This window comes from Sorangium sp. So ce448 (assembly GCF_051520915.1).
Classification (GTDB): domain Bacteria; phylum Myxococcota_A; class Polyangia; order Polyangiales; family Polyangiaceae; genus Sorangium; species Sorangium cellulosum_B.
On the sequence record NZ_CP150343.1, the window covers coordinates 12,001,754 to 12,059,424 of the forward strand.

39 protein-coding genes and 1 pseudogene (1 of these 40 cut by a window edge) are annotated in these 57,671 nt (G+C 68.8%); 17 read left to right on the top strand and 23 right to left on the bottom strand.

The features are described 5' to 3' along the window. From WMF45_RS45210 to WMF45_RS45230, 5 genes are all read left to right on the top strand, one after another. Positions 1-126, top strand: the 3' portion of a protein-coding gene (locus tag WMF45_RS45210) for a hypothetical protein (protein WP_437713005.1). Its footprint begins 45 nt before the window's first position; only the last 126 of its 171 coding nucleotides appear in the window; the start codon falls outside the window, past its left edge; it ends in the stop codon at positions 124-126. Between the two features lie 630 nt (positions 127-756). Next, complete coding sequence (locus WMF45_RS45215) at positions 757-3,684, top strand: SNF2-related protein (protein WP_437713006.1); 2,928 nt, start codon at positions 757-759, stop codon at positions 3,682-3,684. Continuing rightward, positions 3,681-4,844: a metallophosphoesterase family protein gene (locus WMF45_RS45220; RefSeq protein ID WP_437713007.1), complete on the top strand. Its 1,164-nt coding sequence runs from the start codon at positions 3,681-3,683 to the stop codon at positions 4,842-4,844. Before WMF45_RS45215 ends, WMF45_RS45220 begins: the two co-directional genes overlap by 4 nt. Continuing rightward, on the top strand, positions 4,844-8,683 hold the full coding sequence (locus tag WMF45_RS45225) for an AAA family ATPase (protein WP_437713008.1): 3,840 nt from the start codon (positions 4,844-4,846) through the stop codon (positions 8,681-8,683). Before WMF45_RS45220 ends, WMF45_RS45225 begins: the two co-directional genes overlap by 1 nt. A 147-nt stretch (positions 8,684-8,830) precedes the next feature. Beyond that, positions 8,831-10,285 carry a hypothetical protein gene (locus WMF45_RS45230; RefSeq protein WP_437713009.1) on the top strand — a complete coding sequence of 485 codons (1,455 nt, stop codon included), beginning with the start codon at positions 8,831-8,833 and terminating at the stop codon, positions 10,283-10,285. Positions 10,286-10,399: 114 nt separating this feature from the next. Here the strand turns inward: WMF45_RS45230 and WMF45_RS45235 are convergent, their stop codons facing one another. Further along, positions 10,400-11,413 (bottom strand): restriction endonuclease, encoded by a 1,014-nt coding sequence (locus WMF45_RS45235; protein WP_437713010.1) that lies wholly within the window; start codon positions 11,411-11,413, stop codon positions 10,400-10,402. Between the two features lie 245 nt (positions 11,414-11,658). Between WMF45_RS45235 and WMF45_RS45240 the strand changes: the two genes are divergently transcribed. From WMF45_RS45240 to WMF45_RS45260, 5 genes are all read left to right on the top strand, one after another. Then, positions 11,659-13,971 carry a TerB N-terminal domain-containing protein gene (locus tag WMF45_RS45240; protein ID WP_437713011.1) on the top strand — a complete coding sequence of 771 codons (2,313 nt, stop codon included), beginning with the start codon at positions 11,659-11,661 and terminating at the stop codon, positions 13,969-13,971. Next, on the top strand, positions 13,968-15,305 hold the full coding sequence (locus WMF45_RS45245; RefSeq protein ID WP_437713012.1) for an ATP-binding protein: 1,338 nt from the start codon (positions 13,968-13,970) through the stop codon (positions 15,303-15,305). The genes WMF45_RS45240 and WMF45_RS45245 overlap by 4 nt, the downstream gene beginning before the upstream one ends. Then, positions 15,305-17,506 (top strand): DEAD/DEAH box helicase, encoded by a 2,202-nt coding sequence (locus tag WMF45_RS45250; protein WP_437713013.1) that lies wholly within the window; start codon positions 15,305-15,307, stop codon positions 17,504-17,506. The genes WMF45_RS45245 and WMF45_RS45250 overlap by 1 nt, the downstream gene beginning before the upstream one ends. Positions 17,507-17,745: 239 nt before the next feature. After that, entirely contained in the window at positions 17,746-18,492 is a 747-nt protein-coding gene (locus WMF45_RS45255; RefSeq protein WP_437713014.1) for a helix-turn-helix domain-containing protein, read from the top strand. A 126-nt stretch (positions 18,493-18,618) separates the two neighbouring features. After that, positions 18,619-19,752, top strand: coding sequence for a caspase family protein (locus WMF45_RS45260; RefSeq protein ID WP_437713015.1), 1,134 nt, complete (start codon positions 18,619-18,621; stop codon positions 19,750-19,752). Between the two features lie 6 nt (positions 19,753-19,758). Here WMF45_RS45260 and WMF45_RS45265 read toward each other — a convergent pair whose 3' ends face one another. The 6 genes and pseudogenes from WMF45_RS45265 to WMF45_RS45290 all read right to left on the bottom strand — a co-directional run bounded on the left by WMF45_RS45265 (position 19,759) and on the right by WMF45_RS45290 (position 23,935). Then, a complete protein-coding gene (locus WMF45_RS45265; RefSeq protein WP_437713016.1) occupies positions 19,759-20,445 on the bottom strand; it encodes a hypothetical protein in 687 nt (228 codons plus the stop codon). Positions 20,446-20,999: 554 nt separating this feature from the next. Then, complete coding sequence (locus WMF45_RS45270; RefSeq protein ID WP_437713017.1) at positions 21,000-21,461, bottom strand: hypothetical protein; 462 nt, start codon at positions 21,459-21,461, stop codon at positions 21,000-21,002. 24 nt (positions 21,462-21,485) lie between these two features. Beyond that, positions 21,486-22,124 carry a type VI secretion system tip protein VgrG gene (vgrG, locus tag WMF45_RS45275; RefSeq protein ID WP_437713018.1) on the bottom strand — a complete coding sequence of 213 codons (639 nt, stop codon included), beginning with the start codon at positions 22,122-22,124 and terminating at the stop codon, positions 21,486-21,488. Then, positions 22,054-22,779: pseudogene (locus WMF45_RS45280) on the bottom strand (contractile injection system protein, VgrG/Pvc8 family); the annotation flags it as partial. The gene vgrG and the pseudogene WMF45_RS45280, both read right to left, overlap by 71 nt. Before the next feature lie 41 nt (positions 22,780-22,820). Further along, entirely contained in the window at positions 22,821-23,783 is a 963-nt protein-coding gene (locus WMF45_RS45285) for a hypothetical protein (protein ID WP_437713019.1), read from the bottom strand. 14 nt (positions 23,784-23,797) lie between these two features. After that, complete coding sequence (locus WMF45_RS45290) at positions 23,798-23,935, bottom strand: hypothetical protein (protein ID WP_437713020.1); 138 nt, start codon at positions 23,933-23,935, stop codon at positions 23,798-23,800. Between the two features lie 640 nt (positions 23,936-24,575). On the opposite strand from WMF45_RS45290, the gene ltrA reads away from it, so the two are divergent. After that, positions 24,576-25,868, top strand: coding sequence for a group II intron reverse transcriptase/maturase (gene ltrA / locus WMF45_RS45295; RefSeq protein WP_437719648.1), 1,293 nt, complete (start codon positions 24,576-24,578; stop codon positions 25,866-25,868). 85 nt (positions 25,869-25,953) lie between these two features. On the opposite strand, the gene WMF45_RS45300 is transcribed toward ltrA, so the two are convergent. After that, the gene (locus WMF45_RS45300; RefSeq protein ID WP_437713021.1) at positions 25,954-26,484 is read right to left on the bottom strand and encodes a PAAR domain-containing protein; all 531 of its coding nucleotides are present in this window, start codon (positions 26,482-26,484) and stop codon (positions 25,954-25,956) included. 34 nt (positions 26,485-26,518) lie between these two features. After that, on the bottom strand, positions 26,519-27,316 hold the full coding sequence (locus WMF45_RS45305) for a hypothetical protein (protein WP_437713022.1): 798 nt from the start codon (positions 27,314-27,316) through the stop codon (positions 26,519-26,521). Positions 27,317-27,385: 69 nt separating this feature from the next. On the opposite strand from WMF45_RS45305, the gene WMF45_RS45310 reads away from it, so the two are divergent. The 3 genes from WMF45_RS45310 (at position 27,386) to WMF45_RS45320 (ending at position 32,504) form a co-directional block, all read left to right on the top strand. Further along, positions 27,386-27,742: a hypothetical protein gene (locus tag WMF45_RS45310; protein WP_437713023.1), complete on the top strand. Its 357-nt coding sequence runs from the start codon at positions 27,386-27,388 to the stop codon at positions 27,740-27,742. Positions 27,743-27,815: 73 nt separating this feature from the next. Then, entirely contained in the window at positions 27,816-28,157 is a 342-nt protein-coding gene (locus WMF45_RS45315) for a hypothetical protein (protein WP_437713024.1), read from the top strand. Between the two features lie 120 nt (positions 28,158-28,277). Further along, positions 28,278-32,504, top strand: a complete 4,227-nt coding sequence (locus tag WMF45_RS45320) for a DEAD/DEAH box helicase family protein (RefSeq protein ID WP_437719649.1) — start codon at positions 28,278-28,280, stop codon at positions 32,502-32,504. Between the two features lie 186 nt (positions 32,505-32,690). Here WMF45_RS45320 and WMF45_RS45325 read toward each other — a convergent pair whose 3' ends face one another. The 6 genes from WMF45_RS45325 to tssI form a co-directional block, all read right to left on the bottom strand. Next, the gene (locus WMF45_RS45325; RefSeq protein ID WP_437713025.1) at positions 32,691-34,361 is read right to left on the bottom strand and encodes a hypothetical protein; all 1,671 of its coding nucleotides are present in this window, start codon (positions 34,359-34,361) and stop codon (positions 32,691-32,693) included. Between the two features lie 11 nt (positions 34,362-34,372). Beyond that, entirely contained in the window at positions 34,373-34,789 is a 417-nt protein-coding gene (locus WMF45_RS45330) for a PAAR domain-containing protein (protein ID WP_437713026.1), read from the bottom strand. A gap of 197 nt (positions 34,790-34,986) precedes the next feature. Next, positions 34,987-35,721, bottom strand: a complete 735-nt coding sequence (locus WMF45_RS45335; RefSeq protein ID WP_437713027.1) for a hypothetical protein — start codon at positions 35,719-35,721, stop codon at positions 34,987-34,989. Positions 35,722-35,760: 39 nt separating this feature from the next. Next, complete coding sequence (locus WMF45_RS45340; protein WP_437713028.1) at positions 35,761-37,092, bottom strand: hypothetical protein; 1,332 nt, start codon at positions 37,090-37,092, stop codon at positions 35,761-35,763. Then, positions 37,073-39,502: a hypothetical protein gene (locus WMF45_RS45345; protein ID WP_437713029.1), complete on the bottom strand. Its 2,430-nt coding sequence runs from the start codon at positions 39,500-39,502 to the stop codon at positions 37,073-37,075. The genes WMF45_RS45340 and WMF45_RS45345 overlap by 20 nt, the downstream gene beginning before the upstream one ends. Beyond that, positions 39,486-42,128 (bottom strand): type VI secretion system tip protein TssI/VgrG, encoded by a 2,643-nt coding sequence (tssI, locus tag WMF45_RS45350; RefSeq protein WP_437713030.1) that lies wholly within the window; start codon positions 42,126-42,128, stop codon positions 39,486-39,488. The genes WMF45_RS45345 and tssI overlap by 17 nt, the downstream gene beginning before the upstream one ends. 507 nt (positions 42,129-42,635) lie before the next feature. Between tssI and WMF45_RS45355 the strand changes: the two genes are divergently transcribed. The 3 genes from WMF45_RS45355 to WMF45_RS45365 all read left to right on the top strand — a co-directional run bounded on the left by WMF45_RS45355 (position 42,636) and on the right by WMF45_RS45365 (position 47,086). Then, positions 42,636-45,149 carry a GH25 family lysozyme gene (locus tag WMF45_RS45355; RefSeq protein WP_437713031.1) on the top strand — a complete coding sequence of 838 codons (2,514 nt, stop codon included), beginning with the start codon at positions 42,636-42,638 and terminating at the stop codon, positions 45,147-45,149. Positions 45,150-45,253: 104 nt separating this feature from the next. Further along, the gene (locus tag WMF45_RS45360; protein WP_437713032.1) at positions 45,254-46,153 is read left to right on the top strand and encodes a M20/M25/M40 family metallo-hydrolase; all 900 of its coding nucleotides are present in this window, start codon (positions 45,254-45,256) and stop codon (positions 46,151-46,153) included. 12 nt (positions 46,154-46,165) lie between these two features. Then, on the top strand, positions 46,166-47,086 hold the full coding sequence (locus tag WMF45_RS45365; protein WP_437713033.1) for an SMP-30/gluconolactonase/LRE family protein: 921 nt from the start codon (positions 46,166-46,168) through the stop codon (positions 47,084-47,086). 165 nt (positions 47,087-47,251) lie between these two features. On the opposite strand, the gene WMF45_RS45370 is transcribed toward WMF45_RS45365, so the two are convergent. The 8 genes from WMF45_RS45370 to WMF45_RS45405 form a co-directional block, all read right to left on the bottom strand. Next, positions 47,252-48,220, bottom strand: a complete 969-nt coding sequence (locus WMF45_RS45370; protein ID WP_437713034.1) for an ABC transporter permease — start codon at positions 48,218-48,220, stop codon at positions 47,252-47,254. A 5-nt stretch (positions 48,221-48,225) separates the two neighbouring features. After that, entirely contained in the window at positions 48,226-49,281 is a 1,056-nt protein-coding gene (locus WMF45_RS45375; protein ID WP_437713035.1) for an ABC transporter permease, read from the bottom strand. Continuing rightward, entirely contained in the window at positions 49,278-50,846 is a 1,569-nt protein-coding gene (locus WMF45_RS45380; RefSeq protein WP_437713036.1) for a sugar ABC transporter ATP-binding protein, read from the bottom strand. Before WMF45_RS45380 ends, WMF45_RS45375 begins: the two co-directional genes overlap by 4 nt. A 78-nt stretch (positions 50,847-50,924) precedes the next feature. Continuing rightward, positions 50,925-52,124 (bottom strand): sugar ABC transporter substrate-binding protein, encoded by a 1,200-nt coding sequence (locus tag WMF45_RS45385; protein ID WP_437719650.1) that lies wholly within the window; start codon positions 52,122-52,124, stop codon positions 50,925-50,927. 480 nt (positions 52,125-52,604) lie between these two features. Beyond that, positions 52,605-54,554, bottom strand: a complete 1,950-nt coding sequence (locus tag WMF45_RS45390) for a YjhG/YagF family D-xylonate dehydratase (protein WP_437713037.1) — start codon at positions 54,552-54,554, stop codon at positions 52,605-52,607. Then, positions 54,551-56,056 carry an aldehyde dehydrogenase (NADP(+)) gene (locus tag WMF45_RS45395; protein ID WP_437713038.1) on the bottom strand — a complete coding sequence of 502 codons (1,506 nt, stop codon included), beginning with the start codon at positions 56,054-56,056 and terminating at the stop codon, positions 54,551-54,553. The genes WMF45_RS45390 and WMF45_RS45395 overlap by 4 nt, the downstream gene beginning before the upstream one ends. A gap of 150 nt (positions 56,057-56,206) precedes the next feature. After that, positions 56,207-57,079 carry a fumarylacetoacetate hydrolase family protein gene (locus tag WMF45_RS45400; RefSeq protein ID WP_437713039.1) on the bottom strand — a complete coding sequence of 291 codons (873 nt, stop codon included), beginning with the start codon at positions 57,077-57,079 and terminating at the stop codon, positions 56,207-56,209. Between the two features lie 88 nt (positions 57,080-57,167). Next, on the bottom strand, positions 57,168-57,344 hold the full coding sequence (locus WMF45_RS45405) for a hypothetical protein (protein WP_437713040.1): 177 nt from the start codon (positions 57,342-57,344) through the stop codon (positions 57,168-57,170). Between the last annotated feature and the right edge of the window lie 327 nt (positions 57,345-57,671).

The following is a 57,671-nucleotide window of genomic DNA, read 5'->3' on the forward strand; positions in this document are numbered from 1 at the left end:
GCGCTCTCCGGGCGCAGCTCGCCCGCCTCGAACGCGAGGTCGATCGCGACGTTCTCCGCGCGCTGCTCGGCGTACGCCCTCCAGCGCCCCCAGAAGCCCGTCTCGCCGCCGGCCTGGCCGACGTAGGGCCGATCGCGGGCTCGGTCGGTCAGCAGGTAAATGCCCCCACGGCCGAGAGCCTGTCGCGCTAGGAGGGGTTCGCCTCCTCGTGGCGGATCAGATCGCGACCCGCGCCGGCAGCGCCTCTGCCTTGAGCGCGAGCCGGGATCGAGCAAGTCATCCTCGTGCCGGACACATATACGCTACGCAAGCAGCTCGCTGCGGTGCGGTGGGCGAGGTGGTCACAGGTGAATGCATCGCGGCGGCTACCAGCTCGGGGAGACCGCAACGGGCTACTGTTCGCTCGCCCCGGGCCATGATATCCGTGGCCTTGGTGCGCACGGGGGCTGGAGCGTGGCCGGCGACGCTCACGATCGAAGCGATCTGTCGGCCGATCTCAGCCATAAAGGGCGAGGCTCCCGCTCGAGAGACCATCCGTCATGCCCATGAGCCATCGCGCCCCGGCCGATGTCAACGCTGGGGTGTCAGGCTCCGACGTCGTTTATCCCACCTTGGTGCCCGGCTGTAGGGCGCCGTGGTCCGCCGTCCCGACCTCGACAGCAATGAATCCGCGCGGTTACCACGACGATGACGGCTTTCCAGTTGCCTCCCGGTCCCCTCCACCCCGCCCAGCGCAGGTACCTAGCCGAGGATCTCGTGCGACACCGCCGGTCGGACGAGCAGCGCCGCTACGCGGCTCCGCAGCGCGCCGCGAAGATCGATGCAAACCCACACCAGATCGACGCCGTCATCTTCACCCTCGCACGTGTGCGCGAGGGAGGGTGCATTCTCGCCGACGAGGTCGGGCTTGGAAAGACGATCGAGGCGGGCCTCGTCATCGCCCAGCTCATGGCGGAAGGCGCGAGACGCGTGCTGCTCGTCGCCCCGAAGCCGCTGCTGGGCCAGTGGCACCAGGAGCTCTTCGAGCTGTTCGACATCGAGGCGCGTGAAGCACAGCCCAGGGCCGGGAGTTTCGACGGCTCTGGGGTGTTCCTTATCGGGCGAGAGGCCGCGGGGAGCGAGAGAGGGCGCGACGTCCTGCTCGCGGCCGAACCGTTCGACCTCTGTGTCATCGATGAAGCCCACGAAGTATTTGCGGGCATCTACAAACGGTTCGATAAGTCTGGTCAGTATCGGGACGACGCGCCCCTCGCGCAGACCGCTGGGCGTGTCCGCGAGGTGCTGCTCGCCCGGCGCACCCCGGTGCTCCTCCTGACCGCGACACCGATCCAGAATAACCTCGCGGAACTCTGGGGGTTGGTTCAGTACGTCGATCCGATGGGAACGCTGCTCGGCAATTTAGCTACCTTCCGGGAGGTGTTCTGCGGCATCGATGACCGGCAGCTCGCGCCTGGCCAGGAGGAGGAGCTCAGGAGCCGGCTTCGCGTCGTCGTACAACGGACGCTGCGCCGGGAGGTGCAGGAGTTCCTCGAGAGGCCGTTCGTGGATCGCCAGGCGAAGCTCTTCGAGTACACGATGAGCGCCTCGGAAAAGGCACTGTACGATGACGTGACGCGGTACCTGCTCGAGCCGGGCATCCTGGCGTTCCAGGGCAGGCACAGGAAGCTCACACTTCTGGGATTTCACCGGCGTATGGCGTCCTCGACGCGTGCCCTCGAAGCGAGCCTCCAGAAGGTCGCGGCCCGACTGCGACGTAAGCTCGCTGGCGACGAGAGCCTGGACGCGGAGGACGAGGAAGCCCGCAGTTTCGCCGAGGATCTCGAGGACGAGGATGAGGCGCGAGAAGAATCAAGCACGATCGGCCCGGTGTTGCAGCAGGGAAGGCCGCGCCCCGATCCGGATGCGCTACGAGCGGAGCTCGGGCGCGTTGAAGGCTTCATCCAGCGCGCAGAAGCCTTGCGCGCAGACGACGCCAAGTTCCGCGCACTATTGAAGGCGTTCAACTTTGTGGCGGAGAGGGCACGCAACGGTCACGGCGCGGGCAAGCTCGTCATCTTCACGGAGTCGCTCGTCACGCAGGACTACCTGCGCGACGCTCTCATCGAGAGCCGTCTCATCACCGACGCGGAGGTCACCCTGTTCCGGGGCACAAACGACTCGCCGCGCGCCCAGCAGGCGCTCGCTCGTTGGCGGGAGGCAGTCCCGCAGGGAGAGGGCCGAGGGCCCAGCTCGGACGTCGCGACCCGGCTCGCTCTCGTCCATGAGTTCAAGACGCAATCGCGGGTCTTCATCTCCACCGAAGCTGGTGCAAAGGGGCTCAACCTGCAGTTTTGCGACACCGTCGTGAACTACGATCTTCCGTGGAACCCGCAACGCATCGAGCAGCGCATCGGGCGCTGCCACCGCTACGGGCAGCACCACGATGTCACCGTCATCAACTTCCTCGCCAAGGACAACGAGGCTCAACGCCTCACGTTCGAGATCCTGAGCCAGAAGTTGGAACTATTCGGCACGGTGCTCGACGTCTCCGATCACGTCCTTCATCGACCTGATGGTCCCAGTGGTGGAGTCCTCGTCAGCGCGCTCGGCGCCGAGTTCGAGGCAGAGCTTCGTCGCATCTACGAGCGCGCCCGCACCCTGGACGAGGTCACGGCCGAACTCCGAGCGCTCCGAGACAAGGTGGCCGCAGAGCGCCGGCGGTTCGAAGAGACCCACGCCCGGACTGCGGACCTCATCGAGAAACGCTTTGACGAGGGGGTCCAGCGCGTGTTTCGGTCCCACAAAGAGACGGTGCCGGACGCGCTGGCGGAGCTGGATCGTGACCTCTGCGCCGTCGTCCTCGGCTACCTCGACGCGAAGGCCATCCCTTACGAACTCGTGGCGTCGACCGATGCCAAGTTGCTCCGGGTCCTACCATCACCCGAGCTTCCGGGCGGATTTCGCACGGGGATCACCACCGCGGTCGGACCGTCGAAGGAGCACGTCTCGCTCCACCTGAACCATCCGCTCGTGCTTGCGGCTGTCGCTGACGCCCGCGCGACGACTTCGTCGATGTCAGCGATCGTCGGGCCAGCGAGCGACGCGCCCGAGGCGCTGCGAGCGTGCGCCGGGAAACGGGGCCGCCTCCGCCTCGTGAAGCTTTCGTTCGACGGGTTCGAGCAGGTCGAGCGCCTCGTCACAGTGGTCGTCCTGGAGGGAGGCGAGATCCTCGACCAGTCGGTCGCCGAAGCGTTGCTCCGAGGGAACCTCCGCGACGCCGCGGCTGCGTTGACCCGATCCATCAGCGAAGAAGTCGTCGAGGACGCGACCCAGGAGGTGCTGTTCTCGGTTCAAGCCGTCGTGGACGCCGCCGAGCACGGGCGTTTCGAGCGTGCGCTCCGACAGGCCGAGCGCTTCATCGAGGACCGTCTGCTCGTCCTCAACAAGCGCCGCCGCGCGCTCGTCGAGCGGCTCGAGCAGGCTCAGCTTCGGCGCGACGGCGCGACCGGCTCCGCCGCGCGAACTGACGCCGAGCGCTCCGTCATGGCCGCCCAGAACGCGCTGGACGAGGTCGATGGTGCGATCGCCCGACTCGAACAGCGCGACGACGAGACATATGCCAGCTATCAGGAGCACATCCAGCGACGCCGCTACACACCGCCACGCGTGGAGCACGTGTTCGACATGGAGGTGATGATCGAATGACGCACGCAGCGGAGGACGATATCGTGCTGAAGCTTCTTCACACGGCGGACTGGCACCTCGGCAGGCGCTTCCCACGCTTCAGCGCCGATCAGGAATTGAAGCTGACCCGAGCGCGCCTTGAAGCGCTCGATCGGATTTTGCTCGCGGCGGAGCGATTCGCGGTGGACGCCGTGCTCTGCGCAGGCGATCTTTTCGACGAGCCGTGCCCTGCCCAGATGTGGTGGGAGCAAGTCGCGACCTGCCTCCAGAAGCGCAAGTGGAAGAACCGGCCGTTGTTTCTGCTGCCGGGCAACCACGATCCGCTCGTCACGGAATCGGTATGGGCCAAGGAACACAAGTTCCGGGCCCTTCTTCCGGAGTGGGCGCACGTCGTGGACCGCGAGGGTTTCGAGTTCACGCTGCCCAACAATGCGGTGCTCTATGCCGTACCGTGCTTCTCGAAGGCCGGTCAGCGCGATCCGACGGAAGCGATCCCGACGAGGGCGCACGGCGACGATCGGATCCGCATCGGAATGGTGCACGGGAGCACGTTCGACGCGAAAGATTGGCAGACGAACTTCCCAATCGCGGTCGACGCTGCGCTGAAGCGTGGCCTCGACTACCTCGCCCTCGGCGACACGCACGGCTTTCGCTTCATCCCGCCGGACAGAAAGCAGCCTCCTACCATCTACCCAGGCGCACCCGAGCCGACCGCCTTCGACGAGAAGGATCCCGGGTACGTCGCGGTGGTCTTCATCAACCGGCAGCGGCGCACGACGGTCAACCCGGAGCGGGTCGCTCGGTGGACTTGGGAGGAGAAGGACGTCACGACGATGGATAGTCTCAGGGAGCTCGCGCGGCGCTTAGATCTCGGTGATCGCGTGCTTCGGCTTCGTGTCGATATGAGGGTCTCCATCCGGGAGTACGAGGAGGCCGAGCGCATCCTCGAAGACCTGGAGGGAACGCCGGCGCGGCACGGACGGGTCGGTGTACTCGCTCTCGATCGCCAGGGCTTCGAACTCGAAACGAGCACCATCGAGGCCGACTGCACCGACCTACCCGACGTCCTCCAGTCCGCGATCCGCCGGCTCCAGAAATTAGCTGCTGAGACCGACAAACGGCCCACAGTGGAGCGCGCGCTGTACCACCTCTACCGTCTATCGCGAAAGAAGGCATCGTAATGCGATTCGCGAAGCTCGTCGTCGAATCCTTCCAGGCCATTCAGCGAGCCGACGTCGAGTTCGGTCCTGGGCTTAATGTCCTCTATGGTCCGAACGATCTTGGAAAGTCGACGCTCGCGACGGCGATTCGCGCCGCGCTCCTCGTGCCACCCACCTCCTCGGAGGCTGAGTCGTACACGGCTTGGTACGCGGACGCGACACCTCGCGTGGCGCTTACCTTTGTCGATGACTCAGGGCACTACTGGAGGGTAAAGAAGGCATTCGGGGGCAGTGCTGGCGCCGGCGCGGAGCTCGAGTACTCCAAAGATGGGACGACGTTCACTCTCGACTGTAAGGCGCGTCAGGTCGAGGACAAGCTCCGGAGCTTGCTCGCATGGGGCATCCCGGCTCCTGGAGGAAAGGGCGCGCCGCGCGGTCTCCCGGATAGCTTCCTCGCCAACGTGTTGCTCGCGGCGCAGACGGACGTCGACGCCATCCTCGGACGGAGCCTCGCCACGGATCCGGAAGGCTCCGGAAAGCTGCGCCTGACGAAGGCATTGGCCACCCTTGCCCAAGATCCGGTCTTCAAGCGCGTTCTGGACACAGCGCAAAAGGAGGTGGACCTGTGCTTCACGCCTACCGGCAAGCGAAAGCGCGGTCAGACCTCGAAGTTCACCGATGCCACGAAGATGGTCAAGCAGCTCCAGGAGCAGCTCTCCTCCCTCCAGCATCAGCTCGCCGACTCCTCCACGATCGAACAGCACGCCAGGGTACTCAGCAAGCGGCGAGCCGAGGCCTGGGCACGCGTCGATGACACCAACGCGGCGCTGGAGGTCGTGCGGCAGCGACTCCAATGCGCGCAGATACGTGACGAGGCGCGAGCGCGGCTCGAAACCGCCTTGGCTGCGCTCGGGGAGATCGAGGGGCGCGCGGCCGAAGTAGAGAAGCTGAAGGTCGAAGTTGAAGCTGCTGCCGAGCGCGCCAAGGTGCAGGAGGAAGTCGTCCGGACCGCGGGCGTCAACCGCAACGCTGCGGAGGCGACACTCCGCGCCGCCGAGGAGGCGCACCGGCGCGCGCTCAGCGAGGACGGCGCGCACGAGCGGGAAGTCCGACGCGCGCGGCTCGCAGAGCAGGCCTCGCTGCTCCGGGTTGCGAAGCAGGCGGCAGAAGCTCGGAGGGGCAAGGCCGAGGCGGCCCTCACGGCTCGCACCGCCGCGGCCGCTGCCCGCCGCGCCGCGGCGGACGCGCGCGCGCAGCACAAACGGTTGGGCGCGGAGCTCGTGTTGCTACTCGCGCGCGTCGCGCAGGCCGATGCAGACCTGGCGTTTGCTGGTTCCGTCGTCGCATACGGGCGGTGGCGCGAGGCGACATCCGCGGCCGAGGACGCGAAGCGAACGACGGAGAATGCTGCCAAGAGCCGGGTCGAGGCGGGCCAGAAGGAGGCAGACGCAGCATCCCTCGATGCGCGCGCACGCACGATCGAGGAAGAGGTTGCGACGCGGCAAGCGGCGCTCCCGACCCCAGAGCAGGCGACGGCACTGGAGCGGCTGGAGCGCGAGCTTACGCTCGCCGAGGCCGCGCTCGGGGGAGGCATCAGTGTTGCGGTGCGCCCGCGCGCAGGCATCTCCGTCCGAGGGGTTGTGGACGAGACGATCCTCCACGAACCGAACTTATCGGCAGAGCGTGTCATTGAGGCCGAGCGCAGCGTGCGGCTGTCGATCGGCGAGCTCGTCGACATCGAGGTCACGGCGGGCGCGGCCGAGAAGAGGCAAGTGTTCGAAGTCCTCCGGACGCGCTGGAGAGCGGAGGCCGCTCCCGTACTGGAACGCGCCGGGGCGAACTCTCCGCAGGACATCCTGAACGTGCTCGGGGCGCTCGCGGGGGAGCATGCGGCCGCCGCGGAGTTGCGGCGGGACGCCGCGCGACTCCGCGCAGAAGCGAAGAGTTGCTGCGATCGGGCCGCGCTCCAGGAGGAGCACGTGGCGAAGTTCGAGCCGAGCGTCTCCGACGTGGAGGCACGCAGGGCGGCGATCGGCGACGCTGATTTTGGAGTGCTCGAAGCCCACCTCACACGACTGGGGAAAGCATGGGAGACGAAGACGAGCGAGCTCTACGGCTCAAGGGCAACCGAGCTCAAGAAGCTGCAGGATCAAGCCGCCGCCCATGAACAGCGCGTAGGTATGGCGGACTACGATGCTGAGCGCGCCGAGAAGCGAGCGGGAGAGCTCGATGCCGAAGCAGCCGCGGCGCTCGCGGCGCTCAAGTCTCCGGATCCCGAAGCGCTGCTGCGATCGATCGATGAGGAGCTCGCATCCATCTCGCGAGACGAAACAGCGAACGCGGAGCATCTGAGCGCGCTGCTCGCCGAGGCGAGCACTCGCGCCGAGGAGGCAGCGAGGGCACTCGACGCCGCTAAGGCGGGCGTTGGTTCCGCGGGAGAGGCGCAGCGCCGCGCCGAGGAAGCCCGGGATCGGGCGCGCGACGACCTCAACGCCTTGCTCGGCAAGAAGAGCGCGTTGAAGGGTCAGCTCGACGCGATGGATCGAGCCGGCGCCGAGGAACTCGTGAAGCAGCGCGAAGGCGAGCTAGCCGCCCTTCCCGACGAGGGGCCGGTGTCGGCAGCGGACGTGGAGGCGGCTGAACTGCATGTCAAACGCGCCGAAAAGGAGCTGGCGGACGCGAGCGAAGAGCTGCACAAGAGCGAGGGGGCGCTCTCCAAAGTCGGCGGTGCCGCTGTCGCCGAGGAAGTCGCCCGGGTCGAGGAGGCACTCAGGGGAGCGCAGAACCGCGAGAGGGACCTCGAGATAGAGGCTGACGCGTGGAAGCTGCTCTTCGAAACGCTCCGTGAAGTCGAGAACGAAGAGGGCGCTCACCTCGGTCGCGCCTTGGCCGGCCCCGTGACGACCAAGTTTGTGGAGCTGACTGGTGGGCGGTACAAGAGCCTGCGGCTCGACGCGACGCTGAAGACAGAGGCGATCGAGATCGCCACCCACGTCGCCCGGGACGCGGACGTGCTCGACACGCTCTCAGTCGGCACGCGCAATCAGCTTGCGACGCTGATCCGGCTAACGATCGCCGACCACCTGAAGAGTTCGATCGTCCTCGACGATCATCTCGTCCACACGGACCCGACGCGCCTTGCCTGGTTTTGCGGCATCTTGCTGAAGACCGCTCCGACCAATCAGGTGATCGTGTTCACGTGCCGCCCGGAGGACTACGTGGCGCAGGAAGATCTCCCGGCGGGCACTGCGACCCGCGATCTTGCAGGCGGAGCGGTTCGTGTCATCGATGGCGCTCGCGTGATGAAGCGCTGGGCGGTGGTGCCGTCGCTGCCGCTGTATCCTGTCGAGGAGCGGTTCGTCCCGCGCCCCGCGTTCACGATTGTGTCCAACGTCGAGGAGACAGAGCAATTCCGTGACGCGCTTCCCGTTTACGATCTGGCTGTGGCCGCTGGCGCGTTCAGCACATCGCAGGCACCGGAGGCGATCGGATGGGCGCGCGTGAAGTCGAGACACGCACTCGACTCCGAGATGTTTGCAGCGCGCATTGTCGGGAAATCGATGGAGCCGGGAGTACCCGACGGCGCATGGGTGATCTTCCGTGGGCTCCCTTCCGGAGCAGCGCCGCCGCCAGCCGTGCTCGACGGTCGGCGCGTGCTCGTCCAGCTTCGTGATGATGCGGATCCCGAGACGGGCGGGAGATACACGTTCAAGCGCTGGCGGGTCACGAGGTTCAGCCCAGAGGGCGACGTGGAAGAGGTGGAGCTGCGGGCGGACAATCCGGCCTATCCGTCGCGGCGGCTCACAGCACAACACGGGGATCTCCGAGTCATTGCCGAGTTCGTCGAGACGATTGGGTAGGCTCGTCCATAAGCGGTGCCGTTGAACGCGACCGAGGCTGAGAGGGCGAGCGCGCGCGTTCTCGCCGGAACTCGCCCTCGGTCAGTTGGAGCGCGCGGTGGCGCACGTGCCCCGCCGCGACGCTCGGCGATCACGGGCTCCGCGCCTATGCGAGACCCCAGACGTAGTAGTGATCGCAACCCTACCGTCCTGCGAGCAGTCCTCGAACGCGGGGCACACGCGCGCGATGAGATCGGCGAAGGTGAAGAGGGGTGGTACTGCATCCCCGTCCTCACTGACATGTCGTTGGCCGCTCCTTCCATGTGGACGGCCCACCGCGGCCGGCGGGCGGCACGACAGATCACCTGCATGCGCGCAGCGGGCTTGGCCTACCATGCCCGGATGGACGTCCTCCCCAGCTTCATCGAGATCCTGGACGCTGCCGCTCGTCCCTTCGAACCGCGGCGTCGCCTCCGACGGGTCGACCCCGGCGGCCGTTCAGAGGCCGAGTGGGACCGCATCCTCATCGAGAACGTCGACCTGCTCGCGGACGCGCTCCGCGAGGCAGAGATGATCGCCGAGGACTCCGCGCTGATGTTCCTCGGCGCGCAGGTGGACAACATCGACCTCGTGTTCGCCGAGGTGCGCAGCGACAACGGCGAGCTGCGCCGGCTCGTGCTCCTGGAGGATAAGCTCCTCAAGAGCCCCGAGGCGCGGCGGCAGGTCCTCGCGCAGATCCTGGACTACGCGAGGGTTGTGCAGCAGAGCTGGGCGAGTGCCAGGCTGCCCGAGCTGGAATACAAGCTGCGCGGACATGCGCAGTGGGTAAGGGAGAACGAGGAGGCACTACGCCAGAGCTGTCGGCATGCCGACTTCTTGCTCGTCATCGCGGGCGACGGCATCGACGAAGGCCTCGCGAAGCTCGCGCCTCGGTTCGCGGGCAGAGATGATCCGCTCAGCCTTACCGAGCTGGCGCTGGTATCGCTGGCCATGTATGCGCTCGACAACGAGTACCTGCTCGTGCCTCATGTCGTGAGCGCAGTGCTGCGGAGCGAGCGGGAGATAACGGTGCGCGTGCTCGTGCAGGACGCGCAAGGACGCGCGGTCCCCGCCGACGTCTTGCGCGATGTGCAGGACGAGGCGGCGCAGGCCAACCGTGGACGTCTCCCCGTGCGTGAAGAGGTGATCGAGTTCTTGCGCAAGGCGCGCGAGCCTCTGGATGCCGCGCTCCTCCCCGCGTATCCCGACCTGGAGCGGACGGCCAAACCGCGCAAGTCGCTCGAGTACGGGCTGACGCTTGATGACGGCTCCAGCGTCGTGTTCAAGGTCCACTTCGGGGGGTACGAGAAGGACGTCTGGTCCCCTATCCAGGTCGGCCTCATGCTCGGCACCGACGACACCGCGGGCCGCGACGCCTGGCGGCGGCGCATCGAGGCCGTGCTCCCTCGGCTCCCCGCCGGCACACGGGTCGACAACGGTGGCCCGCGTACGGTCAACGCGCTGACGACGTTCGAGTGGTCGACCGGCGAGGACTTGAACGACATGCTGGTCTCGAAGATCACCGAGACCCTGATTCAGTACGCGTCGGTGCTGATGCCCGTCCTGCGTGCCACGCGCACATGACGTGGTTCGACCCGCCGCACGCACCCCGGGCAGCTCTATGTGGCCGGGGCTGTGATGAGCGGCGGCATCTCCGCAGCGCCTCGTGAGCGAGTGCACGGAGGCGCAACCGCGAGCTTACAGATCCGGCTCAGGCTCCGCCTCCGCGGCGACGAGCGTCGGCAGGTGCTGGATGAACAGCCTGAGCAGCTCCTGCCGCAGGACGACCCGCACGGGGAGCCCGAGCTCCTTCTGGAGTTTTGCACGCTCCGCCTCGAACGCCGGCGTGACACGCTCCGAGGTCGAGAGGATCACGCCCGACGTGATCCCCTCGTACGATTGGCATGCCTTTTTGATCTGCTCGAGCGGTCGCGTCCAGTCGGCGTCCCACGTCCACATTTTAATCTGCACGGCGACGCGGTGGGGCACGCCCAGGGGATCGCGGTAGGTGCAGATCGCGTCGGCGCCGTTCTCGCTCCGGCCTCCCGTGTGCTCGACGTTGGCCTCACCGTAGAGCATTTTGAGCAGGCGCACGCAGGGCGCCTCGAACTCGGCACCTTGGAAGTGAAACTTGAAGCGCTCTAAGCCGGCGAGCTCGAGCTCCCGGAGGAGCGCTTCGAGCCGGTCTTCCTCGACGTCGGTCGTCTCCGCGGATCTCCCAAGATTCCCCACGATCTGCTGAATCTGCGCTCCCAGGTGGTCGACGTTCCAGAGCCGCGACAGATTGCGCATCGTCTGGCGCAATCCGGCCGCGACGCCCTTCGCCTTGAAGCCGACGGGACGATCGCCCGAGAGCAGTGCGACGGGCAGGATGTGGCCGTAGTCCTTGGGCTTCTTGGGGATATCGAAGCGGTACGGCCCCAGCACCCGCGCGATCGACCAGTGCCGGTCCTCGGGGAGGTGCGGCACGAGGATGAGGTCACCTTCCTGGATGCTGTCGGGTTCGGATCCAAGCATCCGACGGTTACCACGCCAGGCATCTTGCTGCTCGTCCGTGATGATCGCGCCCTTCTTCCTGCGGGCCGCGATCGTTTCGAGTTTCTGATCCTCGCGGTAGCCCCAGCCCTGCCGGAGTCGTCCGGCCTTCAGCTCGCTCCAGAGGAAGTTCTTCGCCTCGCGGTGGTCCACCCGCATGATCCAGTAGCGCGGCATCCTGCGAGCGTACGGTGCCCGTGAACCCGCTGGGAAGCCTGCGCCACTGGGCGGCGCGCGCTTGACGTCAACGAGCCCGGCCGGTCCGCCTTCTTCGTCGCGGGACCCCTGCCTCCGTTTCGTCCGCAAGCCGGAAGGGACGCGGCCATGGCTCGGAGCGGAGCCGAGGTCGAGGGTTCGCAGATCATCGCTGCGCATCCGGTGGTAGGCTCGCGGGCCAACGACAGCGACAGCGAGCCGGTGCCATGGGATATCTGCTGCTCCTCATCCTGGTGGGCGTGGCCGTCTACTTCCTGCGACGGTCGAAAGCTGCGCCGCCCGCCGCGCTCGAGGGGAACGTCCGACTCGACGCACCGCCCATCTCGCGGGGCGCTGCAAGGGCGCTGGTCTCCAGATCGACGCCAGCCGTCTGGATCCCGCCGGGACATCGGGTCGACGTTCAGGGCGTCGCGGTAACGGGCGGGATGATCTACGTCGGCGGCCAGCTCCCGTCAGCGAACGGCCTCCGCAGCGTCGACCCGGCGCTGATCAACCCATCGCTTCCCATCGCCACAGCGCACCCGAGCTACTCCGCAGGGATGGGCTACTGGCCCTCGTACAGCGACGTCGGTGCGCACAACCGCGGCGCGTACCTGAGGTGGCTCTCGGGCGGGCGGATCGAGCCAAGCGCGTACATCGGTTACGTCTTCCTGTTCTTCTACGGCCTCGAGCGTCGCGCTCTCGTCGAACGCGCTGACATCCCGGCGATCCGCACCGAGGTGGGCCGGCTCCTCTCCATCTACTCGGGGAACAACTCGTTCCGCGGCTACGCGACCGACTTCCTGGCCTTCACGCTCCTGGATCACCTCGCGTCCGTGGACGAAGCCACGGTGCGCTCCGAGCTCGGCGAGCTCGTGACCACGAACGCGACCGCCATGGCTTCGCTCCTCGCGTGGTACCACACGCACTGCCGGCCTCTGCCCGCCGACTTCGCCGCTGCCGTCGCCTCCTCGATGGAGGAGGCAAAGCGGAGCGTCGTCGCGAAGCGTTCACGCCAGGAGCTCCTCGACCTCTTCGCGCTACGCTACCGCGAGAAGTACGGCGAGGGCATCGTCCTCGATGCCGCCGCGCGGCCGAAGATCATCCCGTACCGCCCGGCGAGCGCCGGCCTCCTGTCGACGGCCCACGGCTACGCGGCGCGCGTTCCTGACGTGCTCGGCAAGCCCAAACAGCTCAAGCCGCTCGTGGCGATCTGGAACGCGTGCCTCGAGGACCTGAAGCGGTTCGCATCCGCTCAACGCAAGGCCGGCGCTGAGGCGAGCGTCGTGCTTACCGCAGAGATGTGGGAGGCGATGCCGCCCGACCTGCGGGCGCAGCACGATCACCCGGACAAGGACCGCTGGGATGAGGTCATCCTCTCCGCCCCGCGCGCGGGCGAGCGCCCCCTGGTGACGGCGAAGACGCTCGCCGGGCTCGGGCGGCTGCCGCAGCGTGATCGCTACACCGCGGCGCAGATGCGGAAGCTCGCCGACACCGCCGCCCTGCTCGGGTTTGCGATCGAGCCGGATCCTCGCGCCGCTCCCTCGAGCACGGCGGAGGACGTGCGCTTCGCCGTCTGGCGCTCGTCGAACACGTCGGCACCGGACCCGCACCTCTATGGGCCGGTGTCCACGGTCCTCAAGCTCGCGGTCCACATCGCGGCCGCCGACAAACACATCAGTGAGGAGGAACTCGCCGTCATGACCACGCTCCTCGAGACCCTGTTCCTCCTCGACGACGCTATGCGCGAGCGCGTCGAGGCGCTGCGCGACGTTTTGGCCCTCCAGCCTGCGAAGATCGGTCCGCTCACGAAGAAGCTCGCCGAGACACGCACGCCGGAGCAGCGAGCCGTCATCGGTCGGCTGCTCGTCGCGATCGCGGGTGCCGACGGCACGATCGGAGCTCCGGAGCACAAGGCGCTCCGCGGGCTCTACAAGAGCCTCGATCTCGCGCCGTCGGCCCTCGATGCGGCGATCGCCTCGAGCGGCGCGCGACTAGCCACGGATCAGCCGGTGACAGTCGTCGATGGCAAGCCGGCGGCGAAGGGCAGCGCGGTAACGCCGCCGCCGGACGTCGCCGGGCACCGCGTCCAGCTCGATCAGCGCGCGATTGACGCGATCCTCGCCGACACGCGCGAGGTCGCGGCGCTCCTCGCCGACGTGCTCGACTCGGCAGACGACGACGGGGGCGTCGAGGCGCCGCCGGCCTCGCGCGAGCGAGCCAGCGAGGGCACGCCAGCGGTGCCCCCGCCCGTGACATCGACCGGCAACGGAGGGCCGCCGGCCGCCGCCAGCGGCGCATGGACGGCGCTGACGGCCTCTCTTGATCCGCGGTATCGCCCTGCGCTCGATGAGCTCATCACGCGTGAGACCTGGTCGGCCTCAGACGCGCAGGCGCTCGCCGCGAAGCTTCGCCTCATGCCCGGCGCGATCATCGACGCGATCAACGGCTGGTCCGATGAGGCGCTGGGCGACTATTTGATCGTTGACGAAGGGCACTGGACCATCCGCACCGACCTCCTTCCCAAGGATGCGCAATGACAACGACGCCGGCCGCGCCTCGCCTGAAAGACCGCGAGCGAACCGCCATCCTCCAGTCGCTTCGCGCCGGCGTCGTGCCGCGCATCGGACTGCAGCACATCCAGGTAGGCCGGAAGGCGGAGGTCGCTGCACTGCTGCGAGATCTCGACCTGGCGAAGGAGGGAGGCGCCGCGGTCCGCTTCATCACCGGCCGCTACGGAGCCGGGAAGAGCTTCTTCCTCAACCTGGTCAGCACCGTCGCGCTCGAGAAGGGCTTCCTGGTCGCGCGAGCCGACGTGACGCTCGACCGCAGGCTGCATGGGACGGGCGGGCAGGCGCGTGCGCTGTTCGCCGAGCTGCTGCGCAATCTTGCTTCGAAGGCGCGCCCCGACGGCAACGCGCTCGGCGGCGTCGTCGAGCGCTGGATCTCCGGCGTTCTCCAGGAGGTGACAGCTGCCGGTGGGGACGACGCGAGGGTCGAGTCCGAGATCGCGACGAGGCTGCGGCCGCTGCAGGATCTCGTGAGCGGCTTCGACTTCGCCGCGGTGCTCGCTCGCTATTTCCGGGCTCACCAGGCAGGCGACTCGACGACCCAGCAGAACGCGACGCGCTGGCTCCGGGCCGAGTACGGCACCAAGACCGAGGCCCGCACCGACCTCGGGGTGCGCTCGATCATCGACGATGCCAGCGTGTACGACTACCTGAAGTTATTCGCGAAGTTCGCGAGGATCGCAGGGTACTCGGGCCTCGTCGTCTGCATCGACGAGCTCGCCGTGCTGTCGCACCGCCTGCCGAGCGCGCGGGCTCGCAGCGTCAACTACGAGCAGATCCTCCGTATCCTCAACGACGCGCTGCAGGGGAGCGTCGAGGGCACCGTCTTCCTGTTCGGTGCGACCGACGAGGCGCTCGAGGATCGACGGCGCGGCCTCTATTCCTACGAGGCCCTGGCGACGCGGCTCGCTCCCAACGAGTTCGCCAAGGGCGACGTGCGCGATCTCGCCGGGCCCGTGATCCGGCTGCAGAACCTTACGCCGGAAGACCTCTACGTGCTGCTCCACCGGATCCGCGACGTGTTCGCGTACGGCGATCCTGCGAAATACCTGCTCCCGGACGACGGCCTGAAGCTCTACATCGACTACTGCGCGCGCACGCTCGGCGACGGCTACTTCAAGACGCCTCGCGACACGGTGACGCGCTTCGTCGGCTTGATGAACCTCATCGAGCAAGATCCATCGCACAACTGGCGCGCCTCGCTCGGGCACGTGAACCAGGTTCAGGTCGCGCCAGCGACCTCGGCGGAAGCCCCCGGCGCGCCCGTCGAGGAGGAAGACGATCTCGTGAGCTTCAAGCTCTGATGGCGTCCGCGTACGACCTCCTGCACGAGGGCGTGAGGCGCCGGTTGTGGGAGATGGGGTGGACCGCGCTCAGGCCGATCCAGGACCGGGCCATCGAGCACCTGCTCGCCGACCGCGGGGACTGCGTGATTGCAGCGCCGACCGCGGGGGGAAAGACCGAGGCGGCCTTTCTCCCCATCCTGTCGCGCATCGCGGACGACGCGGCTGGTGGCGTGCGCGCGATGTACATCGGACCCCTGAAGGCGCTCATCAACGACCAGTTCGTGCGCCTGGCAGATCTCTGCGCGCGGCTGGCGATCCCCGTGCATCGCTGGCATGGCGACGTCGGCGCCGCGCAGCGACGCGCGCTCCTTGCTCGCCCGTCGGGCGTGCTCCTCATCACGCCCGAGTCGCTCGAAGCCATGTTCGTCCTGCGACCGACGCAGATGCCCTCGATCTTCGGGCGCCTCGCCTACGTCGTCATCGACGAGATGCACGCGTTCATCGGCTCGGTTCGCGGCGCGCAGCTCAAGAGCCAGCTCTATCGGCTCCGCGAGCGCTGCGGCTGCGATCCCGTGCGGGTCGGCCTGTCGGCGACCCTCGGCGACCCTGAGGCCGCCTGTGCGTGGCTCCGACCCGGCGGCGCGGCGGCTACCTACATCACGGATCCGGATGCGGAGCGCTCGCTCAAGATCCTCGTGCGAGGCTACCAGCGTCAGACGCCTGGAGGCGGCGCGGACGAGGGCGCCGCCCGGGAGGAGGGCGCCGCCCGCGATGATGACCCGACGCTGCGCCTCGTCGCGCGGTCGATCCTTCGTGCATGCCACGGCTCGACGAGCCTGGCCTTCGCGAACGCAAAGAGCCGGATCGAGGAGCTCGCCGACTGCCTTCAGAGCGAGGCAACGCAGATGGGCCTCCGCCATGAGGTCGTCGTGCATCACGGCTCGCTCTCCAAGGAGCAGCGCGAGCATGCGGAAGAACGGCTGCGCGCCGAGACGCCCTGCACCGCCGTCTGCTCGAACACGCTCGAGATGGGCATCGACATCGGCGAGGTCGACAGCGTGATCCAGGTCGCTGCGCCGTGGTCGGTCGCTTCGCTCGCTCAGCGCGTCGGGCGCAGCGGCCGGCGCGAAGGTGCGGCCGCGGTGCTCCGTGCGTTCTTCGTCGAAGACGCACCCACCCCGGAGGACACCCTCTGGGATGGCCTACACCTCGATTTTCTGCGGGGTATCGCGGTGATTGAGCTCATGCTCGAGAAGTTCTCCGAGCCGCCGGAGGTCCATCGACCTCACCTCTCGACCCTCGTGCACCAGCTCCTGTCCACGCTCGCAGAGACCGGCGGCATGAGCGCTCAACGCCTCTACCGGCGGCTCATCGATAGCCGCGCCTTCGGCCAGCTCACGCCGGGCGACTTCGCCGTCCTCCTGCGCGGGCTCGCCGAGCATGGCCTCGTCGCTCAGATGGCCGAAGGCGACATCATCCTTGGGCTGCGCGGCCAGAAGCTCTGCGATCACTTTTCGTTCTACGCCGCGTTCACCACGCCGGAGGAGTTCCGCGTCGTGCACCTCGCGCGCGAGATAGGCTCGCTCCCCGCGACGCTACTGCCTCCGCCGGGCGAGTTCGTGTTGCTCGCCGGTCGCCGGTGGCGCGTGGAGGCCATCGACGGCGACCGCCGCGAAGTGCACGTGATCCCCGGCAAGGGTCGCAGGATACCGAAGTTCACGTCCCTCGCTGCGGACATCCACCCGCGTGTACACGCGAAAATGCGCGAGCTGGCCTGCACGAGCGACGCCCCGACCTATCTCGACGATGGTGCCAAGGAGATCCTCGCCCACGTGCGGGGCACGGCCCATCTTGTCGGGCGCTTCCAGCCTGCGCTGCAGCCCGTGCCCCCAGCAGGACGGTCACGCGTCTTCTTGTGGGCGGGCACGAGGATTCAGCGCACTGTGTTCCTCGCGCTCCGCGAAGCCGGTCTCGAGGTTCAGGACGAGCAAGTTGGACTAGAGGTGAAGGCGCCTGTCGAACAGACGCGGGAGGTACTGCGCGGTTTGCAGGAACGAACGCCAGACCCTCGGCTCCTGGCGGCACGCGCCGACCGCGAGCTCGCTGCGCGACAGTGCGGCGCCGACAAGTTCGATTGGGCGTTGCCGGACCCGCTATGGGCGGCCGCCTACGCGGAAGATCGCTTGGCCATCTCGCGTGGGGCGTTTGGAGTCGGGTAGCCAGCAGAAAAGCGGCGCCTCGATGTCCGGCTCGCACCTGGGTCCCCGGCCTGGGCGAGGCGCCGCGTCCTGCGCTCCCTGGACGTGGCGGAGATGCCCACGTGACGGTCTTCCGAGTGCAGCCAATTACATGAAATCACAACACAATGTGACCACGCGGTGCGCCCGTTGCCCATGGCAACGCTCCTGGCAACGTGGCCCCCCTTGTGCCGTTGCCAGGAAGGTCTTACCTTCGTCCCGTGGATGCTCCTCTCCTCAGCTCGCCGCCGGAGCCCATTGGCCACCGTATCAAGTTTCAGCTCGACGGCCTCGGGCAATCACCGGCGTGGCTCGCGGAAAAGGCAGGGGTGCCGCGCTCAACGGTCCACCGCATCCTGACCGGCGATCGTAACCCCACGCCCGACACGCTTCAACTGCTCGCACCAGTGCTCGGCGTGACCCTCGAGCAGCTCGTAGCGGGCACCGACGCGGCGGAGCGCGTGAAGGAGGCGCAGAACCTCGTCTCTCGGGAGCACTACGACGAGGCTATCCGGCAACTCATCGAGTTCGAGCGCAACGCGACCAACCTCGCTGCACGCTTGCGCGAGACCGAGGAGGCCCTCCGCGGTGAGCGAGACCGTCGGCAGCGCGCAGAAGGGAAGCTGGAATCGGCGGAACGAGAGCGCGACGAGGCGTGCCTCGCAGCCAAGCGCAACGAACGTGATGCACAGCGCTACCGAGAGGCCCTCGAGCGCGCAGTGGCTGATGTCGCACGGCTCCAGACCCAGGTGCGAGAGCTCGGCGAAGCCGTAGGAGAAGGGGAGCGCACCAACCGCGTCGCCGCCATTCTCGCGGGCGTCGCCGCCGTCGCATCGCTGGCTACGTACCTCACGAGCGAGCCTGGCGCCGGCAGACAGACCCCCGGCGCGAGCACGCAAAGCACCTCGAAAAAGGCTGCAAACGGCGGGCCTCGCGCACGGAGGAGAAAGCAGGGGCGCGCAGGATAGAGAGATCTCCCACGGCACCTACGTCGAAGGACCTCTTATATACGATTACCATCGCTCACGACATCTGGGCGTGAATGCCGCCGATCTCGACCCGCCGTGCGGTTCCTGCGCCCACGGGAGGCTATCATGTACTATGTCCTGTCTATCGGTGTGAACAACGGTCCCGGCGCAAATCGCCTGAATTTCGCGGAGAAGGACGCCGTTGACGTCTTCCGCGTCCTCTCCGGGGCGCTGGGGCCTCCACGGGTTCGCGGGAGATACCTTCTCGGTACAAGGGCGACCCGAGCCGAGGTGATCGCTACGCTGGTCGCTCTCGCGTTGCAGCCGCCGGAGTACCTCCTGCTCTACTTCTCCGGCCATGGGAGCGAGGAAGGCATTCTCGTGGCCGACGGCCTGCTCCACTACGCTGATCTCGCCCAGTATCTTCAGCGCATTCGGGCGCGCGCGATGATGGTCATCCTCGACACCTGTCACGCGGCGGCGTATGGGCGCTTCGTGTCGCCGGCCGACGTCGCCGGCCTTGGGGGGATCGATGACGACCATACCTGGCTCCGGGTGCTGTCGGAAGCGCATCCCGGGATGCGGATGCTCTTCGCCACCAGCGCCGAGACGCTCTCGCGCGAGAGCCTCAACGCGAAGAACGGCTTCTTTACGGCGGCGCTCCTGCACGCATTCCACCATGCCGAGGCGGACCTCCCTGCTGGCTCTCCGAAGCTCATCTCCGACCTCCAGGCCTTCGTGAACGCATGCGCCTTCATGCAGGAGCAGCAGACGAAAAACTGGAAGCGCCCGGGGTCGGGCATCGTGCCGCTTCACATCCAGCAGCCGCAGTTCCTGGGCCACCTCGGCGACTTCCCCCTCGTCCGCAGCCAAGTGGAGCGTGCAGTGGGCACCGCGACGATCACCAACGTCGCAATCCTGCCCGGGCTGTCAGTGCGCGTCGACTTCGTGGTGAACGGGCGGAGGAACGTCCCAACTCGCTGGTGTGTCAGGCTCTCTCACCCGGATGGATCTCTGATCATCGGTCGCTCGCGCCGCTTCGTCCCAGCGAAGGACGAGCACGCCGAGGGGGGTCGGATCCGCTTTCCTGTGAGCGTTCTGGACGATGATCGCGCCTCATCCATCGTTCTCAATTCCGGCTGGCAGCTACCCGTCCGCTGGACGTTCGAGCTCCTGGACGACCACGACCACCGACTGGCCCGGCGCTCGCTGATGCCGAGCTATTTCAAGGGAGCGCCTACACCGCAACTCGGGTGGTAAGCCGAGCTACAGCGGCATCCAGGCCGCAGCGCGTCCTCGGCATCGGGGCGACGCCATGTCCATGCGTCGGGGCGCGCATCCGAGCAGACGCTCGATGTGCGTGGATATTCCCCCCACCTGCCGCGCGGCGGGGCCCAGCGCCGGCGAGGCCTCCGCGGGGGCAGCCGCGTGGGATGGCGAGCCAGACCTGTCGCCCGGCTCGCCGGACGAGAACGGGAGCGCTGGCTTCACGGGCGCATTTGCGAGCGCGTGCTGCGTCCCATGAATGTCGGTCCAGTGCCTCATGCCCTTCGGTATCACGAAGGCCGGCGCGACGAGCGTGGGAGGCACGGGCGGCACCACAAGCCCGAGCGGAGGCGGCGTGAGGTTTCGTATCGGCTCGGTCGGAGGCGGCGCGCTCAGCTCGACCACCGGCCGCGGTGGCAGCTGCTGCGCCGTCGCCGGCTTCATCTCGCGCTCGCCGGGCAGCGGACCAAGCGACGCAATGGGCGGCTTCTCGCGGGCGAGCCGGTCCTTCGTCTGCGCCACCGCGAGCCTGAACTGCCGCGAGAGCCCCTCGTCCTCTCCCTCGCTCGCGTCGGCGAGCGCGTCGGTCCACGAGGAGACGGCCTCCTCCCAGTCGTCCTCGTCGACCCCGAGACGCGCGAGCACTTCATGCTTCTTGGCGCGAGGGAAATAGCGCACGTGCGCCATGATCTCTCCGTACCGCGCGATCGTGAGCCCGCCATGCGCTTTAGCGGCGCCCTACCACTGATCCACCTTGCGGCGGGATCGTGATCCACCCGGTGCCACCCCGCTGCGCGGCATGTCGTGTGCTGGTTGGAAGGCGCCGCCAAGCGGAGGGAGTTGCAGTGGTTGCCACGTGGCAACCCGAACATGGATCAACGATGATCCATCTCCGCGCGGCACGATACGCCGCGCGCGAGACCAGCGCTGCGAGCCGCGCGGTTGCGCCCTCGACGCCGAGGCGGAGGGCGGCGCCGGCTCGCCCACGAACTCGCGCCGCCTCGGCGTCTCACGCGCCTTGGGTCGCACGAAGGTCATCGCACCTGATCGCGATGTCGCGGTTGAGATCCACGTGGGCGCCGCCGCACGGCGCGATGGGTGGATCACGATCCCGCCGCGAAGTGGATCAGTGGTAGGGCGCCGCCGAAGGCCATGCGTCGTCTCCTCGCCGTCGTCTTCTCCGCTCCCGAGCTCTTCGGGCGGCGCGCCGTTCGCGTCGGTCATCGCTCTCCTCGACTTCGTCAGCAGTTGAGCTTCACCGTGGCTCCGGTGACCGTCACCGTGCTTCCACTGATGTCAACCGTCCCTCCCGTGATCTTCACGTCCCCTTGGATCGACACCGCGCCGCCGTTCACCAGCACGGTCGCGGCGTTGAGCTCGTAGAGCGCGGTGCCGACGCGGATCTTTGCGGAATCGTTGATGTCGATCCAGGCGGCGTTGGCGTTCAGGTTGCTGCCAGCGTCGATCTCGACGACCGCCGCGCCGGCGCGGAGCTTTTCGCCGCCTTGCAGATCGATCCAGGGGGACGTCACGACCGCGTTGTTCCCGACCTGGACGTTCACCTCCGTGCCGGCGCGCAACGAGATGTTGCTGCCGGCGCCCAGGTGCATGTCCCTCGAGGCCGTCGCCTCCAAGTCGCCCCCTTGGGCGGCGAGCTGCATGTTCGCGCCGGCAAGCTCCTTGATGTCGATCTTCGCGGTCATGGTGATCGTCGAGCCCGAGCTCACCTAGATCGAACCCGCGCTGGTCGACTGCGACCCGACCATCTCGACGCTCTGGTTGTGCTTGACCTTGGTCACGTAGTCGCGCGCCGCATGGATGTCGATCCGCTCCTGGCCCTTCTGGTCCTCGAACGACAGGAGGTTGCAGTTGCCGTCGAACGGGCTCGTATAGCTCTTGAGCGCGCTGTACGTCGGCCGGCTGGCCGCGTTCTCGGGCGCTGGGTTAGCGCCGTTGTACACATGCCCTGTGACGATCGGCCGGTCCGGATCGCCCTTCAGGAAATCAACGATCACCTCGTCGCCCACGCGCGGGTTCCAGATCGCGCCGTGCCCCCCGCTGCCGGCGAAGAGGGTGCTGACGCGAACCCAGCAGGAGCTCGCCTCCTTCTCGTGACGTCCCACGTCGACATCCCAGTGAAAGCGCACCCGCACGCAGCCGGCGTCCTCGGGCCCGCCCACGTTGATCTCGGCCTCGGCCGCGTTCGGCTCCGCGGTGACGATAGCCGTCTGGCTCCCTGAAATCGCTGAGAGAGGCTGCCTTGGGTCGCACGCGCGCGCCGACCTGGAACGCGTGCACCTCGCGCCCCAGGATGCTCGGTCCGATCGGGCTCTTGTCCGGCAGGAGGGGGCGGCCGTCGTCGGCATCGGTGACCACCAGGCGGCACTCGTCGCGCGTGTGCTCGAAGTAGTAGGAGATCCCCTCTTCCTCGAGGAGCCGTGCGATGAAGGCGAAGTCAGTCTCCTGGTACTGCACGCAGTAGGGCCTGGCTGCGTCGTCGGCGAGGCGCCTGAGGTCGCGGATCGACCACAGGTAGGTCGCCGCAGCGGGCTTGAACGCGCTCTCATCGCCGTCGTCGCCGGGCGGCGAGTCGCTCTTCGAGAGCGTGAGCCCGGCGCCCCCGGCGGTCCGCGTCAAAGCCTGCTCGACGGTGTGCTTGAGCGTCTTCTCCAGGTAAATGACGCTCTTCTCCATCATCGTGGCGCGGAAGAAGGGCGGGACCAGGGTGACACGATAGCGCGTCCCAAACGAGACATCGCCGAGCGCCCGCACCGTGCTGATAAGGCCATGGATGATCCGGAATGGCGGGTCGGTCCAGGTGCGGATTCGCAGCGCGGCGCGCGCGCCCACCAGGTCGGAGACGTCGACGTCGGGGGCGTGACCGCGGCGCACGAGATCGATCTCGAACTCGTAGAGAGCGCTGATGGTCTCTGTCCCTCGAAACTCGAGCCCCTCGAGGTGGTGCCACGGGCCTTCCGAGGAGCTGGCCCCCTCCCAGGCGAACGTGAAGTCCTTATCCATTCGACACTCCAGCGCCCTGTGACCTGTGCCGCACGCCGACTCTATCCCGATCCGAACGACAGCTGCACCCGCGTGAGCTCGATCGCGAGGAGCCGCCCCGAGCGCGGCGCAGCGTAGGCCCGGTAGATCGACCCCTCGACGACGGCCGCGAAGAGCTCGCCCTGGTGCGACACGTCGAACGAGCGATCGCCCATTCGCAGCGATCGCCGGATCCGGCCGTGGCGCTCGACCACGAGCTGCTTCGTGCACGGCCCCTCGACGGCGACGGCGCGCCCCTCGCGCGCGTCCTCCGCTTCGGCGGCTCGCGCGAAGCGCCGGTGGACGGCCGCGACGATCGCGAGCGCGAACGCACCCCCAACGACGGCGAGCAACGCCGGCCACCGCGCTGCGCGGCCGGCGGAGCTCGGGCCGGAGAGCCCATCCAGGAGCGCACCCCCGATCGCCAGGAGCAGGAAGAAGATGCCGGCGCACCCGAGCCTCGACGCGAACGCCGCGTCCGTGCCCCGCCGTGCCGCGAGCGCCGCGCTCTGCTCGGCGCTCATCCGGCCGCTGCGGTTCGCGGCCAGCGTCGCCTCCGTGAGGTTCTGCGCGCCGCGGAGGACCGCGTGGAGGTTCGTTTGGTACACCTCGGGCGAGGCCATCGGCTCGGCGCCGACGACGGTCCGCGCGTGGGGCGCGAGGTAGAGCCGGTAAGGGCCCGGTGGGAGTACGAGCCAGGGTGCGAGCAGCGCGGGCGCCTGCCCCGGCGCCACAGCGAAATAGGCCGTCTGCACCGGCTCAAGCCGGCCAGGTTGGGGCGCATCTGCCGAACGCTTGTCGCGGATCGCTTGAAAATCGAAGACCACCTCACCCTCGAACGCGACGACCTGCCCGTCCGCGAGATCGCGCCGCCAGCCGTCGTACTCAGGACGCGCGAGCCACGCGCCGAACCGCGCCTCGATTTCGCGGCGCTGCCGGGGCCCGAGCTGGCCGTTCCGGTTCCATGTGAGCTCCTCGGCATCCATCGCGCGCCCGTCTCTCACCCCTCTCGCGCGCCCTCGTCGAACGCGCGGAGCAGGTCCTCGTCCCCCGACATGTCCGATGCAGCCACCGTCGCCGGCTCGGCGGGCGCCGCGGGTGCTGCGCCGAGGGTGGCGGAGAGAGTGCGACCAGGCAAGGCTGGTCCCGAGGGAAAGGAGTGAGCGGTAGCTTCTGAAATCGGGTTTCGCTGTCCAGCGGGTGCGAATCCCGCCCGGCCAAGGTCACGCCCGACCAGCCGGAAGCCAGCCTTGCGACGGATCCCGTGAGGGGCTCGGCGATGCGTAGGCAGGTGAGTGAGCGAGCCGCAGCATGCCAGCCACGAAATCCTCCACTTTCCGGGTGCCCAGGGTGTTCTCTCGCCTGAAGGCAACAGCGTCCTACCTCGCAAGGGCGGGAGGGGGACGCACCCGGCGGGGTAGTTGGCTGCGGCGCGCAGCAAGAGGACGGTCCAGGCACCTGGGAGGCCCTCGTCTCTCCACGAGAAACGCCGGTACGACGGGGAGCCGGTGATCCGTCCCCGGGGCGAGACACGCCGCGGATGCCCGTGTCTCGCAGCCGAGCCCAGCGGGCTCCGCAAGGAAACGCGCATCCGCCTCGCGGTAGGCCCACAGCAAGGGGAACCGGAGCCGAAGCCAAAGGAGACGAGGGAGTCGGAGGGTCCCATACGAGCGACGACGCGGGCGAACGGAGGGCATCGGAGCCTGTCGAGCAAAGGGGACCCGTGTCGAGAGGAACTTCAGGAGGGAACCATGAGCGCTGCCACGACGGCGAACATCATGTCACCGGGACTGTTGAAGGTAAGGGAGAGAGCGGAGCGAGACCCGGAAGGGGTCCTTCTCGCGCTGGCGCACCTCATCGACGAGGAAGCGCTGCAGCGAGCGTACCGCAGCCTCCGCAACGAGGCAGCGGTGGGCGTGGATGGCATCACGAAGGAGCAGTACGGGCAGGACCTGGAGCGCAACGTCGGCGATCTGCACGCGCGGATGAAGTCGATGCGTTACCGGCACCAGCCCATCCGGCGGGTGCACATCCCGAAGGAACGGGGCAAGACGCGACCGATCGGCATCTCGTGCACCGAGGACAAGATCGTCCAGGCCGCGGTGCGGGAGGTACTGGAGGTCGTCTACGAGCCGGTCTTCCGAGACGTCTCGTACGGGTTTCGGCCCGGTCGCAGCGCGCACGACGCGCTGCGCGCCCTGAACCGGATGCTGCTCGGCGGGGTGGAGTGGATCCTGGAGGCCGACATCGAGTCCTTCTTTGACAGCATCGACCGCACGAAGCTGATGGAGATGCTCCAGGCCCGGGTCGCCGACAAGTCGCTGCTGCGGCTGGTCGGCAAGTGCTTGCATGTAGGGGTCCTCGACGGTGCGGAGTTCTCCGTGCCGGAGGATGGGACGGTGCAGGGCTCGGTCCTGTCGCCGCTGCTGGGCAACGTCTACCTTCACCACGTGCTCGATCTGTGGATCGAGCGCGACGTCCGACCGCGGCTCATGGGTAAGGCCACCCTGATCCGCTACGCCGACGACTTCGTCATCGGCTTCGAAAGGGAGGACGACGCGAAGCGGATGATGGAAGTGTTGCCGCGACGCTTCGAGCGGTACGGACTGAAGCTGCATCCGGACAAGACCCGCCTTCTGCCCTTTGGGCGCCCGGACAACCGGGATTCCGGGGGCGAGGGTCCGGCGACCTTCGACTTCCTCGGCTTCACGCACTATTGGCGGCGAAGCCGATCGGGGCGATGGATGCCGGGCATGAAGACACGCAAGGCGCGCCTCCGACGGGCCATCACGGCCGTCGCCGACTTTTGCCGACGCCATCGGCACTTGCCGGTCAAGGAGCAGCACGCCGCGCTCACACGGCGCATCGTCGGGCACCGCAACTACTTCGGCGTCAACGGGAACCTGCGGAGCATCGCGCTCCTGATCCGTACGACCGAACGGGCATGGCACAAGTGGCTATGCCGGCGGAGCCAGCGTGCGCACCTAAACTGGAAGCGGTTTCAAGAGCTGCTGCGGGATTTCCCGCTGCCTAGGCCGCAGATCCGCGTCCAGATCTGGACGTCCCCCTGAGCCCTCTCGGCGGAAGAGCCGGATGGTGGAAATCTCCTTGTCCGGATCTGGCGAGGGCCCCCGGGGTAGTTGACCGGGGGCTACTCTACCGCGCTCTGCGCGGCCCTCGAAGGTGGGCGCGACGCCCATGAGGGCGGCGCGCGGAAACCAGTCCTGCCCGGTCCAGTCGCTCCTCGTCGTGCCACGCGACGCGACGCCCGGCGAAGGGCTCGAACCGCTGGCGCCGTTCCACGTTCTCAGCCTCCTCGAACGCTGGGCGCTTGCGCCGGAGAACCGCGCTTTCCTTGTCGACGTGTATGTCACCCACGTTCGGCCGATCGGCATTCACCCGTTCGACGACGAGTTCCTTGCCGACGAGTAGCGCTGGATCACGTCCTGCCACCAGCACCCTCCCGGCGGCGATCGCGCTCCCGTTCGGCGCGTCGGCCAGGTGATTGCAGGTCATCGCCGGATCCCCGAGGTGCGCGGCCGGCTTGTTGTTGATGAGCACCGTCTTGCTGCCCGCCTGGACCCGAGCCTGATTCGACGGCGGCCGCTGGAACGTGCCCTCTGGAGGTACATGCGCGGGCGCATTCGTTGCCGCGGGCTTGCCCGCCTTCGGCTGATGCGCTGGCATCCTCGCTTCTCCTTATCTCGCGGCAACCACCGGCTCACGGACCGCAGTAGGGCGCGAGCGAGTTCCAGGTCTTCTCCTCATGATGGGCCACATGGGCCGTCACGCTGAGCGGCTTCTCCGGCTGCCCAGACGGAGCGATCGGCACGAAAGTCATGATCCATAACGCGTCGCCGATCACGGCACGGAGCCCTCGACCATCGACCAGGACACCGAAAAGGCTGTCCACCTCGGGAATCTTGATAAGCGGTAGTTCTTTTCTCGCCTGGACGAAGATGCCGTAGAAGTCGTCGTGCGCCCAGGAACATTCATGCTCTTCCGTAGGGTAGAGCCAGGTGGCTGTAACGTCGAGCACCGCGCTTCCGCTACCGCCGGGTAGTTCACCGCCGCCCACCGCCTCCATATAGCGGCACTCCGGCTCCTCGCAACGCTTCTGGGGAATGAGATCTTCAGGTGGAGCACGCTGGGTCAATGTCTCTTTCTTATGCAAGAGGCACCGCTCCGGCGATTCGGTCTGTTGAAACGCGACCGACCGTGCCGACCGACCCTGCTCAGGGCACACCCCCTCGAGCACCCGCACGACTCTCGCGATCTGGGGTCCCCAGCTCTCGCGCTGGAGCAGATACTGCCCCGGCATCACCCTGCACGGCGGAACTCCGTCGCCCAGTATCCACACCGGATCGTTGCTAGAGGTGGCACCTCGCGCCCGCGCGCTGGCTTCGTCCAGCGGTACCTCGGAGTCCTCCTGCACGGGCTCTCTGGGCGGACTCTCCACCACTTCGGGCAAGAGCCAGCGCTTGTCATGGGTGCGTTGTTCTTCATTGAAGGTGGCCACCCGGGCACGTTGAATCGGTGGACATAGGCCGACCTGCTCCCTCGACGCTGCGGACGGACGAGGCGCGGCGTGCGCGACACCGGCTTCGGGCTGGGCCTGTCGCGCCGCCGGTCGGCAGGCAGAGGAGGTCACACCGATTGCAACGAACAGACCAAGGAGAACAAGACGACTCATCTCGCGCCTCATGATACCCGATCGGAACGGCTGGGACACGGCGTCGACCTACATCGCGGCCGCCTGTTGTGCCTCGGTTTCGGCCTGCATGGCTGCCGCCAGCGCCGCGTCTGCAGCATCCAGCGCCTTTTGCCTCTTATTTCTGGCATCTTCTCGCTGGGAGCTGCGAACGTGAACGAGGCGGAAGCCCAGCTCCGGCATCGACGGCCGAGGATCCGGCTAAACGCCGCGCAGCGGCGAGCTCTCGAATGAATGCTGAATCGAATGCAGGCGTGAGCCGCTCGATGCGCGGCCGCGGTCGTGCCAAGATCTGCAGGCTACCCTCGTGGCGCTCAACGTGCAGGACCGTCAGGAGTCACGCGCCCCCGGTGTCTGTGGCAACAGCGTCGCCAAACCTACCCCCGGGCTCATCAGCTGGATATCAGGAGGCACGCGCAAGAAGGGAAGCGTACCCGATGGCCTCATCATTCAGAGGCCGCTCACGATATACACCGAGACGAAGAACTTCGACTGGTTCCACGATGCGCGGCTCGAGCAGCACCCCAAGGCGCTCCACGAGGACGGTAGCGGCGTCAAAGCTCTCGTCGCCCTCGGGAACTTCGAGGCGCTGACCGACAACGGCTTCTCGAACATTGTGGCCCTTCGACGTGAACGGTCGCCGGGGTAGCCATGATCGAGCTCCTCGGGAAGCCGCACGGGGCGGCGACCCCAGGGCACCTCGCGCCCGCTCCTGAAGTACCATCGGCCCACCGGTGACTTCCCCGTTCCTTGAGGCCCCCGAGTCCGCCTGGATGGCGAGCAACGCGCTCGCCTTCGCGACCGCTTCCCGGTCAGCCCCGGCCACACGCTCGTCGTCCCGCGCCGCCTCGTCTCGACCTGGTTCGAAGCCACCGCCGAGGAGCGCGCCGCGATCTTCGAGCTGGTCGACACGGTCAAGCGGGACCTCGACGCCGAGCTCCACCCGGACGGCTACAACGTCGGGATCAACGCCGGCGAGGCCGCAGGGCAGACCGTGATGCACCTGCACGTCCACGTGATCCCGCGCTTCCGCGGCGACGTGGACGACCCGCGCGGCGGCGTGCGCCACGTCATCCCGGGCCGGGGGAACTACCTCGCCGGGCGAGCCCCGCCGCTCGCGACCGGCGGCGCCGAGGACCCCTTCCTGCGCCACCTCGCGCCGGTCTTCGCGCGCGCGACCGACGTGGCCATCCTCTCGGCCTTCGTCCAGGAGAGCGGCCTCGACGTCCTCGAGAGCCACGTGTTCGCAGCGCTCGCGCGCGGCGCCCGCGTCCGGCTCGTCACCGGCGATTACCTTCACATCACCCAGGCCACGGCGCTCGCCGAGCTGCTCGACTGGGCCGGCGGCAACGCCGCGCTGGCGGGCGCCGAAGGCACCCGGGGCAGCTTCGAGGCGCGCGTGGTTGAGGTCGACACGCTCACCGGCAAGATCCGCTCGTTCCACCCCAAGTCGTGGCGCTTCGAGGGCCCGGGCTTCGGCGCCGCGTTCGTCGGATCGAGCAACATCTCCCGCGCCGCGCTCGGTCCCGGCATCGAGTGGAACCTCCGTGTCGACCGCCACCGCGATCCGGACGCCTACGGGGCCGCCGCCGGCGCCTTCGAGCGCTGGTGGTCCCGCGCCCGGCCGCTCACGGCCGACTGGGTCGAGAGCTACGCTCGTCGCGCGCGGCAGGTCGCGGTGGGCCTGCCGCCGGGGGAGGAGGACGCCGAGCCCATCGATATCCCGCCTCCCCCGCATCCCATCCAGCGCGAGGCGCTCGCCGCACTGCAGCGGAGCCGCGCGGAGGAGGGGCGCCGCCGCGCGCTCGTGGTGCTGGCCACCGGCCTCGGCAAGACGTACCTCGCCGCGCTCGACGTCGAGGCCTGGGCCGAGCACCACGGCCGCCGTCCGCGCGTCCTCGTGCTCGCCCACCGCGAGGAGCTCCTCGTCCAGGCCGCCCGGACCTTCCGCCGCCTCCTGCGAGACCACACAGCGCGCTTCGGCTGGTGCGCCGGGAGCGTCGGTGAGCTGGCCGGCGATGTGGTCTTCGCCTCGGTTCAGAAGCTGTCCCGCCCCGAGCACCTCGCGCGCCTCGCCCCGGGGAGCTTCGACTACGCCATCGTCGACGAGGTCCATCACGGCACCGCACCGAGCTACCGCGCCATCCTGGACCGGCTCGATCCGGGCTTCTTGCTCGGCCTGACCGCCACGCCCGAGCGCGCCGACGGCGCGGATGTCGTCGGGCTCTTCGACGATCACGTCGCCTACCGGGCGGACATCGGCGCTGGCATCGAGCGGAAGCTGCTCGTCCCCTTTGCGTATTTCGGCCTCAGGGACGAGACCGATTACCGCGCTGCCACCTTCCAGAACCGGAGGTTCGATCCAGGAGAGCTGGAGAAGGCCATCGACACGGACCGGCGCCTCGAGCAGATGTGGCGCGCGTGGCAGGAGCACCCGGGGGAGCGCACGCTGGTGTTCTGCTGCTCGATCCGGCACGCGCACCATGCCTGCGACTTCCTCGCCACACGAGGTGTTCGCATCGCCGCGGTCCATTCTGGTCCGGAGTCGGCGCCGCGCGAGGAGGCGCTGGCGGACCTCGTTGATGGCAAGCTCGACGCGCTGTGCGCTGTCGACCTCTTCAACGAGGGGATCGATCTGCCGAACGTCGATCGCGTGGTGATGCTCCGTCCCACGGAGTCTCCTGTCGTCTTCTTGCAGCAGCTCGGCCGCGGTCTGCGCGTCGCGGACGGGAAGGCGCGCCTCACCGTGCTCGACTTCGTGGGCAATCACCGCGTGTTCCTCGACCGCGTGCGGACGCTGGTCTCGCTCGGCTCCGAGCCGTCCGATCTGCGCGATTTCCTCGGCGGAATCCGCGCCGCGCGCCTGCCGCCGGGCTGCACGGTGGACCTCGATCTCGAGGCCAAAGATCTCTTGCTCAGCCTGCTTCCTGCCCGCGGGAAGAGCGAGGTGGAGCGCGCGTACCGGGATCTCCGCGACGCGCGCGGCGAGCGCCCGACGGCCGGCGAGCTGTTCCGGATGGGCTATCGGCCTGCCACCCTGCGGCCGGCTCACCAGGGCTGGTTCGATTTCGTGGCTTCCGAAGGCGATCTGAGCCCGCAGGAGCTCAGGGTCCTGCGCGCCGCCGGCGCGTGGCTCCGGGAGCTCGAGATCACCGCGATGAGCAAGTGTTATAAGATGGTCACGCTCGAAGCGCTGCTCGAGGCGGGTGCGCTCTTCGACGGGATCTCGATCGTCGAGCTCGCGCGCAGGAGCCAATCCATTCTCGCTCGCTCTCCGGAGCTCTCGCGAGACCTCGACGGCGTGGCCGAGCTGGGCGGCGGTCGCGAGTTCGACGAGCCGCGCTTCGTCAGCTACTGGAAGGAGAACCCCATTGCCGCGTGGACGGGTGCGCGAGGCCGCCGCTGGTTCGCGCTCGATGGGGACCGCTTCGTCTCGAAGCTCTCCAGTCCTCCAGGCGGCGAGGAGGCCTTCGCCGCGATGACGCGGGAGCTCGTCGACTACCGGCTCGCCATGTACCGCGCGCGCCGCCGCGAGGACGTCTCCGGCGCGTCGTTCTCGGCCAAGGTGCTGTGGAACAAGCGCGACCCCATCCTCAAGCTGCCCTCGCGCGCAGCCCGCCCTGACCGCCCTTCAGGGGACGTCGACGTCCGCCTTCCAGACGGCGAGGTGTGGCGTTTCCGCTTCATGAAGGAGTTCTGCAACGTCGCGCACCGCGCGGGCTCGCAGCGCAACGAGCTCCCGGATCTGTTGCGCCGCTGGTTCGGCCTCGCCGCTGGCCGGCCTGGAACGGCGTTCCATATCCGCTTCGTCCGCTCGCCCGATGGGCTATGGGTCGAGCCGGAGAGCCCCGAAGGGGTCTCCACAGCGCCGCGCGACGCGCTCATTGCCTTCCCCGATCTGCGCGCGGCGGCGGGCGCCGCCGGCGTACCGACGGAGCTCCCTCCCGAGGCCGAGACGGTGCGGCTCCCGATCTCCGCCGCGCGCGGCGATGGGCTCTTTGCGGTGCGCGCTTCGGGCAACTCGATGGATGGCGGGCAGCGTCCGATCCGCGACGGGGACTGGCTGATCATGAGGTTTGCGCGCGGCGCCTCGTACGATGCGCTGGACGGCAAGGTGGCGCTGCTTCAGGTACCCGATCGCGATCTGGGGTTCGCCTATCAGATCAAGCGGATCGTGAGCGATCGGTCGGGCTGGTGGCTCCGCTCGGACAATCCGGATGCACCTTCGTACGAGGCCACGGCCGAGACGGTGCCTGTCGCGCTCCTGGTCGAGGTGGTCCGCCCTGAGGACATCGGCCCGAGCCCCGGCGAGCGCTTCGAGGACGACGAGGCTGCAGCCCGCGCGTTCGGGCTGGAGGAGCCGTCGCGGACCGGCCGTGTCGGCGGTCACCTCTTCTTCTGTCTCGAGGCGCCCGGAGCGCTGGTCACGCCCGACCGCGTTCGATCGCCGGTGCCAGCCCAGGAGCGCCGCCCTGGGGAGACGGCCTTCGTGCTCGCGCGGTCGCCCGGCGAGCCCGGATGGCGATACCTTGGCGTGGCCCGTTACCTCGATGAGGAGGGGCTCTGGGCCTGCCCGGGAATCGACCATGCCACGTACCGCGTCCTGGGATCAGGCCGTGCGGTGTCCCGATCGCTCCCGGCGGGGAGCCGCGAGCGCGCGCGGGCGCTCGTGGAGGAGCTGCTTCGGCGGCCCGGCGCGGGCGCCTTCGTGGAGCGGGACGGCAGGCGATGCAGGATCGTCGGCCGGGCCGACGGCGGCGGGCTGCGCATCGACGGTGGCCCGGACGGCTTTGAAGAGCGAACGGTGTCGCTGACCGATCTCGCGTGGGTGATCGTCGCGAGCGACGACGTCAGGAAGAATGGCGGACTGCTGGACGAGCAGCGGGTCAATCGGCTGCGCTATCTCGAGGGGACGCCGCGGGCGGCGACGCGGTGGATCGACACGGGATGGGCGCTCGTGCTTGCGGCAGCGGTTGACACGGCGGGCGAGGGGTGACGGCCTGGAGGGCGGCGCCGGGAAGGTTGGTCCTGGCGGTCAGCCACCCGTGGATCCGCCGCGTGAGGCGGTTCTCGCGGTCCGCCGGTGGCTTGCGCGCCGGCCGTAGCAGTGAGTGCATGGGGCGCGCGTCCCTGTGCCTTGCCAAGAACCGATCGCACGAGCGTTCCCCGAGATCGAGACGGTTCACCGCGCGGGCCCACCTCGCCTGGCGAAGTGCGCGTAGTAGCGCTGGACCATGTCCTGCCAGCTCGCGTACTCCGCCGGGGACCCGCGAAGCCGCACTTTCCAGGCCGCATCGACGACTGACCGGACCTCGCCGGAACCCAGGCCGTAGCGCTGGAAGATCGACTCGGCCATGGCGGGGGACAGGGCCAGCTCCGCGCAGAGCGCTGCATACTGCGCGAGCGGCAGGATTGCCTCCAACGACCCTGGGAGGGGCGCCATACCGCCCTCCTCGGCCGTGCTCGACGGCCTGGAAAGCGGCGATGCCGCGGAGCTCTGGGAGGCAGCTCCGGTCACAGGGGCCGGCGAGGACGCGGTTTGCGCCAGCAGCTCACGGGGGATCGCGACGTGCAGTGACGTCTCCCGGAGGTCTGCTGCCGCGTGAGGAGCGGGCCTCGATGCCCCGAGAGCGCCGGTACGCCTCGTGGATGCTCCGGTCGTGAACGGGAGCGCGGGGCCGCGGGGAATGTCCGAGAGCGGTGCGGTCTCCGCGATCACAGGAGGCGGACGCTTCCCCGCCATCGCCGCACCGGATCGAGGGAACGGCAGCTCCGGCGCTCGCGGAATGTCGGGCACGGCGCCGGTGCCGGTGAGCGACCCCGCAGCGCGAGGAGGCTTCGGCTCGGCCGTCGCGGTCGCGAGCTCGCCTTGCACGGGCACGAAGGGGAGCACCGCGTCTCGGGGGACACCCAGCAGGGGCCCCGTGCCCTGGAGCGCCGCCGGGGTCATGGCCGACGCCGCAGGACCGACGATCGCCTCGTAGGACGGCGCGGCAGGCGCAACTGAGGCGGCGATAGATGCTGGCGAGCGCTCGACATGGCCAGCCTCCCGCGCTCGGGCGAGGAGCATCTCCAGCCGACGCGCGTGATGCGCCTGGAGCCGCTCGAAGTCCTTCGCCAGCGCCGCGTCACGCTGGAGCGCTGCCTGCCACCGCCGATCCAGACCGGCGCGCAGCTCCTCATCGGCCAGGCCGTGGCGCCGCAGCACCCGTTCGCGTTGCTCCGGCAGCGCATCGAGCTCCGCGCAGAGCGCAGCGTACTCGGCGAGGCCCAGCCCGGGCTCGCCGAGCGGTACCGGAGCAGAGCGTTCGTCGGCAGGCCCCTTCGCCGATCTCCGCGCCTCGGCTACCCTCGACGGTCGCAGCACCCGAGAAGCGATCCGGAGCGGCCCGAGCTTCCCGGGCTTCGCGTGCAGCTCCTCGAGGAGCTCGCCGACCTTCGCGTTCTCTGCCGCGCGCCGCGCCCATCGGCGGCGGAGCCGCGCAACGTCGTTCATGCTCAGGTCGTGCTCCTGCAGCAGATCGAACGGAGCCGGGTGCGCCCCGAAGGCCGCAAGAAAGCTCACCCAGGCGGCCGCGTCCTCCGCGAGCGGCTGGACCTGCCGATCCAGCCAGTCCTCCGCCTGCGCCAGCTCCTGCTCGTACGCCGCGAGCAGCTCCAGCTCCGCGGCCAGCCGCTGCTTCCAGGCTAGATCGGCCCGCGCAAACGTACGCGGCTTCAGCCCCTCGACCGTGAGCACGTCGGCGAGAGGGAACCCCTCCGCCAGCGCCGCCCTGACGGCCGCGTACTGCGCCAGCGAGATCCCTTCGCTCGCTTCCTGCGCTATCGCTGCGGGCTTCGTGGCTGCCGCCATCCTCTTGGTCCCTAGTCGCCGACCAGCACCGTCCCGGCGGCGATCACGCTCCCATTCGGGGCATCGGCCGGGTCGTTGCAGGTCAGCGCCGGATCTCCGAGGTGCGCGGCGGGCTTGTTGTTGATGAGCACCGTCTTGCTGCCCGTATGCACCCTGGCCTGGTTTGACGGATGACGCTGGAAGGTGCCCCCTGCGGGCACATGCGCGGGCGCGTTCGCCGCGGTGCTGCCCTGGATCGCTGCTGGCTTGCCCTCGACGAGAACGTCTGCGCTCAGATCGCCGGACAGGTTTCCGCTGAACGGCATCGGCGTCGGCGTGGGCACAGGCCCTCCCGGCGACGGGACCATCAGCACATGCGTGTCGATGCCGACGATCCTGTCGCCTTGCTTCGCCGCTGGCTTTCCTGGCCTGGGGGATCGTGATTGCATGTTCCTCCGTGCTATTCTGTGCTCGTTACCGGGGCGATGTACCGCGCGTGTCTCCTGCTCGAGTGGACTCGATCGGACCGACGGCACTCCGGCAGCTGTCTGCGTCCTTCAGGACAGGTGAAGGCGCCATGCGTCGTCGTGCTGCTCGGGCCATCGGGCGATGTTGCTCCTGTCGGGCGCGCGGGCGTCGATCGGCGTCAGCCGCTCCCCTCGTCACCCGGCTTCGGTGCGTCGACCCCGACGGGTGGATCGAGGGGCTTGCCCGTCTGCGGGTCGAACCGCTGGAGCCGCTTTCCCTCCGGTGCGCTCAGCCCGGCGGCCCGCGCCTGGCCGGGCTGGAACGGCATGTCGCGTCGCGGAACGAACTCCTTGATATCGGCCGTGCCCTGGGGGATGGCCGCCCCTTCCAGTGGGCTCGGCGGGCCGCCGCGCCGGCGGGGCGCTGGTGGACCTGGCGGCGTTGCGACCCCCTCGGAGCGGGGTGGCGCCGGGGGCCGGCTGCCGTCGCTGGCGGGCCGGGCGTGCGCGCTGGCGGCCCAGGGCGAGACCTCGTTGCGTTCGGTCGGCGAGCGCGACGAGACGAACGCCGGCCCCTGAGGGGGCGCGAGCGCCGGCGGCGCTGGAACTGGAGGCGGCGGGGCGGGCACCGGCGCGGCGCCCTCCGCCGCCGGGCGCTGCATCGGCCCGAGCGACACGAGCGACGGCCGCTTCGCCTCGAGGCTGCGCCGGGTCCGCGCGAAGGCCGAGCTGAAGCGGAGCGCCTGGATGCCCTGGTTGCGCTTCGCCGAGAGCGCGAGCTCCGCCGTGTGCTCGGCGTCGGCCCGCTCCCAGTCCGCCGGCGCGACGCCGAGGCGCGCGAGCACCTCGTAGAGGTCCGCGCCGCGGAAATAGACCACATGGGCCAGGACCTCGGCATACCGCTCAAGCCGCATGATGCTTCCGTCCTTTCCGCTCACGTTGGCTCTCCCTCGTCACGGCGCGTCCGCGTCGGGCGGGACGGGCCTCTTCATGCGGCGCAGGTTGTCGCACGACTCTTCTCGGTAGGGGCACACCGCCGTGAAGAGCTCCACCGCCTTCTCGACGTCCTTCTGCGTCCCGCGGCCGGTCTCGTACATCTCCGCGAGCCGCTCGCAGCTCATCAGCCAACCGACGTCGCGGTTGTCGATGCGGCAGCCCAGCTTCGTGACCTCGAAGAGCTTCTTGTCGACCTCGGGTCCGCTCCCCTGCTTCCGGATACGCCCCGCCATGCGATCGCACGCCAGGTCGCGGCCGTGCTGGCAGGCGGCCATGTCGAAGAAGCTCGCCTTCTCCGGGTCCTTGGGCACGCCCTTGCCGCGCTCGAACAACTCCGCGAGCTCCTCGCACCGCTTGAAGTCGCGGCTGACGGCGCACGCACGGTAGGTAAACTCCGCCACGGCTTCCGGTCCTTGCGGATCAAAGCCGTCCTCATCGACACAGCCCATCGCGAGCGAGCAGGCTCCCCGGCCGGCGCGGCACTCGGCCTGGGAGAACCTGCAGAGTTTGTGGCCGAGCTCCTTCGTGTAGCTCTTCCGCTCGGCCGGCGTCCTGTCCGACCAGGGGTAGCGGAGCACGGGCCAGCACGCGCCCATCTCGCCCGCGCCGCACATCGTGCGGAGCGTCATCGCCAAGGTCTCCGCGCGGGCCTTGTCTCCGCTCCGCTGGGCCGCTTCCATCAGCGTCGAGCACGCGGCGATGTGGGACGCCGCGCAGGCGTCCTCCGCGGTCTTCTGTGCGGTCTTGCCCACGGTGTCCCGAAAGATGCTCAGCTCCTCCGGATGACGGAGCACATCCAGGGCGAGGGCCAGGCAGCCCTGCTGTTCGCCGTGATCACAGGCCATCTTGTGGTGAACAGCCTCCACCAGCTCTGCCGTCGCTTTGATCGGCCAGTCGTGAACATGGTAGTACTCCACGGCGAATTGCATGCACGCCTTGGTGTTCTTGCCTTTGCATGCTTTCGTATAGAGCTCATCCGCGCGTGACGCATCTTCCGCCACGCCGAAGCCGTGGAGGAATAGCCAGCCCGCAGCGCGGCACCCCTCCATGTCCCCCCGCTCGCAGCGCAGAAGGTCCGCCGAGGGATCCTCCGCCGGCGGCAAGGAGAAGAGCACGATGTCCGGAGCCTTCGCCGGCTCGAGCGGCGCAGCGCTCGGGGCCGGCGGCGGCACGACGACCTGTCGCGCCTCGGGGGCCCTCGACGGCACGCTCGATCCACCGCATCCGGTCAGCAGCACCGAGAGAGCCGCCGCGACGAAGGCCGAGCCGTCAGGCAGACGCTTGAGCATCGCCGTCTCCTGTGAGCGAGGGCGCCCCGTCCAGGAACATCGAGGGCGTGAGCGCGTCGATTCGCTCCCTGGCCGCTGCCCCGGTGCCGAACCTTGGATGCCAATAGATGCCATTCCAGGCGGTCTCCTTGAGCTTGTTCTCGATCGCCTTGGGCCAGGCGGCGCTCTGTTCTGGCCCGCCTGAGCTACCTGACATGTACTTCCATCGGCATTGGAAGTGCGCCTTGCCCGCGTAGTCCGCTTGCTGCCGCCCGCTGTTCGTGATCACCACGGCGGGGAAGTAGTGCTTGTACAATATCAGGTTTGCAGGATCGCCGAGCTGATTCTTGTACTTGGGTGCGACTTCAGACATGAACATGCTCAGCGTCATCTCGCGCCCGCCGTGTGCCCACATCGACCGGGCGAGGACCCCGTGCGGCATGAAGAAGATGACCCACGGCTGCAGGTTCGTGAAGCCGGGGGTGTTCCTGATCCCCCAGAGCATCTGCGCGATGGTGTAGTTCTGCTCCAGGGAGCCGCCGTACATGCGTGCGAGCCGGCTCACGTAGAGCACGTCGTCCGGTATCATCACCGCCTTGCTGGGCCGCAGCGTCAGGACAAGGCGGAACAGGCCGATCGGACGCGCCTTCTTGATGAAGGCGGCCATCTCGCCGAGATCTTCGGGAGGAGGCGGCGTGACGCCCATGCCGCAGAAGCCGAGCATCTGCCCTGGGCCGACCTTGTTCTGTGCGCCTCCGTCGACGATGCCGACCTGCATGAACTCGACGAGCGCTCCCCGCCCCGGGCTCTCCCGGCTCTCCCCCTTGATCTTCGCCCAGAAATTGGAGCCGTTGCCGGTGTCCATGAGCTGCACGAGCGGTTTGTCCTTGTGCACCCGGAGCACGTAGTGGATATGCGAACCGTCGAGCTGCTTCTTGAGATCGATGACAATGGCCTTCGTTCTGGTGTCGAGCGCCAGCGCCTTCTGACGCTCCCATTCGGCGAGGCCTTTTTTCAGCTTCTCTTGCATCTGAGCGCGCTTTTGCTCCGCAAGCACCGTCTGGCCTTTTTTCTCGAGAAGTCGAATATCCTTGAGAAGCACGGGGTCTTCCGTCGGTTTCGCGAGCTCCAGCTCTTGCTGGTAGTCGGGCGCGACCCTGTCTTTCTGTGAATAGGCGCTCTCGACCTCCTGCGCTCCGGGCGTCTTGCGCGCTGCGAAGTGCTTCAGGAGGACCTTTTCAGGAATGCATTCGTCCTCGTACCTGCTCAGATAGAGCGTGACCTTCTGGGCTCCGGCGTCAGGATCGAACACGAAGATGGTCCCTGGCGCGAGCGGGGGCGAGAGCTGCCTGGCGCGCTCGACCGTGAGCAGGTCCTCGTACGCGACGGGCGGAGACGATGCTCCTGCATCCGGCCCCGCGCTCGCCTTGTCCGTAGCAGCGGAATGGAGGGTGTACCAGCGCCCGCCCTGCGGGGGCGGCTCATCGGCGGGGGCCGCAGGCTTTCCTGAGAAGATGGCGAAGCTTCCAGTCGCGAACTGGGCTGCGTAGCCGATGCTGTCCAGGTGCTCGATGCGAAAGCCACGCGTCAGCGCTCCGTAGGTCGCAAGGTGCTGGCAGGCGACGACGATCGGCACGGCCGGATCATCGTTCTTCTGCTCTTTCCAACGAGGCGCCATCGGGTCCTCGAGCAGCCTGCCGTCCTTCATCGGGCCCACGACCGGCGCCTCCTCGTCTTTGACCCGCAGCGAGTCGTCGGGGGGCCCTGAGCCGTCGGGGGGCCTCGATGCTTCTCCCTGCGGCTGAGCGGTCTCCAGGTCGTCGCGAATCGGTTCTGGTGTCAGCCAGGACTCGATGTTGTAATGCCCATACGTGACCTTGTACCTCTTCGACTCCCGCGTGAGCGTGCTCCGGTACCGCCGCTGGATCCGGCTGAAGATGTACGTCTCCCAGTTCTCCGAAACGGGGAACCCCGCCACGCCCATCCTCGTCCCCATGTCGTAGGAGCCTCCGAGGTTGCCATACGTGGCGCCGAAGAGGATCTCCGTGACCGCCTGGGCCCATTGCTCCTCCTTGGGGTCCTCGCACCAGTTCATGAGCGGCCCTGCCTGCGTGAGCCACACCTGATCCATCGGAAAGACGCGGATCCGCTGGTCGATCCACGCGAGGACATCGCCGATCGTCTCCGGCCGGGAGAGCGCGCCCTCCGGCACCTCGTGGCTCACCGGTCGTACCCCGTCGTCGCCGAACACGGTGCCGTCCGGCGCCCCCGCGGCCATGTCGTTGATCGCGACCGTCAGCCGCGGCGGCTCGTCCCCGTAGGGGTACGCCTCGGAGAGCTTCGTCAGGAAATCCCCAGCCGGCGCCTGCGCCGGCCCACCACCGCCCTGGTTCCCGTCCGCCATCTCGATCTCCTCAGCTGCCGTGTACACGCGCGAGCTCGCCCGCCGTCTGCGCGTCGAGCTCCCCTGATTCTCCGAGCTCGTGGTCCTTCTGGAACCACGCGAGCGCCGCCCGGAACCCCTTGTCCGCCGGAGGATCCTCCTTGATCGCCCCCTCATAGTAACCGAGGTTCTTCAGCCGTCGCAGCGCCCCTTCCACCGTCGTCGCCTCGGGCAGCGCGGCGACGCGCACGGTCCACTTCTTCCTTGGGCCCGTCGGGTACTTCCCTGGCCACATCGTGATCTCGACGAGCTGCGCCGTCTCCGGGATCTCCACCGCGATCGCCCCGTCCACGTCCGTCTCGCCCTCGAACAGCCGGCCCTCGGCGACGAGCTGGTAGCGCTTGCCCGCATACGGCTCGAGCTCCTCGTCCGTGAGCTGCACCTTGAACGGCTTCGTCTTCGCCTCGTCCTCGTCGCCGCCGGGCGGCGGCTCGTCGCGCGAGCAGTTCAGCTTCACCAGCTTGCCCCACAGCGCGGCGTCCTCGTCGAGCTCCAGGGCCGCGTCGGTGGAGAACATGCGGATCTTCTTGGCGGCGAGCTCCGCCTCTTCCCCGAGCGACAGGGTCGGTCCCTTGCCCGCCAGCGAAAGGGCCTGCGTGCCGGCGATCTCCACCCGGCCGGCCATGATCCTGATCCCCTCCGGGCTGATCTCGAGGGAGCTCTCGCCCGCGGAGAGGGTGAGGCTCCCCTGCGTCATGAGGCGCAGCGACTTCGAGCCGCCGAGCACCAGGGAGCCCGAGACGTTGATCTGCGCCGCGCCCGCGTCGTCGCCCGTGCCGACATCGATGCTGTACTCACCCGTGACGCGGAGGATGGACGGACCCTCGACGGTGAGCTCCGAGCCGCCGAGGAGGCTCGTCTTGTCGATCCCCTCGACACGCAGCGCGCGGCTCCCGAGCACGTGCTCCTCGCTCTCGCCGAAGACGCGGACGCTCCTCCGGCCCTCGACCTCGAGGTCGTCGTCGCGACGAACCTTCGTGAGCCGATCGCCCGTGTCGAGCGCGTCGCGGCTGGCCACCATGACAGAGCGGTCGCCGCCGACACCGACCCGCTGATCGGTCCCGACCCGGACGTCGAGCTCGCGCTCGGCGCGCAGGTGGACGAGCTCGCCGCCCTTCCGATCCTCGAAGCTGAGCTCGTTGTGGCCGCCGCCGTTGGGGCTGCTCCGCGTCTTCACGCCGCTCCGGGTCCTGGCCTCGGGGAGCTGGAACGGCGCGCGGTTCACCGCGTTGGCGACACAGCCGGTCACGAGCGGGCGATCGACGTCGCCGCCGAGGAACGAGACGACCACCTCCATGCCGACGCGCGGGACGAACTGGGTGCCGAAGCCGCGCCCCGCCCAGAGCTCGGCGTGGCGGATCCAGCACGAGCTCCGGTCGTCCCCCTGGCCCTCGCGATCCCAGTGAAACTGGACCTTGATGCGCCCGAACGCGTCGGTGTGCACCTCCTCGCCCGGCGGGCCCACGACGGTCGCGGTCTCGACGACCTGCTGGATGCGCCGCGGCGCAGGGCGCGGCCTTACGCAAACCGTGTCCGGCGCGCAGGCGAAGCGGGCGCGGTAGGTGGGCGAAGCGCCCGAGACCTGCGGCGCCTCACCCTCGTGCTCGACGCGCGTCACGACCCAGCCCCGGTCGTACGCCGCCACGTCGTGCTCTTCCAGGAAGAAGCGGTGGCCGGGCACGAGTCGCCGGCACGCGCTCTCCCCGCGGGCGACAACGGCCTTCCGGCGCAGCTGTTCCAGCCGGATCGCGGCGTCCTCGCGAGCGACCTCCACCTTCTCGTAGTCGCCATGGTGCTCGTAGTGCTCGTAGCGGCCGTCCTCTGCGCCGCCGTCGAGCTGCGCCGTCCTCGCCGACGAGGAGGGGTGGAACAGCGGACGTTCGAAATCGTAGTCGCGGACGACGGCTGACGTCGGCCGGACGGAGCGCGCCGCGACGAACCGCTGGACGTGGTCCTCGCCGGGCGTGAGGGCGCCGGTTCCTGCCGGCGCGCTCCTGTGAATGAGCCGCGGGGCGCCGGGGATCGGTGGATAGACGCTCGCGTCGTCGCCGATCACCATCCGCTCGGCGCCTTCGCCGGGGTCGTGCTCGAAGTAGTAGAAGAGCCCTTCCTCCGCGAGCAGGCGCGTCACGAAGTCGCGGTCGGTCTCGCGGTACTGCACGCAATAGGCGCGCTTCGGAGCGGCGCGGACCCGCGCGATGCGGCGGGGGATGCGCCATTCCTCCAGGACGAGGTCGACGATCTCGTCGACGGTCCTGTCCTGGAAGATGCGGCTAGCGCGGCGCCTGCCGAGCAGCGACAGGCGCGAGGCGAGGCGGAGCCGGTACGCGCTCCGGCCGTCGTCGAGCGCGGCGCTCCACGCCACGTGGGTGCAGACGCCATGAAAGACGCGGAGCGGAGCGCCCTCGCCCTGCAGCGCGAGATGCATCGGCTGCTCGAAGATCTGCGGCTCGAAGGCTGCCGGATCGGCGAACGGCACGGCAACGTCGATGTCGACCCGGTAGCCGCGCGAGATGGACTCGCGACCGCGAAACGCGAGCACGGTGAGGTCTCGCGCTGCGAGAGAGCCAGCGCGAAGCTCGAAGGTGGATGGATGAGGCGCCCCGTTCGACATGGAGCGATCCCTATATCACGACCGAGAGTCGTTCTCCCGGCTCTCAGCGTCTTTCTCACGCGCCTGCCTCCGACGGCAGACCGCATCGGCGAAGGTGAGGGGAGAAACAAGTTCTCATTACGAGAGATCTGTTCTGTGTCTCGACTGCAACAGTTGCGGTGTGACGTCATCGGTGGGTTTCGGCTTGCACCTTATCGTGAACTCAAGAGGTGCTGCGGTGAGACGACAGTGGACCTCTCCGATGAGTCATAGAGGCCAGAAGGAGAACGGCGGAAGCCTCCGCGCTGAACGCCGCCTCCCTGTCGTCGCCACAGCCATGATGACCGCGCGGACGGATGCACCTCGGCGTCGACCTTGCTCGACGGACACGCCGCCCTGCGATAGCAATTGAACTACCCCGGGGGATCACGTCGCCCGGGCGGCGCGACATGAGCGTGAGGGCGCGCACGCAGGACACGGCTCTCGGGCACGAGGCCGCGCTCCGCGCGTGCGGGGAGGTGAGAGCCTATGTTGAGCGGAGCTGATGTTTCGGTCCACCAGGGAAGTATCCAGTGGGACGCGTTCGCCTCACGGCTCGATTTCGTCTTCATCCGGGCGACGTTCGGGACGGAGGGGGTCGACAGGAAGTTCGCGACCAACCGGGCCGAGGCCGCGCGCTGCGGGCTCCTCCGAGGGTACTATCACTATGCGTTGCCGCGCCTCGACCCCGACGAGCAGGCGCAGAAGCTCTGCGGCGTGGTCGGCGACCTCGAGCCCGGGGAGCTCGACATCGTGCTCGACCTCGAGGAGACGCAGCACGCGGGCAATAGCGGCCATGTCTGGACGTCGCAGGACACCCTGGCTCTTCAGGTGTGGACCCGCCGCTTCGTCCAAGAGGTGAAGTCGCGCTACCCGGGCCGCTCGGTCATCCTCTATACCCGCCATGACTTCTGGCGCGATCACCTCGGCGGCAGCTCCGAGTTCGTCGACTGCCCGCTCTGGATCGCGAACTATACCTATGGCCTCGACTCGGTGCGGGCGAGGCCGCCGGCCAACCCGAAGGACTGGGCGGACTGGGCGCACAGGAAGCCGCTCAGGGCCTGGGACCCCTGGTCTGCGTGGTCGTTCTGGCAGATCACCGCCAGGGCCGTGATGCCGGGCGTCCGGACCAACACCGTGGACGCCAACCTGTTCAATGGAACGGTGAGCGATCTGCGGCGCCTCGCCCGGCTCGAGGCCGGGTCCGTGACGTCTGAGACGTCCGAGCCGCTGCCCACGGCCGACGCGCTCTGCCAGAAGCTGCTCTCGCAAGCCGATGACAGATACATCTTCGGACACGAGGTGCGCCTGACCGATCCCAACCCCTCCGCATTCGATTGCTCCGAGCTCATCGAGTGGGGCTGCGCCCAGCTCGCCGTCGAGCCCACGATGCCTGACGGCTCCTGGATGCAGGCGCGCCACGTGAAGGCGGCGCGGCTGCTCATGCCGGTGGACACGGCGATCGCGACCCGCGGCGCCCTCCTGTTCCGCTTCTCGACAGACCCGTTCACGGGCGGGCGCCCCGAGCACGCCCACGTGGCCATGAGCCTGGGCGACGGCCGCACCATCGAGGCGCGCGACACCGCGCATGGCGTCGGCGTGTTCCCGGCGCTGGACCGCGGCTGGACGCACGCGGGCCGGATCCCGGGCCTCGACTACGGCGCCGCGCCGCCCGGCGGCGGGCTCGCGCGCGGCGCCAAGGGGCCCGAGGTGAAGGCCTGGCAACAGCACCTGTTGATGTGGCGCGCCGGGCTCCTGCCGCAGTTCGGCGCGGACGGCGACTTCGGCGAGGAGACCGAGGTGGCCACGCGGATCTTCCAGCAGGAGATGGGGTTGCCCGTGACCGGCACGGTCGGGCCCGAGACGCGCGACGCCATGCAGCGCGCGCTGCCGCGCCCGCCCTGCGCGCTCGAGCTGCCGCGCGCGCTGGGCCGCGCGCTCCTGGGCATCGTCGGCCAGGGGGCGGCCGCGGGAGGCGCGGCGCGCGCGGCAGGGCCGCAGGCAGAGCTCCAGGGAGCGGCGAGCGGGCCGACGGCGATGGCGACGCCGGGCCACGACGCGGCCGGCGTCCGCAGCTACACGTTCGCGCAGAGCGGCTTCCGGTTCACGGTGACCGCCACCCCCGAGCCGGTCGCGGCGGCCCGGGCGAACGACGCCGGGGGCGCCGTGGCGTTCTTCACGTCGAGCCAGGCGCAGCCCGGGTCCGCGCGTCTGGCGCCCGTGTTCGACGGGACGGGCCTCGACTGGCTGCCGCCGCGCGATCCGGGCGCGCTCACCGGCACGAGGTTCTACGAGCAGGTCCGGGGCCTGTCGCTCGCGGCGCGGGAAGAGCTCTTTCTCCAGGAGGTGCTGCGGGGGAACGTGCCCAGCTTCCTGCGCCGCTTCCATCGCGTCACGGTCGAGGCGCCCGACGGAAAGCGGGGCGTCGCGTACGTGTGCGCCGACTACCTGGCGATCGGCCCGGACACCGATTTCCTGCGCATGCCGCTCACCGGCGTCACCGCCCAGCGCGTCGCGGATGCGTGCGGCTGCGTGCTGCCGACGAAGAAGCTCGTGAAGGACATCTATGCCGCTTCGCGGAAGCAGACGGCCATCCCGCTCGATCCCCAGGACGGCACCAAGGTGGAGCGCTTTCGTGACCACCAGCTGGCCATCGAGCAGCACCGGGTCGGCGAGCTCGGCGAGCTGCTCGCGGGACACAAGAAGGACGTCGTGGTGACCAACCGGCTGCACCACCACGCGCGCCGGCTGGCGATCTTCGGCTTCTACAAGGCGGACGGCAAGCCGTGGCAGCCGCTGGACACGTCGCTCCGGCGGCGGCTGCCGCACGAGGACACCTACGCCGACTACAGCCACGGGGTGCGGCTGATCGGCGGCCTGATGGCCCTCGGGTCGGAGCAGCGCTGCGTGGCCGACGTCCTGCTCGACCCGGCGCTGTGCGGCCTCGTGAGCGACGAGGGGATCATCAGCGTTCCGAGGTACGAAGTGCACCCGCTCGGGTGACCGATGAGGTCGTTTTGCCGCGGCCGAACCTCGGGGTGAGGGGAGGGGTGAGGGGAGGGGTAGGGCTCGGCTACACTCCGCCGGTAGCAGGAGGAGACCCCGCGATGGAGCTGAGACGCACGAAGGCCATGGGCGATCACGGCAGCCTCATCGATGCGCTCGCGTCGGTCAGCGAGGCGGAGCTGCTCGACGCGATCGTCGCGCTCGCGAGGCCGCGGCACATGTTCCGCCAGCGCGCGGAGAACCGCCGCGCGGCGCAGTACGTCGCCGCCGCGCTGGAGGAGCGGGGCTACGCCGTCGAGATCGAGGGCGAGCTCGGGAACGTCGTCGCGACGCCCCGGGCCGCGGTCGATCGCCCGATGATCCTCGTCGGGGCGCACTACGACAGCGTGCCCGACACGCCCGGCGCCGACGACAACGCGAGCGGGATCGCGGCGATGCTCGCCTGCGCCAGGGCGCTCTCGCGCTTCGAGCCGGCCCCGCCGGTGGGCTTCGTGGCCTGGAACGGCGAGGAGGACGGGCTGCTCGGCAGCGTCGAGTTCGTGGCGCGCCACCGATCGCAGGGCGGGGCGCCGATCGCCGCCGTGCACGTGCTGGAGATGGTCGGCTACGCGAGCCACGAGCCGGGATCCCAGCGGATGCCGGTCCCGGTCCCCGGCGCGCCGGACGTCGGCGACTTCATCGGGCTGCTCACGAACCACCGGTCGAACCACCTCGTGGAGCTCGCCGCGAAGCAGGCAGAGGCGCTGGTGCCCGAGCTGCCGGTCGTGGGCCTCAAGGTCTACCTCGGCCTCGAAGAGTGGCTCCCCGTGCTCCACCGGAGCGATCACTCGCCGTTCTGGAAGGCGAAGATCCCCGCCATGCTCTGGACCGACACGGCCGAGTTCCGCAACCCGAACTACCACCGCCCGACGGACACCCCCGAGACGCTCGACTATGGCTTCATGCGCCGCGTGACGCAGCTCGTCCTCGCGACGGTGACACGGCAGGTCCGGACCGGGTAGAAGGAGAACCCGATGGTCATCGAGCTGACTCCGAGCTTCCAGGTAATCGACGCGCGCTTCCGCAAGCTCGCGTTCCCGCACGTGCACGTCGAGAAGCTGTACACGGGCTGCCGCTGGGCGGAGGGGCCCGCGTGGTTCCCGGCGGGGCGCTACCTCGTCTGGTCGGACATCCCGAACGACCGCATGATGCGCTGGGACGAGACCGACGGCTCGGTCTCGGTGTTCCGCCAGCCCGCGATGAACTCCAACGGCCACGCGGTCGACCTGCAGGGCCGCCTCGTGTCCTGCGAGCACCGCGGCCGCTGCATCGCGCGCACCGAGCACGACGGCTCGCGCACGGTGCTCGCGTCGCACTTCGAGGGAAAGCGGCTGAACTCGCCGAACGACGTGATCGTGAAGTCCGACGGCACCGTCTGGTTCAGCGACCCGAGCTACGGCATCGACAGCGACTACGAAGGCGACGCGTCGCCGAGCGAGCAGGGCGCGCAGCGCGTCTACCGCCTCGACCCGGCCTCGGGTGCGCTGACGGTCGTCGCGGACGACTTCGTGCAGCCCAACGGCCTCGCCTTCTCGCCGGACGAGTCGCTGCTGTACATCGCCGACACCGGCGTGACGCACGTGAAGGACGGCCCGCACCACGTGCGCAAGTTCCGCGTCGACGCGAAGGGCACGCTGACCGGCGGCGAGGTGTTCGCGACCTGCCCGGTCGGCTTGTACGACGGCTTCCGCGTCGACGTGCACGGCAACCTGTGGCTGTCGGCCGGCGACGGCGTGCACTGCCACGCGAGCGACGGCGCGCTCCTCGGAAAGGTGCTGATCCCGGAGACCGTGTCCAACGTCTGCTTCGGCGGCGCCAAGCGCAACCGCCTGTTCATCTGCGCCACGACCTCGCTGTACGCGGTCTATCTAAACACCCGCGGCGCCGGGCGCTAGAACACTGATCACGTTGAAACCCGGAGAATTTTCACAGGGAGGCGGGGAGACGGGGAGGAAGAAGAAATGAAACTCTCCCTCTTGCCGTCTCTCGCTCCCCGCCTCCCCGCCTCCCTGTGAAAATTCCTGCTTTTTCTCGTGGTTTCAACCCGTCTATCGCTCTAGTCATCGCCCCTCCTGATGCTGTCGGCCGTAGACCAGCAGCATGGCGATGATCACGGCGCCGTAGATGATCTGGCGGCCGGCCTCGGGCATCTGCAGCACGCTGAGCATGCTCTGGAGCAGCACGATGAGGATGGTGCCGAGGACGGTGCCGAGGTACGTCCCGCGCCCGCCCATGATGTTGGTCCCGCCGATCACCACCGCGGCGATGGCCGGCATGAGGTAATCGTTGCCCATGGCCTGGTAGGCCTTGTGCGAGAAACCGGCCAGCAGCATCCCGGTCATGGCGGAGCACACGCCGCACATCACGAACGCGCCGATCAGCACCAGGTGCGTTCTGACGCCCGAAAGATAGACGGCCTGCTCCTGGTTGCCCACGGCATAGATGTAGCGGCCGAGCGCGGTCCTCTTCAGCACGAAGGTGGCGACGCCGCCGACCAGGATCCAGACGAACAGCGAGTTCGGGATGGAGAGCGTCCTGCCTACGGCCAGGACCTCCATCCACGCCGGTGCCTCGCTGCGCGGAGCGAAGCCGCCCGTGTAGAGCACCATCAGCCCCTGAAGCACGGTGTTCGTGCCCAGCGTGAAGATCATCGAAGGCACGCGCAGGTAGGCCACGCCGAGCCCGTTCAAGAGACCCGCGGCGGCGCCGACGGCCAGGCCGCAGGGCAACGCGGCCCAGCCGCCCATCCCCGCGGCCAGCATGGCGCTCGAGGTGAGCACCCACGGCAGCGAGAGATCGATGTGACCGAGCAGGATCACGATCATCATGCCCGTGGCGGCCACGCCCAGGAAGGCCGCGATCTGCAGCTGCTGCAGGATGTAGTACGGGCTCAGGAAGCTCAGCGTGCCCTGGGTGATCAGCGTGCCGATCGAGCCGCACACGAGGACGACGCCGATCGACAGCAGCGCGTACCAGGTCGGCTTGTCGATCTCGCCGAGACGGCTCTTGAGGGAGAGGGGCTGTTGCATCGAGCTCACCTGAAGACCTGCAGCCGGTTCTTGACGCGGATGACCCAGAGCGCGCCGAGGCAGACGGCCGCGAGCAGGATGAGGCCCTCGAACAGCGGCTGGTAGAGCGGGTTGGCGAGGAGGCCCAGCGCCGAGCCCTCGTCGAAGACGCGGAAGTTGAAGGCGACGGAGCGGAGCACCAGCGCGCCGAAGAGCGATCCGATGGCGCCGCCGATCCCCCCGTACAGCGAGGTGCCGCCGATCACGACGCTGGCGATGGAGTTCAGCGTGTAGGAGCCGGCTTGCGGGATGTCGGCGTTGCCCGACGTCGTTTGCAGCGCGAGGTAGAGGCCGCCGACGCTGGCGAAGAACCCCGACAGCGTGTACGCGGCCAGCTTGACGCGCTTGATGCGGACGCCCGACATGTACGCCGCCTCCTGCGACGCGCCGACGGCATAAGCGCCGAGGCCGTAGCGGGTGCGGCGGTAGTAGGTCCAGAGCAGCGCGAGCAGCGCCATCCAGATCGCGGGCGACGGGATCTGGCCGACGAAGCCCAGCGCGCCGTCGAGGGGGGCGGCGCCCGCGACCTGCAGCAGCTCGTTGAGATCGAAGGTGGCCGCGAACGCGAGATCGCCGTCGACCTGGCCGCCGGGCGTCGGTCTCAGGAACAGCGCGACGCCGAGGAAGATCGTGCCCGAGGCCAGCGTGGCGATGATCGGTTGCAGGCGGCCATAGACCACGAGGCAGCCGTTGAGCAGGCCCGCCGCCATGCCCACGGCCATGCACAGCAGGATGCCCAGGAACATCGTGAGCGCGCTGCCGGCAAGGACATGCGAGGCCACGCAGTTGACGAGCGTGATCACCGCGCCCACCGACAGATCCAGGCCGCCGGTCAGCACGGGGATCGTCTGGGCCATGGCCGCCGCCACCAGCACGAACGACTCGTTGGCGTTCTGCCCGATCAGCGGCGCGCTGAAGCCCTTGGGATGGGACAGCGAGTAGAGCCCGTAGAACAAGATGCACAGACCGACGGCCACGAGCAGGCCCTGGTTCTGGCGCAGGCGGAGCTTCCAGTCCTTCATCGTGCCTCCGATGGCGCGCGTTCGTCTCCGCGCTTCGCGGGCTCAGGCCCGCCGCGCAGACCGAGGGCCAGGTCCAGGATGTTCTTTTCGGTGATGTCGGGCCCCACGAGCTCTCCCTGCACGCGGTTCCGGTAAAGGATGAGCACGCGATCACAGCAGCCGATCAGCTCGTCGTAGTCCGTGCTGTAGAAGAGGATGGACGTGCCGGCGTCCGCCAGCTCGCGGAGCAGCTGGTAGATCTCCTGCTTCGTGCCGACGTCGATGCCGCGGGTGGGATCGTTGAGCATCAGCAGCCGCGGCTCCGTCATGAGCCACTTGGCCAGCACGACCTTCTGCTGGTTGCCCCCGGACAGCGATGAGACCGGGTGGTCGGGCGAGCCGATCTTGATCTGGATGCGGCGCACCATCTCGTCGACGCGCGCGGCCTCGCGCTGGCGGTCGAGCACCACGCCGCTCGTGAACCTGTCGAGCGACGCCAGCGACAGGTTCGTGGCGATGGACATCGGCAACATCAGGCCTTCGGTCTTCCTGTCCTCGGGCACGAGGGCGATGCCGTGCGCGCGGTCCTTGGCCTGGCGCGGGCTCGCCAGCTTGACCGGCTTGCCGTCGATCTTGATCTCGCCGCGCACATCCCTGAGCACGCCGAACAAGCCGAGCAAGAGCTCGCGCTGGCCCTGGCCGTCGAGCCCGCCGATGCCGAGGATCTCGCCCTTGCCGAGCTTGAACGACACGTCCTCGAGCTGCCGCTCCCAGCTCAGGCCGCTCACCTCGAGCAGCGTCGCCGGGAAGCTGGGGGACGCCGGCTTCGGCGGGAAGGCGTGACCCATGTCGCGGCCGATCATGAGCTCCACGATCTGGTCGTCGCTGCGCCGGCCCTTCGCGAAGGTCTCGATGTGCCGACCGTTGCGGAAGACCGACATCACGTCCGAGAGCTCCTTGATCTCGTGCATGCGGTGCGAGATGTAGAGCATGCCGACGCCCTGAGCCTTGAGCTCGGCCAGGAGCTCGTAGACCTTCTTGACGTCGGTGTTGGTCAGCGCGGAGGTGGCCTCGTCCAGGATCAGCAGCCGCGGGTTCTTGCCGAGCGCCTTCGCGATCTCGACCATCTGGCGGCGCGAGAGCGGCAGGTCGCTCACCCAGGCGTTCGGGTTCACGCCCTCGCAGCCGACGCGCGCCAGGAGCTCCTCGGCCCTGCGGACCTGCGCCTTGCGATCGAAGAGCCCCAGGCGGTTCGTCGGCATGGTGATGCCGATGTTCTCGGCCACGGTCAGCGTCGGCATCAGGGACAGCTCCTGAAAGACGCAGACGATGCCGGCGGCGTTCGCCTCGATCGGGTGGTCGAACCGGACCGGCTTGCCCTGGAGCAAGAGCTCCCCGGCGCTCGGCTTGACCACGCCGCCGATGATCTTGATGAGGGTGCTCTTGCCCGCGCCGTTCTCGCCGAGGATGGCGTGCACCTTCCCCGGCTCACAGGCGAAGTCGACGCCGCTCAGGGCGGTGACCCCGCCATAGTGCTTGGAGACGGCCCGGAGCTCGAGAAGCGGAGGGCTCACCGGTTCGATCATGATGCTGGGGCGCTACTTCACGTCTGCTTGACGTTGACTCGACGTTGGCTGGACGTTGGCTGGACGTTGGCTGGACGTCTACTTCACGTCGGATTCCGACTCGTTCATGATCTTCACGCCCGAGATGTTGACGCCGCAGGGCGGGAACTCGTTGGGCGTGAAGAAGTTGTCGGAGAGCTGGGAGAAGAAGGTCTCGCCGTCCTTCAGCGTGGTGTGATCGGCGGCGGGGATCGGCACGGAGATCATCTGCGGCATCACCTTGCCTTGCAGGCCCTCGAGCGCCGCCTTCATCGCGATGGCCGCGAGCCCCGGCGACTGGCCGAGCGACAGGCCCTTCATGCCCTGTTCGTGGTGCTTCGCGATCAGCTTGCGCACGCCGTTCTCGGCCTCCGTGGCGACCGGGATCGGCTTGTGTCCGGCGTCGAGCAGCGCGCGGACGGCGCCCGTCGAGCCGCCCTGCGCGAAGAGCGCGTCGAACTGGCGGTGCACGGCCAGCGCGTCGGCCACCGCCTTCTGCGCCTTGCCGTCGTCCCAGCTGCCCACCACCTCGACGATGGTGTAGCTCTTCCCCGGCGCTTCCATGACCTGGCGGAAGCCGACGTGGCGGTCGCGATCGACGGAGTTGCCCTGCAGGCCGCGGACCTCGAGCACCTTGCCCTTCCCGCCGAGCTGCTTGTCGAGGAACTCGCCCCACTGGCGCCCCATCGCCAGCTGGTCCTCGTTGACCTGCATCACCTTGTCCGTGTCGAGCACGTTGTCGAACGGAACCAGGACGACGTCCTTCTTGTCGGCGAGCCGGATCACGCGATCGAAGCCGTCGGGGCTGACGGCGAGCGTGACGATGCCGTCGAAGCCCTGGTTGATGAAGTCCTCGATCGCGCCGAGCTGGGCCGCGACGTCGGTGCCTGTCGACACCACCTTGAACTCCTTGATCAGCGGCGCGATGGCCGGATCCTTGGCGAAGGCCTTGGCCGTCTTGACCATCTGGATGCGCCAGCCGTTACCAACGTAGCCGTTGACGAGCGCGAGGCGGAACGGCGGCTTTCGCGCCGTCCACTGCAGATACTTGGTGTCCTGCTTCCACGGCGCGAAGCACTCCGGGTTGAAGCCAGGCCCCGGCACGACCTTGGGCCCTTGCCCGCTCGGCGTCTGCGCCGCCGCGGCCGCGGCGCTCGGCGCCTGCGAGGCCGCGGCGCTGGCGGAGCCCCCTGCGGCCGGAGCGCTGTCGGGCTTGTCTTTGCAGGCAGAGAGACCCAGGAGCCCGAGCGCACAGCTCAACACCACCGCTGCGCGCCGCGCCGATCCACGTGACTTCAACTGGCCAATCGACATCGTGCCGCTACCTTTCGAGCAAAGAGACGTGGTCGGATGGAGACCTCTGCGGCCCATCCCACGTCGTCACGTTCTCGCCCTCACGAAAGACGAGGGCAATGTCTGCGTGCCGCCGTATCGCTCACGGCAAAAACACTGGGGTACAACGATTCGCATCTGGCGAGCGACGGTGTCGCGCGTCATCCCCGGGACACCGCGCGGATTTCGCGGGCACCCTCACAATTCAATGACGTGATCGTCGACGCTCGTGGGGCCTACCACGACAGATCTTCTGGTTTCGGCGCTTAGGAAATCCAAACGCGATCCGGAAGTCAAGCTTCTCGTTGTGATCGTTCACATCGTACAGCCACGCTGCACGCGCTGGCTGAATAATGGAACCTCACGTGATCCGCCTTTCTTCTGGAAAAATAACACTACATCAAAAGCTCATGTGCCAGAGGAGCTCCGCTCCGCGGCGATGGCGCGACCGAGGAGCCCGATGATGCGCTCCGCATCATAGACGCAACCACCCCAGCTGCCGCCGCTGGCATCCTGAAGCGCAGCCCACAACCGCGTATCCGGGTTGACTCGGCCGTCCGGTTGAAGGGCTGGATTGGGCGAACGGGCGGCGAGATCGCCGTCCTCCACACCCACGACGTCCACCGTCCCCTCCAGCCTGCGCGTGTCGATCCGCAGCCGGATGCGGTCGCCGTCGCGCACGCGGCCGATCGGTCCACCCGCCCACGCCTCCGGGCTGACGTGGCCGATGCACGCCCCGGTGGAGACGCCGGAGAAACGACCGTCCGTGACCAGGGCGATACGGTGCCCGTCCTTCACGTGCTTGAGGGCAGAGGTGATCTGGTACGTCTCCGGCATCCCGATACCGGGGCCGATGCCGATCAGCACCATCACGTCGCCCGGTTGCACGGCGCCCGTCTTGATCGCCTCGATCGCCGCGTCCTCGCTGCCGAACACGCGCGCGGGCCCTTCGTGCAGATAAACGCCGTCCGGTCCGATCACCTGGGGAGCGATCGCGGTGCTCTTCACGAGCGCTCCCTCGGGCGTGAGGTTGCCGCGCAGGAAGGTCACCGTGCTGGTGAGGCCGCGCTCGCGTGCCTTCCCGGCGGACATGATCACGTCGTCCGGGTCGATGCCGTCCAGCTGCCGCAGCTTGTCGCGCAGGCGCCGGCGCCGCTCGCTGCGCTCCCACCACTCGAGGTTCTCGCCCAGGGTCAGGCCGCTGACGGTGCGCGCGCCGAGCCGCAGCAGGCCGAGCTCGCGCAGGTGGAGCATGACCTCCGGGACGCCTCCCGCGAGGAAGACCTGAACCGTGGCATAGTGTTTCGGCCCGTTGGGCAACACGTCCACGAGGCGCGGAACGAGGGCGTTGATGCGCGCCCAGTCGTCCACCGTGGGGCGCCGGAGCCCGGCCGCGTGGGCGATCGCCGGCACATGGAGCACCAGGTTGGTCGACCCGCCGACGGCGGCATGCAGCACCATGGCGTTGTGGACCGAATCGTCGGTGACGATGTCCCGCGTGGTCACGCCGCGCCGCTCGAGGGCCATGAGCGCGTGCGCGGAGCGGCGGGCGAGGTCGCGCCAGATCTCGGCGCCCGACGGGCTGAGCGCGCCGTGCGGGAGGGCGAGGCCGAGCGCCTCCGCCACCACCTGGCTCGTCGCGGCCGTCCCCATGAACTGGCAGCCGCCGCCGGGGGAACCGCAGGCGCGGCAGCCCATCTCGGCGGCGTAGTCGAGGCTCACCTCCCCGCGCGCAAAGCGCGCCGCGAGGGTCTGGACCTTGGCGGTGTCCTCGGCCTCCTCCGCGAGGAGCGTGACGCCTCCCGGCACGAGCACCGTGGGGAGGTCGGGGGAGCCGGCGAGCGCCATCAACATGGCCGGCAGGCCCTTGTCGCAGGTGGCGACGCCGAGCACGCCCCGGCGGGTGGGCAGCGAGCGTATCAGCCGTCGAAAGACGATGGCGGCGTCGTTGCGGTAAGCGAGGCTGTCGAGCATGCCGACGGTGCCGTTGGTCCGCCCGTCGCACGGATCGCTGACATAGCCGGCGAACGGGATGGCCCCGCCGGCCGTGAAGGTGCGGGCTGCCTCCTCCATGAGCAGCCCCACCTCCCAGTGCCCCGTGTGGTACCCGAGCGCGATCGGCGTGCCGTCGGGCGCGCGGATCCCCCCCTGCGTGCTGAGCACGAGAAACTGCTTCCCGCGCAGGCGCGCGGGATCCCACCCCATCCCGGCATTCTGGGTCAAGCCGAACAGCTCGCCGCTGGACATGGCACGCAGCTGCTCGGCCCCGAGCGGGAGGCGCCCCGACGGTCCGGGCGCGGTGGTGCGCAAGGCGTAGATCGCCTCGTCGCCGGACTCGAACACCGGGTCGTGGCTCATGCGCGGGGGGCGATGGGGTCGCGGGTGGCCCGGCCGTCGACGAGACGTGATATCCCGAGCGGGTTCTCGTCGCGCAGCTCCAGCGGGAGCAGCGCGGTCGGACACGACTGGTAGCAAACGGGGCGCGCGAAGCGGAAGATGGCCGCGGTTCCAACCGACGTGAAGCGCGCGTCGCTGCTCGCTGGATACGGCCCGCCGTGGTGCATGGCGTGCGACACCTCCACGCCCGTCGGGTAACCGTTGAAGACGAGGCGGCCCGCGACCCGGCTGAGGACATCGACGAGGTCCTGGGCGGCGGCGAGATCGTCGGCGGTGCCGTGAAGCGTGGCGGTGAGCTGGCCTTCGAGCGCGCCGAGGAGCTGAAGCAACTCTCCGCGGTCCGAAGCGGTGACGAGCAGCGTGTACGGTCCGAAGATCTCGTGCGCGAGGTGCGGCTCCCGCGCGAAGTCGGCGGCGGAGACGCGAGCGACGCGCGCGCCCGTGTCGGTCAGCCACTCCACGCCTTTCAGTTCCCGCACGGAGCGGTCGAACGACTGCTGGATACCGGCGTGCAGCATCACACCAGGCGTGACGGCGCGGGCTCGGTCGGCCACCGACCGCGAAAACGCATCCCATTCGGGGGAGGCCAACCCAAGGACAAGGCCGGGCTTGGTGCAGAACTGGCCGACACCGAGCGAGCACGAGCTGGCCAGCCCTTCGGCGATGGCGTCGCGGCGCTCGCGCAGCGCGCCGGGCAGCACGACCAGCGGGTTGATGCTGCTCATCTCGGCAAAGACGGGGATGGGCCGCGGGCGGGCGGCGGCGGCGTCACAGAGGGCGCGGCCGGCGCGGGTGGACCCGGTGAAGCCCACCGCCTGGATGGCCTCGTGGCGCACCAGCGCGAGCGAGACCTCGGGCGAGGCGCCGTGCACCATGCCGAACACGCCCGCGGGCAGGCCCGCCTTCTGAACGGCGGAGCGCAGGGCCGAGGCCGCGAGGTCGGAGGTACCAGGGTGCGCCGGGTGGGCCTTCACCACGACCGGGTTGCCCGCGGCGAGGGCAGAGGCGGTGTCGCCGCCGGCGACCGAGAACGCGAGGGGGAAATTGCTCGCGCCGAAGACGGCGACCGGACCGATCGGTCGCAGCATGCGGCGGACGTCGGGGCGCGGGAGCGGCTTGCGGTCCGGCAGCGCGGGATCGATCCGCGCGTCGACCCAGGAGCCCTCGCGCGCGACGGCGGCGAAGAGGCGCAGCTGGCCGGTGGTGCGGGCGCGTTCGCCTTCGAGGCGGGCGACGGGCAGCCCGGTTTCCCGGTGCGCGGTCTGGATCAGGGGATCGCCGAGCGCCATGAGCTCGTCGGCGGCGGTCTCCAGGAATCGGGCGCGTATCTCCGGCGCGAGGCCGGCGAAGGCCGGCGCCGCCGCGACGGCGGCGCGGGCGGCGGCGTCGATCTCGGCGGCGGTGGCGTCACGGTAGGCGCCGAGTTGTTCCCCGGTGGCGGCGTTGTGGGCGAAGAATTCCATGGGTTCAGGGGGAAGGGAGTTTCACGAGCGTGCCAACCGGATCGATCGAGTTGCGCACGTCATCCTTCTGGAGCGTCAACGTATCCGGGGGCAGAGGCGGAATCGAGGAGGAACCTCTCGAGCTTCGTGATCTTCCTACGAGTCGCCTCGTCAACCTCGAGAGACCGGGTTCGCCAGCGTGCCGACGCCTTGGATCGTGATCTCCACGAGGTCGTCGGGCTCCAGGGTGAACGAGTCCGGCGGCACGATGCCGGTCCCGGTCATGAGGATGACGCCCGCGGGGAAGCTCAGCTCGCGCGTGAGGTAGGCGACGAGCTCCTCGGGCGAGCGCCGCATGCTCGCGGTCGAGGTCTTCCCCGCGAACACCGCCTCGCCCCTGCGCCGGATCGCGAGATCGATGGAGAGCGCGCGCAGGTTGAGCCCGGGCTCGTCCGCGAGCACGATGGCGGGGCCGAGCGCGCAGCAGCCGTCGTAGACCTTCGCCTGCGGCAGGTAGAGGGGGTTGTCGCCCTCGATGGAGCGCGACGAGACGTCGTTGCCGGCCGTGTAACCGACGATGCGGCCCGCCGCGGAGACCACGAGCGAGAGCTCCGGCTCGGGCACGTTCCAGCTCGAGTCGCGGCGGATGCGCACCGGCGCGCCCGGGCCGACGACAAGGCGGGGCGTCGCCTTGAAGAACAGCTCGGGGCGCTCGGCCTCGTACACGAGGTCGTAGAAGTCGCCGCCGCCGGCGCTCTCCTCTTTGCGCGCGGCGCGCGAGCGCTCGTACGTGACGCCCGCCGCCCAGACTTCCTGCCCGTCGATCGGGGCGAGCAGCGGGACGTCGGGCGGGAGGGGGTGGGCTTCGACGTGCGCGCGCGCGCACGCGTCGCGCACCGCGCCGAGGGGATCCGGCAAGGTGAGCCACGAGGCGACGGACGCGAACGCCTCCGGGGATGCCGCCGTGAGGTCGTGGCGCGCTCCCCGCTCATCCTCGATCCCGAGACGCGGACCGCCAACGCCCGCAAACCGAAACAGCTTCATGTCAGCACCTCCCTACAGACCCGCCCTGTCGATCGCGATGATCTTGAGTTGGGTATAAAATTCCTTGGTCGCCTTCATCGCTCGCCCGTCAGCTCAAACCCTGGTCCAGATGCGCGTCCTTGAGCACGACGGCGCGGCTCGTGCCGCGCGTCTCGAGCGGTAGCGGAGCTTTCGTTTGCCTCGTCGCCGCCTCCGCGGGAACGCCCCGGGTCACCGTGGGTGCAGTGTCGAAGGCCATCTCGCAGTCGCGCAGCGTCGACCGCATGATCCACCAACACGGGGCGCTCTGTAAAGACACTATGAAAATGACGTGGGCGTGGTGCAGGTGCGGTGATGAGCGTCTCGCGACGGGACCATGAGCTCCGCGACGCAGCGCGCGCGCTGTGAAGGATCGGGGCTACGCCGTCGAGATCCAGGGCGGGTCGAGCTTCGGCGTTCCGCGACGGCTCGCGCCGCAGGCGAGCGTTGCGCTCCCGAGCGGGACCGCATACAGTCGCTCGCACCCTTGTGCGAGGCACGGTCGTCGACGGCAAGCACCGGATGTCCAAGCTCCTCGGGGAGGGAGCGAGGGCCTCGGTGCGCGAGGCCGAGC

What these genes read in the sequence shown, in the direction of transcription:
- WMF45_RS45390 (WP_437713037.1), bottom strand. Translation starts at nt 54,554, where the DNA reads ATGAGCCACGACCCGGTGTTCGAGTCCGGCGACGAGGCGATCTACGCC.
- WMF45_RS45400 (WP_437713039.1), bottom strand. Translation starts at nt 57,079, where the DNA reads ATGAAGCTGTTTCGGTTTGCGGGCGTTGGCGGTCCGCGTCTCGGGATC.
- WMF45_RS45235 (WP_437713010.1), bottom strand. Translation starts at nt 11,413, where the DNA reads ATGCCGCGCTACTGGATCATGCGGGTGGACCACCGCGAGGCGAAGAAC.
- vgrG (WP_437713018.1), bottom strand. Translation starts at nt 22,124, where the DNA reads ATGCCGACGACGGCCGCCCCCTCCTGCCGGACAAGAGCCCGATCGGAC.
- WMF45_RS45375 (WP_437713035.1), bottom strand. Translation starts at nt 49,281, where the DNA reads ATGAAGGACTGGAAGCTCCGCCTGCGCCAGAACCAGGGCCTGCTCGTG.
- WMF45_RS45370 (WP_437713034.1), bottom strand. Translation starts at nt 48,220, where the DNA reads ATGCAACAGCCCCTCTCCCTCAAGAGCCGTCTCGGCGAGATCGACAAG.
- WMF45_RS45250 (WP_437713013.1), top strand. Translation starts at nt 15,305, where the DNA reads ATGGCGTCCGCGTACGACCTCCTGCACGAGGGCGTGAGGCGCCGGTTG.
- WMF45_RS45335 (WP_437713027.1), bottom strand. Translation starts at nt 35,721, where the DNA reads ATGCGGCTTGAGCGGTATGCCGAGGTCCTGGCCCATGTGGTCTATTTC.
- WMF45_RS45360 (WP_437713032.1), top strand. Translation starts at nt 45,254, where the DNA reads ATGGAGCTGAGACGCACGAAGGCCATGGGCGATCACGGCAGCCTCATC.
- tssI (WP_437713030.1), bottom strand. Translation starts at nt 42,128, where the DNA reads ATGTCGAACGGGGCGCCTCATCCATCCACCTTCGAGCTTCGCGCTGGC.
- WMF45_RS45260 (WP_437713015.1), top strand. Translation starts at nt 18,619, where the DNA reads ATGTACTATGTCCTGTCTATCGGTGTGAACAACGGTCCCGGCGCAAAT.
- WMF45_RS45405 (WP_437713040.1), bottom strand. Translation starts at nt 57,344, where the DNA reads ATGCGGTCGACGCTGCGCGACTGCGAGATGGCCTTCGACACTGCACCC.
- WMF45_RS45380 (WP_437713036.1), bottom strand. Translation starts at nt 50,846, where the DNA reads ATGATCGAACCGGTGAGCCCTCCGCTTCTCGAGCTCCGGGCCGTCTCC.
- WMF45_RS45365 (WP_437713033.1), top strand. Translation starts at nt 46,166, where the DNA reads ATGGTCATCGAGCTGACTCCGAGCTTCCAGGTAATCGACGCGCGCTTC.
- WMF45_RS45240 (WP_437713011.1), top strand. Translation starts at nt 11,659, where the DNA reads ATGGGATATCTGCTGCTCCTCATCCTGGTGGGCGTGGCCGTCTACTTC.
- WMF45_RS45355 (WP_437713031.1), top strand. Translation starts at nt 42,636, where the DNA reads ATGTTGAGCGGAGCTGATGTTTCGGTCCACCAGGGAAGTATCCAGTGG.
- ltrA (WP_437719648.1), top strand. Translation starts at nt 24,576, where the DNA reads ATGTCACCGGGACTGTTGAAGGTAAGGGAGAGAGCGGAGCGAGACCCG.
- WMF45_RS45225 (WP_437713008.1), top strand. Translation starts at nt 4,844, where the DNA reads ATGCGATTCGCGAAGCTCGTCGTCGAATCCTTCCAGGCCATTCAGCGA.
- WMF45_RS45330 (WP_437713026.1), bottom strand. Translation starts at nt 34,789, where the DNA reads ATGCAATCACGATCCCCCAGGCCAGGAAAGCCAGCGGCGAAGCAAGGC.
- WMF45_RS45395 (WP_437713038.1), bottom strand. Translation starts at nt 56,056, where the DNA reads ATGGAATTCTTCGCCCACAACGCCGCCACCGGGGAACAACTCGGCGCC.
- WMF45_RS45270 (WP_437713017.1), bottom strand. Translation starts at nt 21,461, where the DNA reads ATGACCGCGAAGATCGACATCAAGGAGCTTGCCGGCGCGAACATGCAG.
- WMF45_RS45325 (WP_437713025.1), bottom strand. Translation starts at nt 34,361, where the DNA reads ATGGCGGCAGCCACGAAGCCCGCAGCGATAGCGCAGGAAGCGAGCGAA.
- WMF45_RS45230 (WP_437713009.1), top strand. Translation starts at nt 8,831, where the DNA reads ATGCGAGACCCCAGACGTAGTAGTGATCGCAACCCTACCGTCCTGCGA.
- WMF45_RS45265 (WP_437713016.1), bottom strand. Translation starts at nt 20,445, where the DNA reads ATGGCGCACGTGCGCTATTTCCCTCGCGCCAAGAAGCATGAAGTGCTC.
- WMF45_RS45285 (WP_437713019.1), bottom strand. Translation starts at nt 23,783, where the DNA reads ATGGATGCCGAGGAGCTCACATGGAACCGGAACGGCCAGCTCGGGCCC.
- WMF45_RS45245 (WP_437713012.1), top strand. Translation starts at nt 13,968, where the DNA reads ATGACAACGACGCCGGCCGCGCCTCGCCTGAAAGACCGCGAGCGAACC.
- WMF45_RS45220 (WP_437713007.1), top strand. Translation starts at nt 3,681, where the DNA reads ATGACGCACGCAGCGGAGGACGATATCGTGCTGAAGCTTCTTCACACG.
- WMF45_RS45300 (WP_437713021.1), bottom strand. Translation starts at nt 26,484, where the DNA reads ATGCCAGCGCATCAGCCGAAGGCGGGCAAGCCCGCGGCAACGAATGCG.
- WMF45_RS45340 (WP_437713028.1), bottom strand. Translation starts at nt 37,092, where the DNA reads ATGCTCAAGCGTCTGCCTGACGGCTCGGCCTTCGTCGCGGCGGCTCTC.